Here is a 57,671-nt window from a genome sequence, read left to right on the forward strand (position 1 = left end):
CGTTGATCGTCGGCAGCGTCAGATGTGGAGAAGAGACAGCTGTGGGAGCGAGCCTGCTCGCGAAGGGGCCGGTCCAGACAACAAATCACTAAGAAACTGCCGGCTGGCTGTGCGGAAACAACAAATCGACAAACCGCTCCGCCGTCGGCTGTGGTTCGTGGTTGGCCAGCCCGGCCCGTTCGTTGGCTTCGATAAAGACGTAGTCCGGCTGGTCAGCGGCGGACACCATCAGGTCGAGGCCGACCACGGGAATGTCCAGCGCCCGGGCGGCCCGTACAGCCGCATCCAGCAGTGTCGGATGCAGGATCGCCGTGACGTCCTCGAGAATGCCGCCGGTATGAAGATTCGCCGTACGTCGTACGAACAGATGCTCGCCGGCCGGCAGAATGCTGTCGTAGTCGTATCCGGCCGCCTGCAAGGTGCGAAGGGTTTCCGCGTCCTGCGGGATCTTGCTTTCGCCACCCGTGGCCGCTTGTCGGCGCCGGCTCTGGGCTTCGATCAACTCGCCGATGGAGTGCTGGCCATCGCCGACCACTTCGGCCGGCCGGCGAATCGCGGCCGCGACCACTTCAAAACCGATCACCAGGATTCGCAGGTCGAGGCCTTGGTGGAAGCTTTCCAGCAGCACGCGACTATCAAACTGGTGGGCCGCCTCGATGGCGTGCTGTACCTCTTCGATGGTCTGCAGGTCGACCGCCACGCCTTGGCCCTGTTCGCCGTCCAGGGGTTTGACCACCACGCGCCGGTGCTCATCAAGGAACGCCAGATTGTCATCGGCGTTGCCCGCCAGTTGCTGCACGGGCAGGTTCAACCCGGCAGCCTTGAGTACCTTGTGGGTCAGGCTCTTGTCCTGGCACAGGGTCATGCTGACGGCGCTGGTCAGGTCGCTCAGGGATTCGCGGCAGCGTACCCGGCGCCCGCCATGGCTGAGGGTGAACATTCCGGCATCGGCGTCATCGACTTGCACATCGATGCCGCGACGGTGTGCTTCCTCGACGATGATCCGGGCGTACGGGTTAAAGGCGGCTTCGGGGCCCGGCCCGAGAAACAGCGACTGGTTGATGCCGTTCTTGCGCTTGATGGCGAAGGTCGACAGGTTGCGAAAACCGAGCTTGGCATACAGGTTTTTCGCCTGGCGGTTGTCGTGCAGCACGGACAGGTCGAGGTAGGCGAGACCGCGACTCATGAAGTGTTCGATCAGATGCCGCACCAGCACCTCGCCGACGCCCGGCCGCGCACAATGCGGGTCGACCGCCAGGCACCAGAGACTGCTGCCGTGTTCCGGATCATTGAAGGCCTTTGCATGATTGAGGCCCATGACGCTGCCGATGACCGCGCCGCTGTCATCGTCTTCCGCCAGCCAGTACACCGGGCCGCCCAGGTGGCGCGCAGTGAGCAGGGTGGCATCGATCGGCAACATGCCGCGCGCCTGATACAGCTGGTTGATGGCCTGCCAGTCGGCGTCGCTCTGCGCGCGTCGAATGCGAAATCCACGAAACACCCGGGTCGCCTGGCGGTAGTCGCTGAACCACAGGCGCAAGGTATCGGACGGGTCGAGGAACAACTGCGCCGGCTCCAGCCCCAACACCTGCTGGGGCGCGGCGACGTACAGCGCGATGTCCCGTTCGCCGGGCTGCTCGTTGAGCAACTCCGCGGCGAGGCTCGCCGCATCGGCAAAGGTGTGGCCGATCAACAAGCGGCCCCAACCGCAATGCACGGCAATCGGCGCGGCGCCGAGTTCACTGCCATCCTCGGCCAGACGTGCCTGCAAACGTTCGTAGGAAGGCGACTGGCCGCGTAACAGGCGTTGGCTGAAAGCCGTGGCGTGAGGTTTCATCGGTCAGATTCCTTGTTCGCTGAGCCACAGGTTGAGGGCCGCCAGTTGCCACAGCTTGGAGCCGCGCAACGGCGTCAATTGTCCCTGTGGATCGGTCAGCAGACGGTCGAGCATTGCCGGGTTGAACAGGCCGCGATCCTGGCTCGGGTCGAGCAGCAACTCACGCACCCACTCCAGCGTATCGCCCTGCAAATGCTTGAGGCCCGGCACCGGGAAGTAACCTTTCTTGCGGTCGATCACTTCACTGGGAATCACTAGGCGCGCGGCTTCTTTCAAGACTTGCTTGCCACCGTCCGGCAGTTTGAAGCACCCCGGAATCCGTGCCGACAGTTCCACCAGGCGGTAGTCGAGAAACGGCGTGCGCGCTTCCAGACCCCAGGCCATGGTCATGTTGTCGACGCGTTTGACCGGGTCGTCCACCAGCATCACCGTGCTGTCCAGACGCAAGGCCTTGTCCACCGCTGCATCCGCACCGGGCTGGGCGAAATGGGCTTTGACGAAGTCACCGGCGGCGTCATTGGCGGTCAGCCATTTTGCCTGCACGGTCGCTGCGTAGTCGTCGTAACTGCGGTCGAAAAACGCGTCGCGGTACGCGGCATAGGGATCGCTCGCGCCGTCCACTTGCGGATACCAGTGGTAGCCGGCGAACAGTTCGTCCGCACCCTGGCCGCTCTGGACAACCTTGCAGTGTTTGGCCACTTCGCGGGACAACAGGTAGAACGCGATGCAGTCGTGGCTGACCATCGGTTCGCTCATGGCACGGAACGCGGCGGGCAGTTGTTCGATGATCTCTTTTTCATCGATGCGCAATTGGTGATGCTGCGTGCCGTAGTGCCGGGCGATCAGGTCGGAGTACTGGAACTCATCACCGCGTTCGCCACCGGCATCCTCGAAGCCGATGGAGAAGGTCGACAGATTGTCCACGCCGACTTCCCGCAACAGGCCCACCAGCAAACTTGAGTCGACACCGCCGGACAGCAGCACGCCAACATCGACCGCCGCACGCTGACGAATCGCGACGGCTTCGCGGGTGCTGTCGAGCACCCGGTCGCGCCAGTCTTCGAGGGTCAGGTTTTTCTCGTCGTCGTGGGGGCCGTAGGCCAGGGTCCACCAGGTTTTCTGCTCGGTGCGACCATCGGCTTCGATGCGCATCCAGGTGGCTGGCGGCAGTTTTTCGATGCCCGCCAGCAACGTGCGTGGTGCCGGGACCACGGCGTGGAAATTCAGGTAGTGATTGAGCGCCACCGGATCGAGGACCGGATTGATGTCGCCGCCCTTGAGCAATGCCGGCAGTGCCGAGGCAAAGCGCAAGCGCTGGCCGGTGCGCGACAGGTACAAGGGTTTTACGCCAAGACGGTCGCGGGCGATGAACAGGCGTTGGGCATCGCGCTCCCAGACGGCAAAGGCAAACATGCCGTTGAGTTTCGGCAGCAAGGCTTCGCCCCAGGCGTGATAGCCCTTGAGCAAGACTTCAGTGTCGCCACCGGAATAGAAGGAATAACCCAGGCTTTCAAGCTCGGCGCGCAGTTCCGGAAAATTGTAGATAGCGCCGTTGAAGGCCAGGGACAGGCCCAATTGCGGGTCGATCATCGGCTGCGCCGAGCCGTCCGACAGGTCCATGATTTTCAGGCGCCGATGGCCAAGGGCAACCGGCCCCTGGCTATGAAACCCCCAGGCGTCGGGGCCGCGAGGGGCCAGGTGATGGGTGATTCGTTCAACGGCTGCAAGGTCTGCAGGTTGATGATCAAAACGTAACTCGCCAGCTAATCCGCACATAAATTCCTTACCGGTTTTTCCGTTGGGGAGGGTCAATCGATACCGCGCCAAAATGGCGGGTACTCAGAAACTGACCCGCCTCGGCAAGGGGAGTTTTATATCGATGAGTTATAAGCGGGCGAAGCCTGGGCCGAGAGCCGCTGTGCGGGCGCTCTCGAAGGCGGTATCGGCTATTTGCCCCGGATCAGGCGCCGTAACGCAAACCGGTTGGGATGACAGGCTTCGGCCACGCTTCTGGGCAAGGGCAGGGGCTCGTTGTCCAGCCAGGCTGCCAGCAGCTCTCCGGACAGCGGCGCGGTGATCAGGCCGCGCGAGCCGTGGCCGCTGTTGACGTACAAACCGTCGAGCCACGGGCATTCGACGTCCGGCACCTGTCGGGCGTCCTTGCCCAGCGCGGCATAGGCCTGAGCGAAGGCCTGGGTGTCGGCCAAGGGGCCGACGATTGGCAGGTAGTCGGGGCTGGTGCAGCGAAACGCGGCGCGCCCCTGGAGACTCTCGGGGTCGAGGCGGTCGATTTCCAGGCGCTCGACCAGATCGTGGGAAATCTCCTCGAGCATGGCCAGGTTGCCCAAGTGTTCAGCCGTGGTCGGCGTCAGGTCATCGCTGTTGAAATCGAAACTGGCTCCCAGAGTGTGTTCGCCCAAGCGTGCGGGAGCGACATAGCCTTCGGCGCACACTACCGTACTCAGGACCTGGCTTTGCGGCGTTTGCGCCAGGCGGGTGATTTGCCCGCGAATGCGTTTGAGCGGCAACCCGGCACTCTCGGGGAAACGCTGGATTTCCGCAGCACCGGCGAGGATCACCACGGGGGCGCAGGCAAGCAATTGCTCGCCGTTCCAGGCTTGCCACTGCTCCTCGACCTTGCGCAGTTCCAGCGCATCGCAATGCGTGAGCAGTTGGACCTGCGCATGCCCGGCCTGCCACTGGCACAGCGCCGGTGGGTGGACCCAGCCGCCTTGCGGATAGAACAGGCCCCCGTGTGCCAGTCCGATCCCGGCCACGGCCTGGGCCCCGGATTGATCCAGCAGGTGCAACAGGTCCGGCGCAAACGCCGCCGCCAATTGCGCCTGGCGTTCGGCTTCCTTGGCATTGAAGGCCAGTTGCAACACGCCGCAATCGTCCCAGTCGCGGCCCCGTTGCAAGTGTTCGAGCAGTCGCCGGGTGTAGCCGAATCCGCTGACGATCATTTGCGACAGTGCCGTGCCATGCGCCGATAACTTCAGGTAGAGCACGCCCTGCGGATTGCCCGACGCTTCCCGGGCGATGGCGTCGTGACGCTCCAGCACCGTCACTTGCCAGCCCCGTGCGGCCAGGCTGGCGGCGCTGGCACAACCGGCCAGCCCTGCGCCGATCACCAGTGCCCGGCGTTCGCCGCTCGGCGGTGCAGGTCGGGCAAACCAGGGTTTGTCGGGCGCCGGGGCGGGTACGTCGTGGGGCCAGCCGAGGAACTCACCGCGCAGGATTTCCCATTTGTGGCCGATGCCCGGGGTTCGTTTCATCTTGAAACCGGCGGCGTTGAGCAGGCGCCGTACCCAACCGGTGCTGGTGAAGGTGCTGATGGAGGCACCAGGAGCGGCCAGGCGCGCCAGTTCGGCAAACAGTTCGGCGGTCCACATGTCAGGGTTTTTCGCCGGAGCGAAACCGTCGAGGAACCAGGCGTCGATCCGGGCGTCGAGTTGGGGCAGTTGTTCCAGTGCATCACCGATCAGCAGGGTCAGGGTGACGCGGCCGTGGTCCAGCGTCAGGCGCTGAAAACCCTGATGGATGGCTACGTATTGCTCAAGCAGTTGATCGGCAAACACCTTGAGCTCCGGCCACAGCGCCAGGGCACGCTGCAAGTCGGCCGGGCTCAACGGGTACTTTTCGACGCTGACAAAGTGCAACCGCGCACCGGCCGCGGCCTGTTGCTCGAACACCTGCCAGGCGCACAGGAAATTCAGCCCGGTGCCGAACCCCGTTTCACCGATGACCAGCCGCCCGCCCTCGGGCAAGGCCGCAAAGCGCTCCGCCAAACGGTTCTGCTCGATGAACACGTAGCGGGTTTCGTCCAGCCCCGATTTGTCGGAGAAATACACATCATCGAACACTCGCGAATACGGGCGACCTTGGTCGTCCCAGTCGAGTTGGGCGTGGGGCAATACAGGTTTCATGGCAGGCTCGGCAACGGCAAGGTCGCCATTCTAGCCGATCGCTAAAGGATCGCAGCCTTCGGCAGCTCCTACATGGGGCGGCGTAATCCTGTAGGAGCTGCCGAAGGCTGCGATCTTTTGATCCAGGCGGCATCGCTCGACATCAACTTCCGCTAGTCTTGCTCACATCTGGAAGGGAGCCATCCATGTTCGAATCTGCGGAAATCGATCACGCCATCGACAAAGACACCTACGACGCCGAAGAACCGGCCCTGCGCGAAGCGTTGCTGGATGCGCAGTTCGAATTGCAGCAGCAACGCCGCTTTCCGGTGATCATTTTGATCAATGGCATCGAAGGTGCCGGCAAGGGCGAGACGATCAAGTTGCTCAACGAGTGGATGGACCCGCGCCTGATCGAGGTCCGTACCTTCGATCAGCAAACCGACGAAGAACTGGCGCGGCCGCCGGCCTGGCGCTACTGGCGGATGCTCCCGGCCAAGGGCCGCATGGGGATTTTCTTCGGCAACTGGTACAGCCAGATGCTGCAGGGGCGGGTCCATGGCGAGTTCAAGGATCCGCGCCTCGACCAGGCGATCAATAGCGCCGAGCGCCTGGAAAAGATGCTCTGCGATGAAGGTGCGCTGATCTTCAAGTTCTGGTTTCACCTTTCCAAGAAGCAAATGAAGGCACGCCTCAAGGCGTTGGCCGACGACCCGCTGCACAGCTGGCGCATCAGCCCGCTGGACTGGCAGCAATCGGAAACCTACGACAGGTTCGTGAAGTATGGCGAGCGGGTGCTGCGCCGAACCAGTCGCGACTATGCACCCTGGCATGTGATCGCCGGGGCGGATGCCCATTATCGCAGTCTGGCCGTGGGGCGGATTCTGCTGGCGGGCCTGCAGGGTGCATTGCAGCGGCCGACGATCCATCCGGAAAAGGTCAGCGCCGCGCCAGTGTTCCCCAGTGTCGATCAAGTGAACCTGCTCGACAGCCTGGACCTGAGCCTGCACTTGGACAAGGAGGATTACGAAGAACAGCTGATCATCGAGCAGGCGCGTTTTTCCGGGCTGATGCGTGACAAACGCATGCGTCGCCATGCGCTGGTGGCGGTGTTCGAGGGCAACGACGCGGCAGGCAAGGGCGGGGCGATTCGCCGGGTGGCGGCGGCGCTTGATCCGCGCCAATACAGCATCGTGCCGATTGCCGCGCCCACCGAAGAGGAGCGGGCGCAACCCTATCTGTGGCGCTTCTGGCGACACCTTCCGGCCCGGGGCAAGTTCACCGTGTTCGACCGCTCCTGGTATGGCCGGGTGTTGGTGGAACGCATCGAGGGGTTTTGCAGCCCGGCAGACTGGCTGCGTGCCTACGGTGAAATCAACGACTTCGAAGAACAACTCACCGACGCCGGTGTGATCGTGGTCAAGTTCTGGCTGTCCATCGACAAACAGACGCAACTGGAACGCTTCGAGGAGCGTGAAAAGATTTCCTTCAAGCGCTTCAAGATCACTGAAGATGACTGGCGCAACCGTGAAAAATGGGATGACTATCGCGCGGCGGTCGGCGACATGGTCGACCGTACCAGCACCGAGATTGCGCCATGGACCCTGGTGGAAGCCAACGACAAGCGCTGGGCGCGAGTCAAAGTCTTGCGCACCATCAACCGGGCACTGGAGGAGGCCTTCGAAAAATCCGACCGGCATGAGCGCAAGAAGCATAAGGACAAGGATTGAGGCGATGGTTACGCATACGCGAGGTGAATGATTGTCGCGGTCGGTGAAGGGCTGGACTTATGCTCGGTCCACTCTCAACCGACAACAACAATGAGGTATGCCATGCGTGAAGTGGTGATCGTCGACAGCGTGCGGACCGGCCTGGCCAAATCCTTTCGCGGCAAATTCAACATGACCCGCCCGGACGACATGGCGGCACACTGTGTCGATGCCCTGTTGGCGCGCACCGGTATCGATCCGGCCAGTGTCGAGGACTGTATCGTTGGCGCCGGCTCCAACGAAGGCGCCCAGGGTTTCAATATCGGGCGCAATGTCGCGGTGCTGTCGCGCCTGGGCATCGGCACGGCCGGCATGACCCTCAACCGCTTCTGTTCCTCGGGCTTGCAGGCGATCGCCATCGCCGCCAACCAGATCGCTTCGGGTTGCAGCGACATCATCGTCGCCGGTGGCGTCGAGTCCATCAGCCTGACCATGAAAAGCGTCAACACCGACAACCTGATCAACCCGCTGCTCAAGGAGCAGGTGCCGGGCATCTACTTCCCGATGGGCCAGACGGCTGAAATCGTCGCGCGTCGGTACAACGTCAGCCGCGAAGAGCAGGACCTGTACGCGCTGCAAAGCCAGCAGCGTACCGCCGAGGCTCAGGCTGCCGGGCTGTTCACTGATGAAATTGTGCCGATGGCGGTGAAGTACCGCGTCGAAGACAAGGCGACCGGCCAGGCACAGATCCTCGACGGCATCGTCGACCGCGATGACTGCAACCGCCCGGACACTACCCTGGAAAGCCTGGCCGGGTTGAAACCGGTGTTCGCCGAAGATGGCTCGGTCACGGCGGGCAACTCGTCGCAGCTGTCTGACGGCGCGTCCATGACCCTGGTGATGAGCCTGGAAAAAGCGCTGGAACTGGGGCTCAAGCCGAAAGCGTTCTTCCGCGGTTTTACCGTGGCCGGTTGCGCGCCGGACGAGATGGGCATCGGCCCGGTGTTTTCGGTGCCGAAACTGCTCAAGGCCAAAGGCTTGCAAGTTGCCGACATCGATCTGTGGGAACTCAACGAGGCGTTCGCTTCGCAGTGCCTCTACAGCCGTAATCGCCTGGAAATCGACAACGCCCGGTACAACGTCAACGGCGGCTCGATTTCCATCGGCCACCCGTTCGGCATGACCGGTTCGCGTCAGGTCGGGCACCTTGTGCGTGAATTGCAGCGGCGCAATCTGCGTTACGGCATCGTCACCATGTGTGTGGGTGGCGGGATGGGGGCTACGGGGTTGTTTGAGGCGGTGAGGTAAACCCCGTTTATTTGTGTTGTCTGCCAGATAGCTTTCGCGAGCAGGCTCGCTCCCACAATGATTAGCAGCGATCACAAATGTTGTGTATGCCCTATAACCTGTGGGAGCGAGCCTGCTCGCGATGCAGCCGCCGCGGTCTTTGCCATTACGACCCGCACAGTTTCAATCGCGGCCAGAAGGCAACTGTGCCTGTGTACGCCACAGCTCTGCGCCTAGAATGACGGCTCCTGTCAGTTGGCTTCGGGGTTCGCATGCACATTTCATCGGGTCGCTGGGTTTACGGTCTGTTCCTGGCCTTGCTGACCGCGTTGTTGTGGGGAATCCTGCCGATCAAGCTCAAGCAAGTGTTGCTGGTGATGGACCCGGTGACGGTGACCTGGTTTCGCCTGCTGGTGTCTGGCGGTTGTCTGTTCATTTATTTGGCGGCCACCGGGCGCCTGCCCAGCCGCAAAGTGCTCGGTCCTCGCGGTGGCTGGCTGGTGCTGATGGCCGTGCTTGGCCTGGTGGGCAACTATGTCCTGTATTTGATGGGCCTGAACCTGCTCAGCCCCGGCACCGCGCAACTGGTGGTGCAGATGGGGCCGATCATGCTGCTGATCGCCAGTCTGTTTGTGTTCAAGGAGCGCTTCAGCCTGGGGCAGGGGATTGGCTTGCTGGTGCTGCTGATCGGCTTTGCGCTGTTCTTCAACCAGCGCTTGAGTGAATTGCTCACGTCGCTGACCGACTACACCGCCGGCGTGCTGCTGGTGCTGCTGGCGTCCACGGTCTGGACCTTCTATGCCCTGGGGCAGAAACAACTACTGACGGTGTGGAACTCGCTGCAGGTGATGATGGTGATCTACCTGTTTTGCGCGGCGCTGCTGACGCCCTGGGTGCATCCGCTCGAAGCGCTGCAATTGAACCCCTTGCAGGGCTGGTTGCTGCTGGCGTGCTGCCTCAACACCCTGATTGCCTATGGCGCGTTTGCCGAGGCCCTGGCCCACTGGGAAGCTTCCCGGGTCAGCGCGACGCTGGCCATCACGCCGTTGGTGACTTTTGCGGCGGTTGCCGTGGCGGCATGGCTGTGGCCCGAGTATGTGTATGCCGAGACGATCAATGGGTTGGGTTATGGCGGTGCGGTGCTGGTGGTGCTGGGGTCGGCGCTGGTGGCGTTGGGGCCGTCGTTGATTGCCGGGCTCAAGGCGCGGAAGGTGCGGATGGCGGCCAGTTAGACCGCGTCATCGTTCATCGCGGGCAAGCCACGCTCCCACAGATTTTGCGTCGTCCATAATGTTCATGAATGACTCGAAACCTGTGGGAGCGTGGCTTGCCCGCGATGACGGACTATCAGGCGCTACAGAATTCAGCCCTTGGCCCCGGCCTCCAGCATATTCTCCGGCCTTACCCAGGCATCGAACTCTTCATCGGTCAGATACCCCAGCTGCAACGCCGCCTCACGCAAGGTCAGCCCTTCGCTGTAGGCCTTCTTGGCGATCTCCGCCGATTTGTCGTAACCAATGTGCGGGTTCAGCGCCGTCACCAGCATCAGGCCTCGTTCCAGGTGTTCAGCCATTTTTTCCGCATCCGGCTCCAGGCCGGCCACGCAATGCTGCTGGAAGTTGCTGCAGCCATCACCGAGCAATCGGATCGATTGCAGCAGGTTATGTATGATCACCGGTTTGAACACGTTCAACTGCAAGTGGCCCTGACTGGCGGCAAAGCCGATGGCGACGTCGTTGCCCAACACCTGGCAGGCCAGCATCGACAACGCTTCGCACTGGGTCGGGTTGACCTTGCCCGGCATGATCGAACTGCCCGGTTCATTCGCCGGCAGCCTGACTTCGGCGAAGCCGGCGCGCGGACCGGAGCCCAGCAGGCGCAGGTCGTTGGCGATTTTCATCAGGGTCACGGCGAGGGTTTTCAGCGCGCCGGACAGCGTGGTCAGCGGCTCATGGCCGGCCAATGCGGCGAATTTGTTCGGCGCGGTGATAAACGGCAAGCCGGAGAGGGCGGCCAGTTCGGCGGCGATGGCTTCACCGAAACCGTGGGGCGAATTCAGCCCGGTGCCGACCGCTGTGCCGCCCTGGGCCAGCTCGCAGACCGCGGGCAGTGCGCTACGGATCGCCCGCTCGGCGTAATCGAGTTGCGCGATGAAGGCCGAGATTTCCTGACCGAAGCTGATCGGTGTCGCATCCATCATGTGGGTGCGACCGGTCTTGACCAGCTTCATATGGCGAGCAGCCAGCTCGGCCAGGCCGCCGGACAGCTCGCTGATCGCCGGCAGCAAGTGCTGTTGCACCGCCTGTACGGCCGCGATGTGCATGGCGGTGGGGAAGCAGTCGTTGGAACTCTGGGAGCGATTGACGTGATCGTTGGGGTGCACCGGGGACTTGCCGCCACGGGGGTTGCCGGCCAGTTCGTTGGCGCGACCGGCGATCACTTCGTTGACGTTCATGTTGCTCTGGGTGCCACTGCCGGTTTGCCAGACCACCAGCGGAAACTGGTCGTCGTGGTCGCCGGCGAGCACCTCGTCGGCGGCCTGCTCGATCAGGCGGGCGATATCGGCGGGCAGGTCGCCGTTGCGATCATTGACCCGCGCCGCGGCTTTCTTGATCAGCGCCAGGGCATGCAACACCGCCAGCGGCATGCGTTCGTTGCCGATGGCGAAGTTGATCAGCGAGCGTTGCGTCTGAGCGCCCCAATAGGCTTCATCCGGTACTTCAACCTGGCCGAGGCTGTCGGTTTCGATACGGCTCATCTTGCTCACTCCTGTAGGTCCGATTGCGCAGTTTAGGCCGTGATCGACGGCCGTGGTTCCATCAGTCTGAATTTGACCATTCAACCCCTCTAAATCAGGCGCGACAAGGCTTGGGGTTGAGCGACACACTTTTTTAGGCGCAGAATGGACGCCCTTGGGGTTTTACCTCGCCAGCTAGAAAAGGAAACTCGATGACTCGTCTTCGTGCCATCTGTACCGCCGTTGCTTTGGTCTGCGCCAGCGGCCAGGTTCTCGCCGACACCGCCAGCCATAACGCCAGTGCCGAGGCTTTCCTGACCATGGCGCACGCTGACAAACTGGGCACTCCGGTGTACATGCAAGTACAGCAGATGTTTGCCCAGCGTTTCGAACAGACCAAAGCCCCTGAATCGAAAAAAGCCGTACTGGAAACCTACCAGGCCAAGGCTAACGCCGCTCTGGACCAGGCCATTGGCTGGAACAAGCTGAAGCCGGACATGGTCAAGCTGTACACCAGCAACTTCAGCGAATCCGAACTCAAGGACCTGGTTGCGTTCTACCAGTCGCCACTGGGCAAGAAAGTCCTGGAAAAAATGCCCCAGCTGACCCAGCAATCGGCCCAGATGACCCAGGCCAAGCTGGAAAGCGCGGTGCCGGTGGTCAACAAGCTGTTGGCTGACATGACCGCCGAGCTGACCCCGAAAGACGCGGCTGCACCCGCCAAGAAAAAGCCTTAAGCGGAGTTCGGTATGACCATGCAACAACGCATCGAATCGACGCTGGCCCTGCTTCAGCCCGAGCATCTGCAAGTGCTGGATGAGAGCCACATGCACAGCCGTGGGCTGCAAACCCATTTCAAGGCTGTGGTGGTCAGTACGCAGTTCGAAGGCCTGAACCGGGTCAAGCGTCACCAGAAAGTCTACGGCACGCTCGGCGAACTGATGGGCGAGTTCCATGCGTTGGCGCTGCATACCTACACGCCAGAGGAATGGGCGCAGATCGACGCGGCTCCGGCCTCGCCGACCTGTGCTGGCGGCAGCAAGCATTAAGATCAAAAGATCGCAGCCTGCGGCAGCTCCGGCATGGGAATACGTTCTCCTGTAGGAGCTGCCGCAGGCTGCGATCTTTTTTGTTAGAATGCCCAACGCGCCGCTCACCCGGCGCGTTTTTTTTCGTATCCGGTTCACCCCTTACGAGGGTAGCCACCTGGAGATTTACCCATGACACAACAGATTGTCGTGGCGGCACTGTATAAGTTCGTCACCCTGGAAGATTACGTCGCCCTGCGCGAGCCCCTGCTGCAAGCGATGGTCGACAACGGCATCAAAGGCACCCTGCTGATTGCCGAAGAAGGCATCAACGGCACCGTGTCCGGCAGCCGCGAAGGCGTCGACGGGCTGATGGCCTGGCTCAAGAACGATCCGCGCATGGACGACATCGACCATAAAGAGTCGTACTGCGATGAGCAGCCGTTCTACCGCACCAAAGTCAAACTCAAGAAAGAAATCGTCACCCTTGGCGTGGAAGGCGTGGACCCGAACAAAAAGGTCGGTACCTATGTCGACCCGCAAGACTGGAACGCGCTGATCAGCGACCCGGAAGTGCTGTTGATCGACACTCGTAACGACTACGAAGTCTCGATTGGCACCTTCGAAGGCGCCATCGACCCGAAAACCACCAGTTTTCGCGAATTTCCCGACTACATCAAAGCCAACTTCGACCCGGCCGTGCACAAGAAGGTCGCGATGTTCTGCACCGGCGGCATCCGCTGCGAGAAGGCGTCGAGCTACATGCTCAGCGAGGGCTTCGGTGAGGTCTACCACCTCAAGGGCGGCATCCTGAAGTACCTCGAAGAGGTGCCGCAGGAAGAAACCAAGTGGCAGGGCGACTGCTTCGTGTTCGACAACCGCGTGACCGTGCGTCACGACCTGAGCGAAGGTGACTACGATCAATGTCATGCCTGCCGCACACCGGTCAGCATCGAAGACCGCACGTCCGAGCATTACGTGGCCGGCATCAGTTGCCCGCATTGCTGGGATAAGCTGAGCGAGAAGACCCGTCGCAGCGCCATCGACCGGCAGAAGCAGATCGAACTGGCCAAGGCTCGTAACCAGCCTCACCCGATCGGCTACAACTACAAGCAAGCATCCACCGAGGCCTGAACCATGTCTGCGCGCCTGCTCTATGTGATGGACCCGATGTGTTCCTGGTGCTGGGGGTTTGCCCCGGTGGCCAAGGCTCTGGTCGAGCAGGCGCAAGCCGCGGGTGTGGATGTGCATCTGATCGTGGGTGGTTTGCGCACCGGTAGCGGTGCGGCGCTGGAGCCGACCACCCGCCGCTACATCCTTGAACACTGGCAGGCTGTCACCGAGGCCACCGGCCAGCCGTTCAAGTTTGAAGGCGCGTTACCCGATGGTTTTGTCTACGACACCGAGCCGGCCTGCCGGGCACTGGTGACGGCGCGCGGACTGGCGCCGGATTGCGCCTGGAAGCTGCTCGGGCTGATCCAGCATGCGTTTTATGTCGAAGGCCGGGACGTCACCCGCGCCAGCGTGCTGGTGGAGTTGGCCGAACAGGCCGGCGTACCGCGCATCGAGTTCGCCGCCGCTTTCGACCGTGCCGACATGCACACTGCGACTGATGCCGATTTCACCTGGGTCCAGGACCTGGGCATTGCCGGTTTCCCCACTCTGCTGGCCGAGCGTAACGGCCAACTGGCGTTGTTGACCAATGGCTATCAGCCGTTGAGCGAGTTGTCCCCGCTGCTCGGCCGCTGGCTGGAGCGTGCTGCCTGTGCATGACCTGCCTGATGATGTCGCTACCGCTAAACGTGTCGACCGTCTGAGCTGGGCGGAAATCCGTCGCCTGGCCCTGCATCACAAAAAGTCCCTGTGGATCGCCAACGGGGTGGCCGTGCTGGCGACCTTGTGCAGCGTGCCGATTCCCTTGCTCCTGCCGTTGCTGGTGGACGAGGTGTTGCTGGGGCACGGTGACGCCGCGCTGAAGATCATGAACCACGCGCTGCCCGAAGGCTGGCAAAAAGCGGCGGGCTACATCGGCCTGATGCTGCTGGTGACCTTGACCCTGAGGTGTACGGCGCTGCTGTTCAACGTGGTGCAGGCGAAATTGTTCGCCGGGTTGGCCAAGGACATCGTCTACCGCATTCGCATACGCCTGATCGAACGGCTCAAGCGTATCTCGCTGGGTGAATACGAAAGCCTGGGCAGCGGCACGGTGACCACGCATCTGGTCACCGACCTGGATACGCTGGACAAGTTCGTCGGCGAAACCCTCAGCCGTTTCCTCGTGGCCATGCTGACCCTGGTCGGTACGGCGGGCATTCTGATGTGGATGCACTGGAAACTGGCATTGCTGATCCTGTTGTTCAACCCGCTGGTGATCTACGCCACGGTGCAGTTGGGCAAACGGGTCAAGCACCTGAAGAAACTCGAGAACGACAGCACTTCGCGCTTTACCCAGGCGCTGACCGAAACCCTGGATGCCATCCAGGAAGTTCGCGCCGGCAACCGTCAGGGGTTTTTCCTCGGTCGCTTGGGGCAACGCGCCCGTGACGTGCGCGACTATGCGGTGAATTCGCAATGGAAAACCGATGCGTCGAACCGGGCCAGCGGTTTGTTGTTCCAGTTCGGCATCGATATTTTCCGTGCCGCGGCCATGCTCACGGTGTTGTTCTCCGACCTGTCCATCGGCCAGATGCTCGCGGTGTTCAGCTACCTGTGGTTCATGATCGGTCCGGTCGAACAGCTGCTGAACCTGCAATATGCCTACTACGCTGCCGGCGGTGCGCTGTCGCGGATCAATGAGCTGCTGTCGCGCGATGATGAGCCTGAATACCCGGGTGGCGTCGACCCGTTCACCGGGCGCGAGACGGTCGGGCTGGAAGTACAAGGGTTGAGCTTCGGTTACGGCGATGAACTGGTCCTGAACCAGATGAACCTGTCCATCGCCCCCGGCGAAAAGGTCGCGATCGTCGGTGCCAGTGGCGGGGGCAAGAGCACGCTGGTGCAACTGCTGCTGGGCTTGTACACGCCGTTGGCCGGAACCATTCGCTTTGGCGGTTCGACCCAGCAGGAGATCGGTCTGGAAACCGTGCGGGAAAATGTTGCCGTGGTCCTGCAACATCCGGCGCTGTTCAACGACACGATCCGGGCCAACCTGACCATGGGTCGTGAGCGCAGTGACGAGGCTTGCTGGCATGCACTGGAAATCGCCCAATTGCACGGCACGGTGCGGGATTTGCCCAATGGCCTGGACAGTGTCGTCGGACGCTCCGGCGTGCGTTTGTCCGGCGGACAGCGCCAACGCCTGGCCATCGCCCGGATGGTGCTGGCCGAGCCCAAGGTGGTGATCCTCGACGAAGCCACCTCTGCGCTGGATGCCGCCACCGAATACAACCTGCACCAGGCCCTGGCGCGGTTTCTGAGCAACCGCACCACGTTGATCATTGCCCACCGCCTTTCGGCGGTGAAACAGGCTGATCGAGTGCTGGTATTCGACGGCGGGCAAGTTGCCGAGGACGGCGACCATCAGCAACTGATTGCCGATGGTGGCCTGTACGCCAAGCTTTACGGTCACTTGCAGCGGTTGTAGCGGGATGTCATCAATATTATAAAAAAACATCATCGCGACCGAATTCAGTGGCCGCGATACACCCTCCGGGCATAGCTTGTCGCTTGCCGGGATCGGAATCGCCACCTAGTCTAGCTGTAGCGATTTCGTCCGGAAGACGAGCAAGCAGTGCTAATGCAAGGGACCTCATGAATCAAACGCGGACTCTCGGAACGCCACGGTTGTTGGGCATTGTCTGGCCATTTATCGCCGTTGTGTTGTTTCAAGCCTTGCTGGGCGGCGTTAGCCTTTATGTGCTGTCGGCTGTTCGCGGCTATGTTGCCGGCGAAAGCCTTTGGTCCAAGGGCCAGAAAGATGCCATCTATTACCTGAATCTCTACGCCGACAGCGGCGACGAAGGGATTTTTGATAAGTACCGAAACGCCATTTCCGTGCCTCAAGGCGGGCATGAATTGCGTGTGGCACTGGATCAGCAACCGCCGAACATCGAAGCGGCGCGTGTGGCGATCCTCAAGGGGGGCAACCACCCGGACGACGTTTCCAGCCTGATCTGGCTGTACCTCAACTTTCGTCACTTCAGTTACCTCGAAAAAGCCATCGACCTGTGGACCGTGGGTGATGCCTATCTGGCCAAGCTCGATGACGTTGCCAGGGACATGCATCAGCACATCAACACCAGCCCTGCCTCTGTTGCGGATATCCAGCGCTGGAAGGCGCAGATCTTCGCGATCAATGATGAAGTGACTCCGGCGGCGAAAGCCTTCAGTGATGCACTGGGGGAAGGGTCGCGGGTCATTCTTCGCCTGCTGCTGTTGACTAACCTCGCCACTGCGCTTGGATTGATTGCGCTGGCGCTGATGCGCACCCACAAGTTGCTCAAGCAGCGCCATGCCTTCGCCGATGCGCTGCAACTGGAGAAAGAACGGGCGCAGATCACCCTGCAATCGATTGGCGACGGCGTGATCACCACGGATGTTTCCGGTGCGATTGCCTACATGAATCCGGCGGCCGAGGCGTTGACCCACTGGAAGGCCGAGCAGGCGACAGGCTTGCCGCTGGCGGCGCTGTTCAACCTGCTGGACGAAGAGGCCCAGACCGATGGCTTCACCCTTATCGAGCATATTCTCAGCGGCCAGCTCAGTGGCGGCAGCGAGCACTCCAGGCTGATTCAACGCCTGGACGGCAGCACGGTGTCGGTCACACTGGTGGGCGCGCCCATCCGCAATGCCGGCAAAGTCAGCGGGACGGTGCTGGTGCTGCATGACATGACCCAGGAGCGGCAGTACATCGCCAATCTGTCATGGCAGGCGACCCACGATGCCTTGACCGGGCTCGCCAATCGCCGTGAATTCGAGTATCGCCTGGAACAGGCGTTGCACAACCTGACCCGCTACTCGGGGCGCCATGCCCTGATGTTCCTCGATCTGGATCAGTTCAAACTGGTCAACGATACCTGCGGCCATGCGGCGGGCGACGAACTGTTACGGCATATCTGCGCCTTGCTGCAATCGGGGCTGCGTGAAGGCGATACTCTGGCGCGCCTTGGCGGCGACGAGTTTGGCATTCTGCTGGAAAACTGCGCGCCGGAAGCGGCGGAAAAAATTGCCGAGAGCCTGCGCCAGACTGTGCAGAATCTGCATTTTGTCTGGAAGGGCCGACCTTTCGTCACCACTGTCAGTATCGGGCTGGTTCATGTCGCGCAGAATCCGACGACGCTCGAAGTCTCGCTGCGTGCAGCTGACATGGCGTGCTACATGGCCAAGGAAAAGGGCCGCAACCGGGTCCAGGTCTACCATCCGGATGACTCGGAACTGTCCCTGCGTTTCGGTGAAATGGCCTGGGTGCAACGTTTGCACATGGCGCTGGAAGAAGACCGCTTCTGCCTGTACGCCCAGGAAATCGTCCCCTTGGGTCATGTCGAGCAGGACGGCGGGCATATTGAAATTCTACTTCGATTGCATGATGAAGCCGGGCGGATGATCTTGCCCGACAGCTTCATTCCGGCTGCCGAGCGTTATGGCCTGATGAGCTCGCTTGATCGTTGGGTGGTGCAGAACGTGTTCAAGATCATTGCCCAATGCCGGGCCGAGCAAGGCCCCGGCCCACTGGCCATGTGTGCGATCAATCTGTCAGGTACGACGATCGGGGATGAGGCGTTCCTGGACTTCTTGCGCGAACAGTTTGTGACGCATTCGATTCCGCCTGAAATGATTTGTTTTGAAATTACTGAAACCAGTGCTATTTCAAATCTTGGCAGCGCCATTAAATTCATTAATGAACTCAAAGGCTTAGGATGCCATTTTTCACTGGACGACTTTTGTGCCGGAATGTCCTCATTCGCGTACCTGAAACATTTGCCTGTAGACTTCCTGAAGATCGACGGGAGTTTCGTAAAGGATATGCTGGACGACCCGATTAACCGCGCCATGGTCGAAGTGATCAATCACATCGGCCATGTCATGGGTAAACGCACGATTGCCGAGTTTGTCGAAACGCCCCAGATCGAGCAGGCATTGCTGGAGATCGGGGTGGATTACGCTCAAGGGTATGTGATTGAACGCCCGCATCTGTTTACCAGCGATAGCTTGTTGAGTCGTCCTGCCAGGCCGCAACCGCTGTTGTTCAAGGCCCCTGGCACGTTCCGTTGAAACTCCTGCCGGTCTTAAAATCACAATCAAAAGGAGCTCGACAGTGATCGACACATTCAACCGAACCGGACCGCTCATGGAAGCTGCAAGTTACCCTGCCTGGGCCCAGCGCCTGATCCAGGATTGCAGCGAGAGCAAGCGCCGCGTTGTCGAACACGAACTGTACCAACGCATGCGAGACAACAAACTCAGTGCGAAGACCATGCGCCAATACCTGATCGGTGGCTGGCCGGTGGTCGAACAGTTCGCGTTGTATATGGCACAAAACCTGACCAAGACCCGCTTCGCCCGTCATCCCGGCGAAGACATGGCCCGTCGCTGGCTGATGCGCAACATTCGCGTCGAATTGAACCACGCCGATTACTGGGTGCACTGGAGTCGCGCGCACGGTGTCAGCCTGGAGGACCTGCAGGCACAGCAGGTTGCACCGGAGCTTCACGCGTTGAGCCATTGGTGCTGGCACACCAGTTCGGCCGACTCGCTGATCGTAGCGATTGCCGCCACCAACTACGCCATCGAAGGAGCGACCGGAGAGTGGTCGGCGGTCGTTTGTTCCAACGGTATCTACGCCGCCTCGTTCCCCGAGGAGGATCGCAAGCGGGCGATGAAGTGGTTGAAGATGCATGCCCAGTACGACGATGCCCATCCGTGGGAAGCCCTGGAAATCATCTGCACATTGGCGGGCACCAACCCGAGCAAATCCCTGCAGGTGGAATTGCGCCAGGCCGTTTGCAAGAGTTACGACTACATGTACCTGTTTCTCGAGCGTTGCATGCAATTGGAGCACGCAGAGCGGGCGCCGGTCGTGCGTGAGCGGATGGCATTGGCCGAAGGCTGATCCAAGCGCTGCTTGAAAAAAAACTGTGGGAGCGAGCCTGCTCGCGAATGCGGACTGTCAGTCAACATCATTGTTGAAGGTCAGATCCCATTCGCGAGCAGGCTCGCTCCCACATTGGTTTGCGTCGTGGCTGAAAAATCAGCCCGCCATCTCCAGCCGATTACGCCCTTCGCGCTTGGCCACATACAGCGCGCTGTCTGCCCGTCGCAACAGGCTGTCGGCGGACTCGCCGGGCAACAGGGTCGAACAGCCGAGGCTGACTGTCAGCAAGATCGTCTGACCGTCGACCAGGTACTCTTCGGATTGCACCGCAAACCGCAGCCGTTCACCCACCATGGCCGCGGCTTCGCGGCTGGTATTGGACAGCAGTATCAGGAACTCTTCACCGCCATAGCGGAACACCATGTCGACGTTGCGCAGCTGGTTTTTGATCGAGGCGGCGACCGCCTTGAGCACGTCATCGCCAGTGCTGTGGCCATGGGTGTCATTGACTTGCTTGAAGTGATCGATGTCCAGCATCAACACCGATAACGGTTGCAGATGGCGCCGGGACAGCTCGATTTCCCTTTGCAGCGTCTGGTCCATGGCGATGCGGTTACCGGTGCCCGTCAGTGGGTCGCGCAGTGCGCTTTGGGTGGCGGTACGGTAAAGCAGTGCGTTGCGCATCGGAAACAGCAGTGCGGCCAGCAGTGATTCGAGATTGCCCTGTTCCAGTTCGCTGAAACGCTGATTGCGGCGGAAAGTCAGTTCACCCAGGTGTTCGCCATCGTGGCTGAGGCTGTAACTGATGGAGTGGTGGCCACGCTGGCCGAACTCCAGGCGCAGATCACTGCTCTTGTGCAGGTAACACAAGGCGTCCAATGGCACCAATCGCTGAATCTCGCGATAGAAAGTCCCAAGAATGCGTTGCGGTTCCAGACTGGTTTGCAGTTGCAGGCCCAGTTGCTGGCGCATTTGCGCAAGGCTGACGGGCCGTTCCAGAAGAGGCGGCTGCTGACCAAAGCCCAGGCGCTGCAATTTGGCGCTATCGAAGTCAATTGCGTTGGTCTGGGAAGGTGGTTTCATTAGGCGTGCGCCCCTAAGCAGTAAGGCTGTCTTACAAGCAGGGTGAGAGCGGCTTAGGGCTGCGCGTCGTACTGGTCCATCAGTCCCGTAGGACATTTCGTACAAGTTTAATCTGCTTTCTGGAAGATGAGTAACGACTGCACTCACGCTTCACCCCGTCTGCTTTCACATTGCGTGTCTGAGCAAACTTAGAGCGAAAGTCGTGCCATTCGGTTCATCCGAATAAAATTCGTATTAAATCAAATGGTTGTGCTTCGACTACTACCGGTATGGTGCAGCGTGTGACGGTTGTTTGACAGGTGCCTGGGGTGTCTTCGAGTGCCGCGGCGGGAAGCCGGCGCGGCACCGATAAGCGACGTACGGTCGTTATTGGGCGTTGAACGCCTGACCATTGATACCCGTGCTGTCCGGGCCCATCAGGTACAGGTAGGCCGGCATGATCTCCTCGGGCGTCGGGTTGTTCAGCGGATTTTCTCCCGGGTAGGCCTGGGCGCGCATGCTGGTGCGGGTAGCGCCCGGGTTGATGCTGTTGGAGCGTACCGGGGCCACGGTATCGACTTCGTCAGCCAGGGTTTGCATCAGGCCTTCGGTGGCGAATTTGGAGACGCCGTACGCGCCCCAGTACGCACGCCCCTTGCGGCCGACGCTGCTGGACGTGAACACCACCGAGGCGTCCTGCGACAGCTTGAGCAGCGGCAACAGTGTACTGGTGAGCATGAACATGGCATTGACGTTGACTTGCATGACCCGCATGAAGTTTTCGCCGGAAAGCTGCTCGATCGGCGTGCGCGGGCCGATGATCGACGCATTGTGCAGCAGGCCGTCGAGATGCCCGAATTCGTTTTCGATCATCGCCGCCAGCTCATCGTACTGATGGGGCAGGGCGGTTTCGAGGTTGAACGGGATCACCGCCGGTTGTGGATGCCCGGCGGCTTCGATTTCGTCGTAGACCTGGGTCAGGTTGGCTTCGGTCTTGCCCAGCAACAGCACGGTTGCGCCGTGGGCGGCGTAGGTCTTTGCCGCTGCAGCGCCGATGCCGCGTCCTGCGCCGGTGACCAGGATGACCCGATCCTTGAGCAGTTCGGGGCGGGCGGAATAATCAAACATAGAAAACCTCTACATAATCCATCAATAGAGCTGAAAAGATCGCAGCCTGCGGCAGCTCCTACAGGGGATCGACGTGCTTCCTGTAGGAACTGCCGAAGGCTGCGATCTCTTGACGTTAATCAGCAGCCACAGAGGGCGCTATCCAAAACCTTGCGCAACTCCAGCGGATGATCGACCACCACGTCCGCACCCCAGTGACGCGGGTTATCGTCAGGGTGGATGTAGCCGAAGGTCACCGCAGCCGTCCTGGTGCCGGCATCGCGGCCCGACTCGATGTCGCGCAGGTCGTCACCGACGAACAGCACGCTGGCCGGGTCCAGGTCGAGCATCTTGCACGCGAGGATCAGCGGCTCCGGATCCGGCTTGCTGTTCTTCACGTGATCCGGGCAGATCAGCAGCGCCGAACGCTCGGACAGCCCCAACTGTTGCATGATCGGTTCGGCGAAGCGCAGTGGCTTGTTGGTGACCACGCCCCAGACCAGGTTGGCTTTCTCGATATCGGCGAGCAACTCGGCCATGCCGTCGAACAGCTTGCTGTGCACCGCACAACCGACGAGGTAGCGCTCCAGGAACTCCAGGCGCAACGCTTCGAAACCCGGCGATTCCGGATCCATGGCGAAGGTCACGGCGACCATCGCCCTGGCGCCGCCGGAAATTTCGTCGCGGATGTGCTTGTCGTTCATCGGTGGCAAGCCGCGGTCGGCACGCATCGCCTGACAGATCGCAATGAAGTCTGGCGCGGTGTCGAGCAGGGTGCCGTCCATGTCGAAAAGAACTGCTCTGATGGGCATCGGCTTACTCCTCGCGCAGGGTCTGAATCATGTAGTTGACGTCCACGTCGGCGGCCAGCTTGTAGTGCTTGGTCAGCGGGTTGTAGGTCAGGCCGATGATGTCCTTGACGGTCAGGCCGGCCATGCGGCTCCAGGCGCCGAGTTCGGAAGGGCGGATGAATTTCTTGAAGTCGTGGGTGCCGCGCGGCAGCAGCTTCATGATGTATTCGGCGCCGACGATGGCGAACAGGTACGCCTTCGGGTTGCGGTTGATGGTCGAGAAGAACACCTGGCCGCCGGGCTTGACCATGCGGAAGCAGGCGCGGATGACCGACGACGGGTCCGGCACATGTTCAAGCATTTCCAGGCAGGTGACCACGTCGAACTGCTCGGGCATTTCCTCGGCCAGGGCTTCGGCGGTGATCTGCCGGTATTCGACGTTGACGCCCGATTCCAGCTGATGCAGCTGGGCAACCGCCAGAGGCGCTTCGCCCATGTCGATACCCGTCACGGTTGCGCCGCGCTGGGCCATGGCTTCGCTGAGGATGCCACCGCCGCAACCCACGTCGAGGACTTTCTTGCCGGCCAGATTGACCCGCTCGTCAATCCAGTTGACCCTCAGCGGGTTGATGTCGTGCAGCGGTTTGAATTCGCTTTCGCGGTCCCACCAGCGATGGGCCAGGGCCTCGAATTTGGCGATTTCGGCGTAGTCGACGTTGCTCATGGTTTAAGTCCTCTAAAACTTGAAAAATCCTGTTGCCCCGGATGTGTTCCGGGGTGCTTACGATTCGATACGGCCGCTGATGCGCTGGCCCCAGGCCTTCGCGACAGCGCCAAGCTGTTGTTCATCCAGGCGTGTCAGGCGACGGTCGTCGAGCAGTTGTTTGCCGGCCACCCAAAGGTGTTTCACGCAGTCCCGGCCGGTGGCGTATATAAGCTGCGAAACCGGGTCGTAGACCGGTTGCTGGGCCAGGCCGGAGAGATCGAAGGCCACCATGTCCGCGGCCTTGCCGATTTCCAGCGAGCCGGTTTCGGCCTCGATACCCAAAGCCCGGGCGCCATTGAGGGTGGCCATGCGCAAGGCGCGATGGGCATCCAGCGCGGTGGCCGAGCCGGCGACAGCCTTGGCCAGCAAGGCAGCGGTGCGGGTTTCGCCGAGCAGGTCCAGGTCATTGTTGCTCGCGGCGCCATCTGTGCCGACCGCGACATTGACCCCGGCCTCCCACAAGCGCTCGACCGGGCAGAACCCGCTGGCCAGCTTCAGGTTCGACTCCGGGCAATGAATCACACTGCTGTTGCTTTCTACCAGCAGTGCCAGGTCTTCATCGCTGATCTGGGTCATGTGAACCGCCTGGAAACGCGGCCCCAGCAAGCCCAGGCGCGCCAGGCGGGCCAGCGGGCGTTCACCGCGCTGCTCGACCGATTGCTGCACCTCGAACGCCGTTTCATGCACATGCATGTGGATCGAAGCGTCCAGTTCCTCGGCGATCACCCGGATTTTTTCCAGGTTTTCGTCGCCCACGGTGTAGGGTGCGTGGGGGCCGAAGGTGATTTTGATGCGCTCGTGGTGCTTGAGGTCGCCAAACAGTTCAACGCCCTGACGAATGGCTTCATCTGCCGTAGCGGCGCCCGGAATCGGGAAATCGAGGATCGGAATCGCGATCTGCGCGCGAATGCCGCTGTTGTGCACGCGCTCGCTGGCAACCTTCGGGAAGAAGTACATGTCAGAGAAACAGGTGATGCCGCCTTTGATTTGTTCTGCGATGGCAAGGTCGGTGCCGTCGCGCACGAAGTCCTCGTCGACCCACTTGGCTTCGGCGGGCCAGATGTGGTTTTCCAGCCAGGTCATCAATGGCAGGTCATCGGCCAGGCCGCGGAACAGCGTCATCGCCGCGTGCCCGTGGGCATTGATCAGGCCGGGGCTGAGCAGCATGTCGGGCAATTCGCGGATTTCGGTTGCGTTAAGCTTCAGTGCGGCGGAACGTGGGCCGATAAACACGATGCGTCCATCACGGATGCCCACACCATGTTCCTTGAGGACGACACCAGCGGGTTCGACGGGTACCAGCCAGGTCGGCAGCAATAACAGGTCGAGCGCAGCGGCAGTGTTCGGCATCGAGGGTCGGTTCCAGTGCTTTTGTAAAGGATGGCGAAGTATACCCGAGCGTCTTCGCGGGGGGATCGCTATAATCGGCGGCTTTTGTTCATGAGTGCGGGGTGAGGGATGCGCGATCGACTGTTGGCTGCGGAAAAGGTAAAGGCCATCGATTGGCGTGATGGCGCTCTCCATCTGCTGGATCAGCGTATTTTGCCGTTCGAGGAAACCTGGATCGCCTACACCAGTGCAGCCGGTGTGGCCGAGGCCATTCGCTCGATGGTGGTGCGTGGCGCGCCGGCCATCGGCATCAGTGCCGCTTATGGCATCGTGCTCGCGGCCCGTGCCCGGATAGCCGAAGGTGGCGACTGGTATGCGGCGCTGGAAGAGGATTTCATGCTGCTGGCCGATTCCCGTCCTACGGCGGTCAACCTGTTCTGGGCGCTGGGTCGCATGCACGACCGGCTTGATCGCCTGAAAGACAATGCCGATCCGCTGGCGGTGCTGGAGGCCGAGGCCATTGCCATTCACGAAAGTGATCGCGAAGCCAACCTGACCATGGCGCAACTGGGTGTCGACCTGATCCGCAAGCATCAGGGCAACGCCCAGGCGATCCTGACCCACTGCAACACCGGCGCACTGGCCACGGGGGGCTTTGGCACGGCGCTGGGTGTGATTCGCGCAGCATTCATCGAGGGGATGGTCGAGCAGGTCTATGTCGACGAAACCCGCCCATGGCTGCAGGGTTCGCGGCTGACCGCATGGGAACTGGCCAATGAAGGCATTCCCGTGACCCTCAATGTCGACTCCGCCGCCGCGCATATCATGAAGACCAAAGGCCCTACCTGGGTCATCGTCGGCGCTGACCGGATCACCGCCAATGGCGATGTGGCCAACAAGATCGGCACCTATCAGCTGGCCGTCAACGCCATGCACCACGGCGTGCGCTTCATGGTGGTAGCGCCGAGTTCGACCATCGACATGAACCTGGCCAGCGGCGACGACATTCCGATTGAAGAGCGTGATGGTCGCGAGTTGCTGGAAGTCGGAGGCAAGCGCGTCGGGGCCAATGTCGATGCCTTCAACCCGGTGTTCGACGTGACGCCGGCGGATCTGATCGATGCGATCGTCACCGAAAAAGGCATCGTCGAACGCCCGGACACGGCGAAGATGGCGCAGTTGATGTGCCGCAAGCGTCTGCATTAATTATCGTTGGCGTCTGCACAATCGCTTTCGCGGGCAAGCCCGCTCCCACAGTTGATCGAGGTGTGACCGCAATCGTCGGCACAATAAAGAGCCACTGTGGGAGCGGGCTTGCCCGCGAAGAGGCCTGCACAAGCACCGAACAACCCCAAATCCAGCCCCATTTCTCCATTCAACACGGCTCTAAGCCTCCCTGTTCCCTTTTCAGCCTGTCACCGGTCAACTAACTACTCTCCATGCGCATCTGGGGGATAGGTGCGTGGCGGCTCTTGTGATAACATCCGGCGGTTTCCATGGTTACCCTTCGGGGTGACCTTTACTGCGCAGATCCATGGCATAACTCGTTGATTTGTCGTAAGCCAATGCATGGCACCGAGCCTGCAGCGGCGAGCTTCGTTGGTCCTGACGAAGTTTCACCAGAAAAAGGAATCAGGCTTCTCATGGGCGAACTGGCCAAAGAAATCCTCCCGGTCAATATCGAAGACGAGCTGAAGCAGTCCTACCTCGACTACGCGATGAGCGTAATTGTCGGGCGGGCACTGCCGGATGCGCGCGATGGCTTGAAGCCCGTGCACCGGCGCGTGCTGTTCGCGATGAGCGAGCTGGGCAACGACTTCAACAAGCCGTACAAGAAATCTGCCCGTGTTGTCGGTGACGTGATCGGTAAGTATCACCCGCACGGTGATACCGCGGTGTACGACACCATCGTTCGGATGGCGCAGCCATTCTCCCTGCGCTACCTGCTGGTAGACGGCCAGGGCAACTTCGGTTCGGTGGACGGCGACAACGCCGCGGCCATGCGATACACCGAAGTGCGCATGACCAAGCTGGCGCACGAGCTGCTGGCCGACCTGCATAAGGAAACCGTGGACTGGGTGCCGAACTACGACGGCACCGAAATGATCCCGGCGGTCATGCCGACCCGTATTCCCAACCTGCTGGTCAACGGCTCCAGCGGTATCGCCGTGGGCATGGCGACCAACATTCCGCCACACAACCTCGGTGAAGTCATCGATGGTTGCCTGGCGCTCATCGACAACCCCGAGCTGACTGTCGACGAGCTGATGCAATACATCCCCGGTCCGGACTTCCCGACCGCTGCGATCATCAACGGTCGCGCCGGCATCATCGAAGCCTACCGCACTGGCCGTGGCCGCATTTACATGCGCGCCCGCTCGATGATCGAAGACATCGATAAGGTCGGTGGCCGCCAGCAGATCGTCATCACCGAACTCCCTTACCAGTTGAACAAGGCGCGTCTGATCGAGAAGATCGCCGAGCTGGTAAAAGAGAAGAAGCTCGAAGGCATCACCGAACTGCGCGACGAGTCCGACAAGGACGGTATGCGCGTCGTGATCGAGCTGCGTCGTGGCGAAGTGCCTGAGGTGATCCTCAACAACCTCTACGCCCAGACCCAGCTGCAAGCGGTGTTCGGTATCAACATCGTCGCGCTGATCGACGGCCGTCCGCGGATCCTGAACCTCAAGGACCTGCTGGAAGCCTTCGTGCGTCACCGTCGCGAAGTCGTTACCCGCCGTACCGTGTTCGAACTGCGCAAGGCGCGCGAGCGGGGTCACATCCTTGAAGGTCAAGCGGTTGCCCTGTCGAACATCGACCCGGTCATCGCCCTGATCAAGGCGTCGCCAACGCCGTCGGAAGCCAAGGAAGCGCTGGTCAGCACCCCTTGGGAATCCTCCGCCGTGGTGGCGATGGTCGAGCGTGCCGGTGCCGATTCGTGCCGTCCGGAAAACCTCGATCCGCAATACGGCCTGCGCGACGGCAAGTACTTCCTGTCGCCGGAGCAGGCGCAAGCCATTCTGGAACTGCGTCTGCACCGCCTGACCGGTCTGGAACACGAAAAACTGCTGGCCGAGTATCAAGAGATCCTCAACCAGATCGGCGAGCTGATCCGCATCCTCAACAGCGCCACGCGCCTGATGGAAGTGATCCGCGAAGAGCTGGAAGTGATTCGCGCCGAGTACGGCGACGTGCGTCGCACCGAAATCCTCGATGCCCGTCTCGACCTGACCCTGGGTGACATGATCCCGGAAGAAGAGCGCGTCGTGACCATCTCCCACGGCGGCTATGCCAAGACCCAGCCATTGGCTGCGTACCAGGCCCAGCGTCGTGGCGGTAAAGGCAAGTCGGCGACCGGCGTCAAGGATGAGGACTACATCGCTCACCTGCTGGTTGCCAACAGCCACACCACGCTGCTGCTGTTCTCGAGCAAGGGCAAGGTGTACTGGCTGAAAACCTACGAAATCCCTGAGGCGTCCCGCGCTGCCCGTGGTCGTCCGCTGGTCAACCTGCTGCCGCTGGATGACGGTGAATACATCACCACCATGCTGCCGGTCGAGGAGTACACCGAAGGTCACTACATCTTCATGGCCACCGCCAACGGCACCGTGAAGAAGACCCCGCTGGAATCCTTCAGCCGTCAGCGCAGCGTCGGCCTGATCGCGCTGGAGCTGGACGAAGGCGACGTGCTGATCTCTGCTGCCATCACCGATGGCGAGCGTGAAGTGATGCTGTTCTCCGACGGCGGCAAGGTTACCCGCTTCAAGGAATCCGACGTTCGCGCCATGGGTCGTACCGCCCGCGGTGTGCGCGGCATGCGTCTGCCGGAAGGCCAGAAGCTGATTTCCATGCTGATCCCGGAAGAAGGCAGCCAGATCCTCACCGCTTCCGAGCGTGGTTTTGGCAAGCGCACGGCGATCACCGAGTTCCCTGAGTACAAGCGTGGCGGTCAGGGCGTTATCGCCATGGTCAGCAACGAGCGTAACGGCCGCCTGGTCGGTGCAGTCCAGGTGCTCGACGGCGAGGAAATCATGCTGATTTCCGACCAGGGCACCCTGGTGCGTACCCGTGTCGACGAAGTGTCCAGTCTGGGTCGTAACACTCAGGGTGTGACCCTGATCAAACTGGCCAAGGATGAAACCCTGGTCGGGCTGGAGCGGGTTCAGGAACCTTCGGAAATCGAAGGTGAAGAACTGGAAGGTGAAGAGGGTGAAGTGTTCGATGGTGAGGTCGTGATCGACGATGCCGTTGAAGACCAGCAACTCGACGCCGCTGCTGACGAAGAACCACAGGAATAAGCGGGTAAGCAGGGGGCGGATGAAAATTCGCCCCCTTGTTGTTTGTCCCTTTGAATAATTATGTCCCTACTGTAGGAGCGAGCTCGCTCGCGATGGACGTTAACGATAACGCGGGAAGCCTGGCATCCCGCAGCGTTCTCAGGTTTTTCGCGAGCAAGCTCGCTCCTACAGAGTGTCGATTGATGTTGCGATTTATTGCGTGATACCACCAAATCAGAGCGAGATTGGATGTGAGCAAGAGAGCCTATAACTTCTGTGCCGGTCCTGCGGCGCTTCCCGAAGCTGTCCTGCAGCGCGCCCAGGGTGAACTCCTCGACTGGCACGGCAAGGGTCTGTCGGTCATGGAAATGAGCCATCGCAGTGATGAGTTCGTGTCCATCGCCACCAAGGCCGAGCAGGATCTGCGTGATCTGCTGAATATCCCCTCGAACTATAAAGTGCTGTTTCTGCAAGGTGGCGCCAGCCAGCAATTTGCGCAGATTCCTCTGAACCTGCTGCCGGAAAACGGCTCGGCCGACTATATCGACACCGGTATCTGGTCGCAGAAAGCCATCGAAGAAGCTTCGCGCTACGGCCACGTCAATGTAGCCGGCACCGCCAAACCCTACGACTATTTCGCCATTCCCGGCCAGAACGAGTGGAAGCTGTCGAAAGACGCGGCCTACGTTCACTACGCGCCGAACGAAACCATTGGTGGTCTGGAATTCCAGTGGATTCCCGAGACCGGTGACGTTCCGCTGGTGGCCGACATGTCCTCGGACATCCTGTCGCGCCCGGTGGATGTTTCGCGTTTCGGCATGATCTACGCCGGCGCGCAGAAAAACATCGGCCCGAGCGGTATCGTCGTCAACATCGTTCGCGAAGACCTGCTGGGCAACGCCCGCTCCATTTGCCCCACTATGCTCAATTACAAGGTCGCGGCCGACAACGGCTCGATGTACAACACCCCGCCGACCCTGGCGTGGTACTTGTCCGGCCTGGTGTTCGAGTGGCTGAAAGAGCAGGGCGGCGTCGAGGCCATCGGCAAGCTCAACGAAGTCAAGCAGCGCACGCTGTACAGCTTCATCGATGCCAGCGGCCTGTACAGCAACCCGATCAACAAATCGGATCGCTCGTGGATGAACGTGCCGTTCCGGCTGGCTGACGATCGCCTGGACAAGCCGTTCCTGGCCGGTGCCGACGAGCGTGGCCTGTTGAACCTCAAGGGCCACCGTTCCGTGGGTGGCATGCGCGCCTCCATCTATAACGCCGTCGACATCAACGCCGTCAACGCGCTGGTTTCGTACATGGCAGAGTTCGAGAAGGAACACGGCTAATGTCTGAGCAAGAACTCAAGGCACTGCGCCTGCGCATTGATGCCCTGGACGAAAAGGTCCTGGAGCTGATCAGTGAGCGTGCGCGCTGCGCCCAGGAAGTCGCGCGAGTAAAGATGGCCTCGCTGGCCGAAGGCGAAGTGCCGGTGTTCTATCGTCCTGAGCGTGAGGCTCAGGTGCTCAAGCGTGTCATGGAGCGTAACCAGGGGCCGCTGGGCAACGAAGAGATGGCGCGGCTGTTCCGCGAAATCATGTCTTCCTGCCTGGCACTCGAGCAGCCGTTGAAAGTGGCTTATCTCGGCCCTGAGGGTACCTTCACCCAGGCGGCGGCCATGAAGCACTTCGGTCACGCGGTGATCAGCAAGCCGATGGCGGCGATCGACGAAGTGTTCCGTGAAGTGGCGGCCGGGGCGGTGAACTTTGGCGTGGTGCCGGTGGAAAACTCCACCGAAGGCGCGGTCAACCACACCCTCGACAGCTTCCTCGAGCATGACATGGTGATCTGCGGCGAAGTCGAGTTGCGTATCCACCATCACCTGCTGGTCGGTGAAAACACCAAGACCGACAGCATCAGTCGCATCTACTCCCATGCCCAGTCCCTGGCCCAGTGCCGCAAGTGGCTGGATGCCCATTACCCGAATGTCGAGCGCGTGGCGGTGTCCAGCAACGCCGAAGCGGCCAAGCGGGTCAAGGGCGAGTGGAACTCGGCGGCGATTGCCGGTGACATGGCGGCCGGCCTGTATGGCTTGACCCGTCTGGCCGAAAAAATCGAGGACCGCCCGGATAACTCCACGCGCTTCCTCATGATCGGTAACCAGGAAGTGCCGCCGACCGGCGACGACAAGACCTCGATCATCGTCTCGATGAGCAACAAGCCGGGTGCGCTTCATGAGTTGCTGGTGCCGTTCCACGACAACGGCATCGACCTGACGCGAATCGAGACCCGTCCGTCGCGCAGCGGCAAATGGACCTACGTGTTCTTCATCGATTTTGTCGGCCACCACCGTGATCCGCTGGTAAAAGGTGTGCTGGAAAAAATCAGTCAGGAAGCAGTGGCACTCAAAGTGCTGGGTTCCTACCCGAAAGCAGTTCTCTAAGGGCGGTAGCAAATGAGTGGCAATTTCCTCGCTCTGGCACAGCCGGGCGTGCAACAACTTTCGCCTTACGTTCCGGGCAAGCCCGTGGACGAACTGGCTCGCGAGCTGGACCTCGATCCAGCGAGCATCATCAAGCTGGCGAGCAACGAAAACCCGCTGGGCCCCGGCCCCAAGGCGTTGGCGGCCATCCGCGATGCGCTGGCCGAGCTGACCCGTTATCCGGACGGCAACGGCTTTGCGCTCAAGAGCCTGTTGGCCGAGCAGTGCCGCGTCGAACTTGATCAGGTTACGCTGGGCAATGGTTCCAACGACATCCTGGAACTGGTCGCGCGTGCCTATCTGGCGCCGGGGCTGAACGCCGTGTTCAGCGAGCATGCGTTCGCTGTCTATCCGATTGCCACTCAGGCGGTCGGTGCGCAGGCCAAGGTGGTTCCGGCCAGGGATTGGGGGCATGACCTGCCGGCAATGCTGGCAGCCATCGACGCCAATACCCGCGTGGTCTTCATCGCCAACCCGAACAACCCGACCGGGACCTGGTTCGACGCCGAGGCGCTGGACGAATTCCTGCAGGATGTTCCGGAGCATGTGCTGGTCGTGCTGGACGAGGCCTATATCGAGTACGCCGAAGGCAGCGATCTGCCGGATGGCCTGGACTTCCTGGCGGCTTATCCGAACCTGCTGGTTTCCCGTACCTTCTCCAAGGCCTATGGCCTGGCAGCACTGCGCGTGGGTTATGGCTTGTCCACGGCAGTAGTCGCAGACGTGCTGAACCGTGTGCGCCAGCCGTTCAACGTCAACAGCCTGGCCCTGGCCGCGGCCTGCGCGGCGTTGAAGGACGACGAGTATCTGGCGCAAAGCCGTCAGTTGAACGAGTCCGGCATGCAGCAACTGGAAGCCGGTTTCCGTGAGCTGGGGCTGAGCTGGATTCCCTCCAAGGGCAATTTCATTTGCGTCGATCTCGGTCAAGTGGCGGCCCCGGTGTTCCAGGGCTTGCTGCGTGAAGGCGTGATCGTGCGCCCGGTGGCCAACTACGGCATGCCGAATCACCTGCGCGTCACCATTGGTCTGCCGGCAGAGAACAGCCGCTTCCTGGAAGCGCTGACCAAGGTTCTGGCTCGTGGTTGATGTCACTGCACTGCAATCTGCTGAACCTATGATCGGTCGCCTGGTGGTGGTCGGTCTGGGGTTGATCGGCGGTTCGTTTGCCAAGGGTTTGCGCGAAAGCGGGATGTGTCGCGAAGTGGTCGGGGTCGATCTCGATCCACAATCGCGCAAGCTCGCGGTCGAGTTGGGTGTAGTGGATCGCTGCGAAGAAGACCTGGGCGTTGCTTGTCAGGGCGCCGACGTCATTCAGTTGGCAGTGCCGATCCTGGCCATGGAGAAAGTACTCGCGCGCCTGGCCGGCATGGACCTGGGGCAGGCGATCCTGACCGATGTCGGTAGCGCCAAGGGCAACGTGGTGCGCGCGGCCACCGAAGCATTTGGCAAGATGCCGCCATGCTTCGTGCCGGGGCATCCGATTGCCGGCTCCGAGCAGAGCGGGGTCGAGGCCTCCAACGCCGAACTGTTCCGTCGGCACAAGGTGATCCTGACGCCGCTGGATCAGACCGATCCGGCAGCCTTGGCAGTGGTCGACCGTTTGTGGCGCGCGCTGGGTGCCGATGTCGAGCACATGCAGGTCGAGCGTCACGACGAAGTATTGGCCGCGACCAGTCATCTGCCGCACTTGCTGGCGTTCGGCTTGGTCGATTCGTTGGCCAAGCGCAATGAAAATCTTGAGATCTTCCGTTACGCTGCGGGCGGTTTCCGCGATTTCACAAGAATCGCCGGAAGCGACCCGGTCATGTGGCACGACATCTTCCTCGCCAACCGCGAAGCTGTCCTGCGTACACTCGATACATTTCGCAGCGATCTCGACGCCTTGCGCGACGCGGTCGATGCAGGGGATGGGCACCAATTGTTGGGCGTTTTCACTCGCGCCCGGGTTGCCCGCGAGCATTTCAGTAAAATCCTGGCCCGCAGGGCCTATGTGGACGCTATGAATTCCAACGATCTGATCTTCCTGGCTCAACCTGGTGGCCGCCTGTCCGGTCGGATTCGCGTACCGGGTGACAAATCGATTTCCCACCGTTCGATCATGCTCGGTTCCCTCGCTGAAGGCGTCACCGAAGTCGAAGGCTTCCTCGAGGGTGAAGATGCCCTGGCGACCTTGCAGGCGTTCCGTGACATGGGCGTGGTCATCGAAGGCCCGCACCACGGTCGCGTGACCATTCACGGCGTTGGCCTGCATGGCCTGAAGCCGGCACCGGGCCCGATCTACCTGGGCAATTCCGGTACGTCGATGCGCCTGTTGTCCGGCCTGCTGGCTGCGCAGGACTTCGACAGCACCCTGACCGGCGACGCCTCGCTGTCCAAGCGCCCGATGAATCGTGTGGCCAATCCGCTGCGTGAAATGGGTGCGGTGATCGAGACTGCCGCCGAAGGTCGTCCACCGATGACCATCCGTGGTGGCAACAAGCTCAAGGGCCTGACCTACACCATGCCGATGGCCAGCGCCCAGGTTAAATCCTGCCTGCTGCTGGCCGGTCTGTATGCCGAAGGCAAGACCACCGTGACCGAGCCGGCTCCGACCCGCGACCATACCGAGCGCATGCTGCGTGGTTTCGGCTACCCGGTGAGCGTTGACGGTGCCACGGCATCGGTTGAGTCCGGTGGCAAGCTGGCCGCGACCCACATCGAAGTGCCGGGCGACATTTCGTCGTCGGCGTTCTTCCTGGTGGCGGCATCGATCGCCGAAGGTTCGGACCTGGTGCTCGAGCATGTCGGCATCAATCCGACCCGTACCGGTGTGATCGACATCCTGCGCCTGATGGGTGCGGACATCACCCTGGAAAACCAGCGTGAAGTCGGCGGCGAGCCCGTGGCTGACCTGCGTGTGCGGGCAGCTAAACTCAAAGGTATCGAGATTCCTGAAGAGTTGGTCCCCTTGGCCATCGACGAATTCCCGGTGCTGTTCGTCGCCGCTGCCTGTGCCGAAGGGCGCACGGTGCTGACCGGCGCCGAAGAGCTGCGGGTCAAGGAATCGGATCGCATCCAGGTCATGGCGGACGGTCTGCTGGCGCTGGGCGTCAAATGCGAACCGACCCCGGACGGCATCATCATCGACGGCGGCCAGATCGGCGGCGGTGAAGTGCACGGTCATGGTGATCACCGTATCGCCATGGCGTTCAGCGTTGCTTCGCTGCGCGCCAGTGCGCCGATCCGCATTCATGATTGCGCCAACGTCGCGACGTCGTTCCCGAATTTCCTGGCGCTGTGCGCACAGGTCGGCATTCGTGTGGCACAAGAGGCGCAGTCGTGAACAACATTGCACCGGTCATCACCATCGATGGGCCAAGCGGTTCGGGCAAGGGCACGGTAGCCGGGATTCTGGCCAAGCGCCTGGGCTGGAACCTGCTGGATTCCGGTGCGTTGTACCGCCTGCTGGCTTTCGCCGCGCATAACCATGGTGTCGACCTGACCAACGAAGAGCTGCTGAAGAAACTTGCCGCTCATCTGGACGTGCAGTTCATCGCGGCGACGGACGGTCAGCTGCAACGCATCATTCTGGAAGGTGATGAAGTCAGCGATGTCATTCGCACCGAAAGCGTCGGTTCCGGCGCTTCCCAGGTGGCTGCGTTGCCCGCTGTACGCGAGGCGCTGCTGCAGCGCCAGCGTGCTTTTCAGGAAGCGCCGGGTCTGGTGGCGGATGGGCGCGACATGGGAACGGTGGTTTTTCCTGATGCGCCGCTGAAGATTTTTCTGACCGCCAGTGCCGAGGAGAGGGCGCGCCGTCGATATTTGCAGTTGAAGGGCAAAGTCGAGGGTGTTAGTCTGTCGAGTCTGCTAGATGAGATACGTGCACGCGATGAGCGTGACACCCAGCGAGCGGTAGCCCCGCTCAAACCGGCGGCTGACGCCATACAGCTGGATTCCACGGAATTGTCCATCGACCAGGTGCTGGAACGCATCATGAGCGAGATCGCCATTCGCGATATCGCCGGGTGACCAAGAGGGCCGCAGGGGACCAGTCATAGTCCTGCGGTGGCTTCTTTTAAATGAAACTAACCCACACCGTCTGGGGTGTGGAGATGGGCGTTTTCTTCGCCCTCATCAACAGGAATTAAAATGAGCGAAAGCTTTGCGGAACTCTTTGAAGAAAGCCTAAAAACCCTGAACCTTCAGGCAGGCTCCATCATCACCGGTGTTATCGTTGATATCGATTACCAGGCTCGCTGGGTAACCGTTCACGCTGGCCTGAAGTCTGAAGCACTCATCCCGCTTGAGCAGTTCTACAACGACGCTGGCGAACTGAACATCAACGTCGGTGACGAAGTTCACGTTGCTCTGGACTCGGTTGAAGACGGCTTTGGTGAAACCAAGCTGTCCCGTGAAAAAGCCAAGCGCGCTGAATGCTGGATTGTTCTGGAAGCAGCCTTCGCAGCCGAAGAAGTGGTCAAGGGCGTTATCAACGGTAAGGTTAAAGGCGGCTTCACTGTCGACGTTAACGGCATCCGTGCGTTCCTGCCAGGTTCTCTGGTTGACGTCCGTCCAGTGCGCGACACCACGCACCTGGAAGGCAAAGAGCTGGAATTCAAGGTCATCAAGCTGGACCAGAAGCGCAACAACGTTGTCGTTTCCCGTCGCAGCGTCCTGGAAGCCGAGAACTCCGCCGAGCGCGAAGCTCTGCTGGAATCCCTGCAGGAAGGCCAACAAGTCAAAGGTATCGTCAAGAACCTCACCGATTACGGCGCATTCGTCGATCTGGGTGGCGTCGATGGCCTGCTGCACATTACCGACATGGCCTGGAAGCGTATCAAGCATCCGTCCGAAATCGTCAACGTTGGCGACGAGATCGATGTCAAGGTTCTGAAGTACGATCGCGAGCGCAATCGTGTTTCCCTGGGCCTGAAGCAGCTGGGCGAAGATCCATGGGTTGCTATCAAAGCCCGTTACCCAGAAAGCACTCGCGTTACCGCGCGTGTAACCAACCTGACCGACTACGGCTGCTTCGCTGAGCTGGAAGAAGGCGTTGAAGGTCTGGTACACGTTTCCGAAATGGACTGGACCAACAAGAACATCCACCCTTCGAAAGTCGTACAAGTCGGCGACGAAGTGGAAGTTATGGTTCTGGACATCGACGAAGAGCGTCGTCGTATCTCCCTGGGCATCAAGCAGTGCAAATCCAACCCATGGGAAGATTTCTCTGGCCAGTTCAACAAGGGCGATAAAATCTCCGGCACCATCAAGTCGATCACCGATTTCGGTATCTTCATTGGTCTGGACGGCGGCATCGACGGTCTGGTTCACCTGTCCGACATCTCCTGGAACGAAGTGGGCGAAGAAGCCGTTCGCCGCTTCAAGAAGGGCGACGAGCTGGACACCGTTATCCTGTCGGTTGACCCAGAGCGCGAGCGCATCTCCCTGGGTATCAAGCAGCTGGAAAGCGATCCGTTCTCCGAGTACGTTCAAGAGAACGACAAAGGCGCCATCGTTAAAGGCATCGTGAAGGAAGTTGACGCTAAAGGCGCCATCATCACTCTGGCCGACGATATCGAAGCGACTCTGAAAGCCTCCGAAATCAGCCGTGACCGCGTTGAAGACGCGCGCAACGTTCTGAAAGAAGGCGAAGAAGTAGAAGCCAAGATCATCAGCGTTGACCGCAAGAGCCGTGTAATTCAGCTCTCGATCAAGTCGAAAGACGTTGAAGACGAGAAAGAAGCAATCCAGAGCCTGCGCGACAAGCCAGTAGCTACTGATGCTCCTGTGGCCACCACTCTGGGTGACCTGCTGCGTGCACAAATGGAAAAACAGAACTAAGTTCTGATTTTCTGTAAAAAAGGGCGACTTCGGTCGCCCTTTTTTGTGCCTGGGATTTGGTGAGCTGCGGCCGGCTTTAGCAGCTTGAGTCGTGAACCAAAAATGCTGAAAAATTGTCTGATTGTTTAGTCGGATCAAACGTTTATTAGCAGCTAGTCTTTAGCCTGACACAAATGATCGCCCGGTAGGCTGTCTGGCAAAAGGAAGTGAATGAACAAGCTCATTGTTGCAGTAGCAGTTCTGGCACTCGCGGGCTGTACTACCAGCGCCAAAACACACGTAGTGCGTGGGGTTAGCGGCATTGAGGTCGATTGTTCGGGGCTCGGTTCGAAGTGGGACAAGTGTTACAAGCGCGCGGCTAAGGAGTGTAAGGGGGCGGGTTACAAAGTTTTGACGAGGTCTGATGATCTCAAGGAAGAGGAGGAGGGCTTCCCCTTTGGATTCAACCCGGCAGGCTTCCTGACGCGCACCATGTTGGTGATTTGCCGATGAGACCGTGATTGCTCAGAATTCTTCGACTTTTCGGGAATCGAGGATTTTGAGGTGGTGGGATAGATGGCAAAACTCGGGCTGTTCAAAATCATGCGGGCGTGCTAAAACCTTTGAAGCGCTTACCTAGCTGCTTGAAAAAGAAGGGAAAAATATGACGAAGTCGGAGTTGATCGAACGAATTGTCACCCATCAAGGGCTGCTCTCATCCAAGGATGTGGAGCTGGCCATCAAGACGATGCTTGAGCAAATGTCCCAATGTCTGGCTACCGGAGATCGTATCGAGATCCGGGGGTTTGGCAGCTTCTCTCTGCACTACCGCGCGCCACGGGTCGGCCGTAACCCGAAAACCGGCCAGTCTGTCAGTCTCGACGGCAAGTTTGTTCCGCATTTCAAACCAGGGAAGGAGCTGAGGGATCGGGTGAATGAAGACGAGGAGGAGCAATTGTGAATGGCAAGATTCGTAGCGTCGCTCCGCTGCGTTACGTTAAGTTCATCCTTGGGATTCTGGCGGTTTTTTTAATTGTGGTGTTTATTCTGGAAAACCAACAAGGGGTTAGCGTGCAATTTCTGGGTTGGTCGATGCCTGAGCTTCCAATATCACTTTATATACTGTTGTCGTTGTTGATCGGTTTGGCGGTGGGGCCGTTATTCGGTTGGTATTCTAATCTCCGAAGCTCTCGAGGTTAGAAACGTTTTCACTTTGAGCTATTGGGTCGAATGAGAGGTTTGTGCGTTGCTCAGTTTACAAAAGTTTGTGAGTTTGTATTTTTTGTAGGTAAGTTTATTTTTAACGTTTAAGGATGCGGATCTTCATGCCCAAGCTCTCGACCGCCTTAGCGAGCAGTGATGAGATAGATTTTTTTGTCTTGATCAAAGCACTTTGGGTGCAGAAGTTGCTTGTTATCAGTGTAACGATACTCGTGTTGATAGCTTCTGCTGTGTATGCATTTACAGCTAAGTCCCTGTACGAAGCCAAGATTTATGTATTGCCTCCCACGCAGAATGATATAGCGGACTTCAACTATGGCAGAACATTGAATTCTGACCTGCCACCTTTCTCTGTCAAAGATGTTTACGATGTATTCACTCGCAATCTCTTTAGTGAGTCCTTACGGCGCTCTTTTTTCGAGGAGGTTTATTTACCGTCGTTGACTGAGAATGGGCGCAAGGGTTCGCGCGATCGTCTGTACCAAAATTTCTCAAAGCAGTTGGTCATTTCTGCGGGAGGCAAGGAAAGCCCTGACCGTTATTCTGTTTCTGTACAGGGCTACAATCCTTCGGAAGCTGGTGAATGGGTGCGCACTTATGTGCAAAATGCCGGTGTTGCAGCAAAAAGCGAAATGATCAAAAACGTGGTTAGGGAGGCTCAGGTTAGAGCGCGAAACTTGGAGCAACAGATAAATGGTCTCCGCGAAAGCGCTCGCCGAGAGCGAGAGGATAAAATAAAGGTCCTAAGTGAGGCTTTGGTGATTGCTAAGGCCATTGGTCTGAAAAAACCGGTCATTATCACTGGGAAAGCTCCAGGGGAGTTATCTCTAGGCGTGGATAGCCAGGCTTTATATATGCGTGGAAGTGATACGCTCCAGGCCGAAATTGAAGGCTTGGAAAGTCGTGAGTCTGATGATCCGTTCATTCCGAGTCTGCGAGTTCTGCAAGTTAAGTACTCATTTCTTAAAAATTTGACGATCGATTCCTCCGGTGTTTCGGTATATCGGCAAGACGGAGCCGTTGGTGATCCCGATAGTCCGATCAAGCCGAATAAATTATCAATTCTGATACTGGGGGCGTGCTTCGGGTTCTTCCTGGGGCTGTTGTTGGCGCTGTTCCGGCATTTCGCACCTTTGTTGCGCGGTAAATTTTGATTCCCTCCTCGCATCCCTCAGTTGGGTAAACCACCGCATTGAGTACACAGGCGTCTGGGGGTGTTCCTTTGGATGCTTGCGTAGCCGGGAAGATAGCGCTCGCCACGCTGAATAATCGGTTTCAGATGCGTCAAAATCCCTCCCTTTTTTGCTTGGTCGGAGGGGGGGGAGGCGGTGGATGCTGCTGATGGTGCGCCAAGCGTTCACGGTTCGATGGCTGTATCAAGCCATAAAGCGCATGCCGATGCGTAGAAATGTGTCTACCTATCAAAATCTGGTAACGCTATTGTGTCATCTAGGAGATAATGGCGGGCGGGGCAATTAGAAGACTTTTACCGAATGACGGAAAGGTGTATACACTTTAAAATTTCGTTAAAGGTTGTAGTATTTTTTGCTGGCATATGGTAGGCGGGCTGGTTATGGTTGTGGGACAGGGATGCGGAAAAGAATGATTAGGCCAATCATCAACATTGGTTGTCAGGCAGTTTTTAAACTAGTGTTCGCTGTCGCATCTCTGAAAGTAGTAGCGTTTTATGTTGGGCCGAGCGGTATGGCCGTAGTTGGGCAAATACAAGCCTTTCTTCAGATTTTAAGTGCTGGTGCATCCTCGGTAACAACTTCCGGTGTGGTAAAACTGATAGCTGAAGATAAGTATCCAAAAGAGCGAGTCCTGCAGTCGTCATTGATGCTGCTATTGGCTTTTAGTTTTTCTTTTGTTTTAGTTTTGCTTTTTTCGAGCACGCTTATTTCCGATTTTTTCTTGCAGGGTGGGTGGGTAGAGGTGTTATTGCTTCTGCCTCTAGGTGCTTTTTTTATAGGTTTGAATAATTTATTTATTTCTTATTTTAATGGTGGTCAGAAGTACAGTGAGTATTTTTGGTATTCCGTGATAACGGCATTTTTTACAGCTTTATCTACGTGTGCTTTTTCCATTGTTTTTGGCAAGCCAGGAGCTGTTTACTCAGTAGCACTGGCACCTGCTATTGCGGGTGTGTGTGTGTTGCTTCTGCCGGCGAGATTTCGACTTCCAAGACTGAGTCTGGTTAGGCTGGATGCTGAAGTCATAAAGATACTGTTGTCTTACTCGCTTATGGCCTTGGGGTCGGTAATTGTAGTCTACGGCGTGCAGATCGTCCTGCGAGACTATATATCTACTAACGGGTCAATGGCTGAGGCAGGCACGTGGTATGCAGTGACCCGTCTATCCGATATATACATGGGTATATGCAGTGTCCTCTTTTCTACGTTGTTGTTACCTAAGTACAGTTCACAAGAAGGCAGGGTCTTGGCGAGTTTTGTATGTCGTGTCGGGGTAATGGCACTCGGTTTTGTTGTTGTAATGGTGGTCTCTGTAAACGTATTGGCGAGCTTCGCTATTTGGTTGATTTATGGTGATGCTTTTGCCGCCGCCGCCGGGATCATGAAAATTTATGTGATTGGCGATGCTCTCAAGTGTCTGAGTTGGGTGTTTCTTTACGTAATGATAGCTAAGCAGCATGTTCGGTTCTATCTCGCCTATGAGATGATTAGTGCGTTATTGTATCTCCTTCTCTGTATCTTGTGTTATCGGTTTTATGGCTTCAATAATATGGCTTATGGATATCCGCTGCAGGGAGCTGTTTCTCTGGCTATGGTATTACTATGGTTCTTGGTAACTCGCTACAACTCAATGCCTTTAGAACAGAATAATAAGTATGACGCAGTATAATATTGTATATGTTGTAGTTTGGTTGCTGGCCATTCTCTCATTGAGAAAAAATAATCATCCGTCGGCATGGTTGTTTTTTTTGCAGGTGGCGTTGCTTGCCTTGTTCGTAGGTTTGAAGTTTCAAACCGGATATGATTGGCCAATCTATGAGGCGCATTACACAGCAGTACAAAGCGGGGAAGGCTTTTATCTTGATTTTGAATTTGGGTATGAGTGGCTTGTCCAGCTTTCAGTAAGCATGGGGTTGGCGTTCGAGCAATTTTCTGCGGTAATAAGTATATTGGAAATTGCTTTTATAGCTTTCGCAGTGAGACGCTTTTTTCCGAGGTATTGCCTGGTTGTCATGGCGATAATGTACTCGGTTCCAGATTTTTATTTGATACCTGCGTTTTCTCTGCTTAGGCAAGGCCTGGCAGTTAGCATATTTTTGCTAGGTGTGTATAAGTTTTTTTCAAATAAGAAAATCTCGGGCTTCATCTTCTTTGCGATGGCTTGTTCGTTGCACTATTCGGTAGTTGGTGGAGTTTTGCTGCTTGCATTGGTCTATATTTTTCCTTTAGGTCGAAGGGCGTTTTCATTGATTTTTGCTGCCTCGGTAGCGTTGTATGTATCTTCTTTTGATATTATTCGAAGTGTCGTTGAGGTTTTGATCGTTTACGTCAATCCAAAATACATGGTTTATTTGGATCGTGATGTTTTTAACGCATCCTTTGCATATCGGGCTGCATTTGCAGTTGTTTCACTAGTGTTTTTCGTATGTATATACGGGGCTTGGGTAAGGCGTGAGTCTTCTAGTGTTGAGCTTCTTGGTGATAGGTGGGGATTACAAACCTATCGGCTGGCCTTGTTGGGGTTGCTCATTCCATTGATTATATTTGGCTTCCCAACCCTATCTACCCGATATCAGTTTTTTTTCGCCATATTCCTTGTAGGGTGTACACTCGGGGCTTTACAGTATGTGACATACGCAAGTCGTATTATTGTTGTCTTTGTGATTGCGATAATTGCATACTTGCCATTCTTTAGGTTTATTTCTAGCCCGCTTTCTATTGTATATATACCCTATCAAAGTCAGCTCTTTTATGATCATAAAAACTCGACTGGGCAAGATCGAACCAATGATTTGCTCAACCAATTAGACGTGCTGTGGTCCAAATAATGAAATCAAGTAAACATATCGTTCTGCTTACTACCAAATATGCGGATGACAAAAAAGATGCCTGGTTGACTAATGAGTTGGCTTACTCATTGAATGAGGAAGGGCATGATGTCTCGGTAGTTGTTTTCTCTTGGCTTAAGAATGAGCCTGTGTCATTCACTAAGGTGATTGATGGTATTAAGGTTATCAGGGTCAAGCTTCCGGCTATATTTTATAACACAGGGGTCATCGGTACTTCCCTGAAGATATTCCTGTTCCCTTTCCTCGCTCGTCATGAAGTGCGAAAGCAAGTGAGCAAGTGTGACCTGTTAATTGCCAATACGCCTTGTGTGACCATTTTGGGGATGTCTCGATATTTTAGAAAAAAATTTGACTCTCAGTCTTTTTTGGTGCTCTGGGATTTCTTTCCATATTATTTGAAAGACCTAGGTGCGATCAGAAATAAGCTGTTTTTTGGTTTTTTTCGTTATCTTGAACAAATAATGTACAAAAGTTTTGATCGCATCGGATGTATGACTGAGGGTAATGCCAAGTTCTTGTTTGATAATTTCCCGACGGTGGATAAGCAGCGTGTGGAAATTTTACCTCTTTGGGCGAAGATCAAGCAGGTCGATCCGATAGATAAGTCTGAAATAAGGTTGAAGTACGATTTGCCATCTACAGGGTTTATTGCTGTTTATGGTGGCGCAATGTCTATTGTCCAGGAATTGGACAATATTCTCGATTTGGCTGAGCTTTACACTGGTGATGATGTGACCTTCCTTTTCATTGGTAAGGGGACTGAGAAGGAGCGGTTGGAGGAATCGGTATTTGCTCGTGGTTTAAAGAACGTAAAGTTTATCAACTACGTGCCTCGTGATGAGTATCAGCATGTAGTTCAAGCCTGCGATGTGGGTCTTATTTCCCTGTCCAGGAAGTTAACTGTGCCGAGTTTTCCCTCTAAATCATTAGATTATTTTAAAGTTTCTCTTCCGGTGCTTGCATCTTTGGATTCAGTTACGGATTTTGGAGATATCCTTGAAAACAAAATATGTGCTGGTTTAGCCGTAGTGGCGGGGGATGTAACTAATCTAAAAAACAAATTGGATTTGTTGATTAAAGATGCTGAGCTCTGTAAGGCGCTAGGGGCCAATGGTCGGCGCTATTACGAAAAGTACTTGAGCGTCGAGAACGCAAGAAGTATTATCATTTCATCACTATAAGTGGGGTCTTCTCATGGCTATTTCTTTCAGTAACTCAACGCTTTTGATCACCGGTGGCACCGGGTCGTTTGGTAATGCTGTGCTGAAACGATTCCTCGATACTGATATCAAAGAAATTCGTGTGTTCAGCCGAGACGAGAAAAAACAAGATGACATGCGTAAAAAATACGCAAACACCAAGCTGAAGTTCTATATTGGCGACGTCAGAGATTTCCAGAGCGTACTCAATGCTACTCGTGGAGTAGATTATATTTTTCACGCCGCTGCCTTGAAGCAGGTTCCATCGTGCGAATTCCATCCAATGGAAGCTGTGAAAACAAACGTGCTTGGTACTGATAACGTACTGGAAGCGGCGATCCAAAATAACGTTAAGCGCGTAGTCTGCCTGAGTACTGATAAAGCTGTTTATCCAATCAATGCAATGGGTATATCCAAAGCAATGATGGAAAAAGTAATGGTTGCCAAATCCCGTAACGATAACAATACGGTTATCTGCGGTACCCGTTACGGTAACGTGATGGCGTCCCGTGGTTCCGTTATTCCTTTGTTTGTTGATCAGATCCGTTCGGGCATACCGCTAAGCCTGACTGATCCAAACATGACGCGATTCATGATGACTTTGGCAGATGCGGTCGATCTGGTGTTGTATGCTTTTGAGCATGGCACAAATGGTGACATGTTTGTCCAGAAGGCTCCCGCAGCGACTGTGGAAGTTTTGGCAAAAGCATTGATCAATATGCTTAATGTGCCAGATCATCCCGTTCAGGTTATTGGCACCCGTCATGGCGAAAAGCTTTTTGAAGCACTGCTTAGTCGTGAAGAAATGGCCTGCGCTGAAGATCGTGGTGACTACTTCCGCGTACCACCAGATCTGCGAGATCTGAATTACTCCAAGTTTGTGGAGCAGGGTGAGACCAAAATCTCTCGTACTGAAGACTACAACTCGCATAATACCGAGCGCCTTGATGTAGAAGGTATGCAGAAGTTGCTCCTCAAGTTGAATTTTATGCGCGCTATCCAGCGTGGTGAGCACGCTACACCTGAGGAATAAGCAATGAAGGTTCTGATTACAGGTGCCAATGGTTTTGTCGGCCAGAATCTTATTTCGCATCTGAGCGAGAAGTCCGATATCGAAGTGGTGCGCTTTACTCGCGAAGATTCGCTGGAAAGCTTGCCGAGTCTGGTTGCCCAGGTTGACTTTATTTTCCATCTGGCCGGTGTCAATCGTCCGTTGGACCCGCAGGAGTTTCATACCGGCAATACCGATTTGACTCGTGCACTCTGTGATGCTATTCGTCTAAGTGGCCGGAAAGTTCCAGTGTTGTATACGTCGTCGAGTCAAGCGGAGTTGGATAACCCATACGGCAGCAGTAAACTCGGCGCCGAACAAGTATTACTTGATCTGAACTCGGAGAATGGTTCGGCAGTGCACTTGTTTCGTTTGCCTAACGTATTTGGTAAGTGGGCTCGTCCTAACTATAATTCAGCGGTTGCGACTTTTTGTAATAATATCGCTCGCGGTCTACCAATCAATGTCAATGATCCGCATGCGCGAATTAATCTGGTTTACATAGATGACGTAGTTGCATGTTTCATTGCTGTAATGGACGGGAAGAAGTCAGGCTCGCCGTTTGTTAGTGTGGAACCACAATACAATATTACGGTGGGTGAGCTTTCCGAGCAATTGACGGCTTTCCGTGATAGTCGTAAGACGATGATTACCGAGTCGGTAGGAACGGGGCTTGTAAGAGCGCTTTATTCCACTTATTTGAGTTATCTGCCGCCTGAGCGTTTCACTTACGAAGTTCCCAAGCACGGCGATCCGCGCGGGGTTTTTGTGGAAATGCTTAAAACCAAGGAGGCTGGACAGTTTTCTTACTTTACAGCGCATCCAGGGATAACGCGCGGCGGCCATTACCACCACTCAAAGACCGAAAAGTTCCTTGTCATCAAAGGCACGGCATGTTTCCGCTTCCGTCACATTGTTTCGGGTGAGTTTTACGAATTGTTCACTTCCGGAGAAAAGCCGGAAATTGTCGAAACAGTTCCGGGCTGGAGTCACGACATTACCAATACAGGCAGTGAAGAAATGATCGTTATGCTTTGGGCTAACGAGATTTTTGATCGTGAAGCACCTGATACGTTTACCTTTCCTGTTGGTACTGAGGCTTAATTATCGTGCGCGCCGCTTTATTCCTTAGATAAGGAGTGGGCGGCGCTGTGCTTTTGTGGGGCTTGCGATCCCTCGAAGTGGTAGTCTTGTAAATCCGATTTTTGACAGTTTGTCACCCCCATCACAGGCTTATAAGCAGGCCGGAAAGTCTGCTGGTATCAGCTTTTCCATTGGTGTTTTTCCTCGAATTGGGCACCACGGCGTGACCGGGTGTGGCCACCGAGATCGAACGCGGTGGAGGTAAGGTGTGATCGACGGCGGCCTTATCCAGGGTGTTGAGGCCAAGTGACGCAGCGTCCACTCGTCCATTGATGGCCCTCTTTGGGCTTCAAGCATGCTAATGGATAGCGTTAGTGGCAGTGGCAGATTAGAATTCTTAATCGTTTTTATCACTTATTAAAATGTGACGTTTAAAAATGAAAAAATTGAAAATCGTTACCGTAGTGGGTACTCGCCCGGAAATCATTCGTCTGTCGCGCGTCATGGCTGCCCTGGACAGGGATTGTGACCATGTTCTAGTGCACACCGGGCAGAATTATGACTATGAACTGAACGAGATTTTCTTTCAGGATCTCGGTATCCGTAAACCAGACCACTTTCTGAACGCTGCTGGCGCAACAGGCGCAGAGACCATCGGTAACGTCATTATTTCCGTTGATCGTGTGCTGGCTGAGGTTCAGCCTGAGGCTCTTCTCGTCCTCGGCGATACGAATAGCTGCATGGCGGTCATTCCCGCCAAACGTCGTAAAATTCCGGCTTTCCACATGGAAGCTGGTAACCGTTGCTTCGACATGCGTGTGCCTGAAGAAATCAACCGACGTATTGTAGATCACACCGCTGATATCAATTTAACTTACAGCACCATTGCGCGCGACTATCTGATAAGTGAAGGCTTGCCACCAGACAGGGTTATCAAAACGGGTAGCCCGATGTTTGAGGTGCTTAATTATTATCGTGAAGGTATCGATTCTTCGGACGTGCTGGAGCGGCTTGGGCTTGAGCAGGGCAAGTTTTTTGTAGTAAGTGCACACCGTGAAGAAAATATTGATTCTGATACTAACTTCGGAAAGCTTGTTGAAGTACTCAACGCAGTCGCAGCGCACTATGACTATCCGGTAATTGTCTCCACCCACCCGCGGACGCAGAAGCGTGTCGATGCCATGGGGGTGAAGTTTCACGAGAATGTTCGTCTGCTAAAACCGCTCGGTTTCAAGGACTACAACAAGCTGCAACTGGAGTCCAAAGCAGTACTTTCCGATAGTGGAACGATCAATGAAGAGTCCTCTATTCTCAACTTCCCAGCGTTGAATATCCGTGAGGCGCACGAGCGTCCAGAGGGTATGGAAGAAGCCGCTGTGATGATGGTTGGCCTTGAGTCCGAGCGAGTGATGCAGGCCTTGCAGGTGCTGGAGGGTCAAAGCCGAGGTGAGGTTCGCAGTCTGCGCCTGGTGGCAGACTACAGCATGCCGAACGTTTCGGAAAAAGTGGTCAGGATCATTCACAGCTACCGCGACTATGTTATGCGTGTCGTTTGGAAAAAGTACTGATCAGGACGAAAAGTATTAATGGCGAAGGTTTTTGTTGTTTCAGAGTATGTGGATGCAGAACAAAATTCGACCGGTTTTTTTTGGTCGAAAATCGTTAATAAGATTGGGGTAGAACGTGGGCGGGTAACGGTGATTTATCCAAGCGCAAGTAAGTCCTCACGCTTATTCGAGAGTCACGATGTTAAGGAAGTGGCATTCACAGCGTTGAAATTTAACAAAAACAAGCTGGTTTCCAGGTTCTTCGGACAGTTTTTTCAGGTGACTGGTTTCTGTTGGCATATTCTCCGGCATGTAAAAAGAAATGATGTAGTGCTGACTGGGACTAATCCGGCATTGCTATTGATGGTTATTCCCCTCTTGAAGCTGATCAAAGGTTTTAAGTGGGGGGTTCTGGTTCATGATGTATTTCCGGAGAACTTAGTGCCTGCCGGCATAATAAAGTCTACCAGTCGTGTCTATCCGATAATCAACCGTTTATTCTCCAGTATTTATGATTCTGCAGAGTTGCTGGTTGTTATCGGGCGGGACATGCAGGAGTTGGTCAGTCTGAAGGTCACGAATACGGCCAAGGTCGTATTCGTACCAAACTGGGCAGATGAGAAAGAGGTTTTTCCTTTGCCTCGTCACACTGCACCATTTTTAAATGAACTGGGGTGGCAGCAAAAAGTTGTATTCCAGTTTTTTGGCAATATTGGGCGTGTACAGGGAGTTGAGAATATTCTCGACGCTATTTCTCTTGTCGAAGATGATCGGGCTGCGTTCTTATTTATTGGAGATGGTGCGCTCGTCGCCAAGGTCAAGGAGTTCGTAAAGCGTAACCCCACAAAAAATGTTGCCTATGCGGGCACTGTTCCATTGAGGGACAAAAATCAGGGGCTTGCTGCTTGTGATGTGGCGTTAATTACCTTGGAGAAAGGAATGCTTGGACTGGGAGTTCCCAGCAAAGCATATTTTTCTCTTGCTGCAGATAAACCTCTTTTAGCCGTCATGGATGACAATGCCGAGATATCGCGAGTTATTCGCGAAAAAGGCGTCGGATGGCAGTGTAAGCCGTCTGATCCGCGTGCTTTGGCCGAGGTAATAGAAACAATATGCAATTCTGATCTTGAAGCGCTAAACGGCTGCTCGCTCGCTGTTTTTCGCGAGAATTATGCGGAGCATCTCGCATTGGATAAGTTCTATGGACATGTTGCTAATCTCATTGGACCGAACAAGGTATGAAAGTTTTAATTACTGGCGCCAATGGGTTTGTCGGGCGAGGTTTGGTTAGCGTTCTTCACTCTGAATGCCATCAACTCGTTTGTTGCTCGCGAATCGCTGTGTCCGACAATGAATTTATTGTTTCCCCTCCCTTAAGCGCCGATGCAGATTGGAGCCAGCTCTTAACGGGGGTTGATGTCGTAGTCCACTTGGCTGGCAAGGCTCACAATCTAGGTGAACCAAGAGAAGTAGCTTTGCAGGGGTTCAAACAGGCGAATGTCGATGGCACGGTTCGTCTCGCAGAGCAGGCAATTTCGTCTAATGTCAAAAGGTTCATTTTTATCAGTTCCATAGGTGTGAACGGATCGTCAACGGAAGGCGCGTTTGACGAGTCTTCTCCGGCGGCACCTCACGCGGATTACGCTGAATCAAAATGGGCTGCTGAACGGAAACTCGAGGAGTTAAGTCGGAGGTCTTCCATGGAGCTGGTTATTATAAGACCTCCTTTGGTATATGCGGCGCAAGCCCCCGGCAACTTTAAACGATTGCTTAAAATAGTTTCATTAGGGGTACCTTTACCTTTTGCGACTATCAATAACCGACGCAGCATGATCGCGTTGGAAAACCTGGTGGACTTTATCCGTGTCTGTGTGACTCATCCCAAAGCTGCCAATAACTTGTTTCTTGTTTCTGATGGTGTGGATCTGTCCACCGCTGAGATAGTCAGGTTTCTGGCCAGTGGTATGAATAGAAAAGTTCGGCTTATTGCAGTTCCCCAGTTTCTCTTGTTGGCTGGGAGTACGCTATTGAGACGGCGCGCTATTTATACACAGCTTTGTTGTTCTTTGGTAATTGACTCTTCGAAAGCACGATCAACTTTGGGTTGGGTCCCTGTCGTCTCTCCTCAGCAAGCGTTGACAGAGTCCGGTCGGGGTTTCAAAGCGCTCTAACATTTTTTGTGTGTGGTGTTTCTATAATGATAAATGCACATTTTTCAACCGAGTATTACTGGCTCGCCTTTCCTGCGGTAATTCTTTTGTCGCTCGGTTTGACCGGGGCACTGCGTATTTACGCGTTGAAGAACAGTCTCATTGATGTGCCAAATGTCCGGAGTTCACACTCGATCCCTACTCCTCGCGGTGGAGGGGTTGCCATTGTTGTTTGTTTTCTGTTGGTCATGCCGTTACTCGGTGCCACAGGACTTGTAACCTGGTCAAATGCAATGGCATTGATTGGTGCTGGAGCCTGGGTTGCTGTGATTGGATTTCTTGACGATCACGGTCATATTGCGGCTCGCTGGCGTCTATTGGCTCATTTCGCTGGCGCGATCTGGGCATTGTTTTGGCTTGGTGGTCTGGCTCCGATAGATGCTTTCGGCCTAACGATCGATCTCGGTTGGTTAGGTCATGTTGTTGCCGCTTTCTATCTGGTCTGGATGCTTAATCTTTACAACTTCATGGATGGAATTGATGGAATCGCCGGGGTTGAGGCTGTAACTGCGTGTATCGGTGCTTGTCTGATTTATTGGGTTACCGGTTTTGATGCTCTGGTTTGGGCACCTTTACTGCTCGCCGCTGCGGTGCTGGGGTTTCTTTGCTGGAATTTTCCACCTGCGCGAATTTTCATGGGGGATGCGGGTAGTGGGTTTCTGGGCATCATACTGGGCATTTTTTCCCTTCAGGCATCCGCTAGCGCACCACAACTATTGTGGGTCTGGTTGATTCTACTTGGCGTATTCATTGTCGATGCCACATTCACCTTGTTGCGGCGTTTGATGCGGGGCGATAAAGTTTATGAGGCGCATCGCAGTCATGCCTATCAGTTCGCCTCTAGAAGTGTCGGTCGTCATCTACCGGTAACGGTCGGTGTCTTGATGATTAACCTGTTTTGGCTGCTTCCGATCGCTCTGTGTGTTGGGGTAGGGGCCTTAAATGGCCTTTTCGGCCTGCTGATAGCATACGTTCCCTTGGTTTTACTCGCCGTCAGGTACCATGCGGGCGAGCTGGAAAAGGTGAATTGAGGTGGATTTCGCCCGATTGGTAAGGTTACAAAAAAGCAGTCATGTTAAATAATTGATCTTTGATTTTAAGTATCCAGCGCTTGAAGCTTTCAGGAGTGCGAAAGGGGTTTTATGGATAATCTTCGGGCATATTTGTTAAGGCTTCCACGTAGTCGCAAACGTATCTTGCAAGTCATCACTGACTGCTCGCTCGTCTGGATAGCGTTGTGGATGTCATTCATCGTTCGCCTGGGTATTGACGAGATGATCAATCCGTTTACCCAGCATTTTTGGTTGTTCCTGGCTGCCCCGGTCATCGCGATTCCTCTTTTCATCCGCTTCGGAATGTACCGGGCGGTGATGCGTTACTTCGGTAACGATGCCCTGATTGCGATTATCAAGGCTGTCAGCCTTTCTGCCCTGATTCTCGGAGTGGTGGTGTTCTGGTACAGCAATCATCAGAATGTTGTCCCGCGGTCAATTATTTTTAACTACTGGTGGCTTAGCCTGATCATGGTGGGAGGGCTTCGTCTTGCTATGCGCCAGTATTTTCTGGGTGACTGGTTTGCAGCGGCACAACATGTGCCGTTTACCAATCGTGACGATGGGCTGCCACGCGTAGCTATTTATGGAGCGGGCGCGGCCGGGAACCAATTGGTTGCAGCACTTCGGATGGGGCGCGCGATGCGCCCGGTTGCATTCATTGATGATGATAAAAGCATCGCTGATCGCGTGATCTCTGGCTTGCAGGTGTATAAGCCCAAACATATTCAACGCATGATTGATGTTACCGGGGCGCAGGAAATTCTACTTGCGGTTCCATCAGTGAATCGTGCTCGCCGCCGTGAGATTCTTGGCTTTCTGGAGCGATTCCCACTGCACGTACGAAGTGTTCCGGGGTTCATGGACCTCGCCAGCGGGCGAGTCAAGGTTGACGATATCCAAGAGGTTGATATCGCGGACCTGCTCGGTCGGGATGCTGTGCCAGCACAGGGTGATTTGCTGGAGCATTGCATCAAGGATCAATCGGTTCTCGTCACGGGCGCCGGCGGCTCTATCGGCTCCGAGCTTTGTCGTCAGATCCTGGTCCTGCAACCGACGACGCTTTTGTTGTTCGAACACAGTGAGTTCAATCTTTACAGTATTCTCTCGGAGTTGGAACAGCGTATATCACGAGAGTCGCTGTCTGTACGTCTGTTACCAATACTTGGTTCTGTGCGTAATCAGGACAAACTTCTAGATGTAATGAAAACCTGGCATGTTGATACGGTGTATCACGCTGCCGCTTATAAACATGTCCCGATGGTTGAGCATAATATTGCCGAAGGGGTGTGGAACAATGTAGTTGGTACGTTGAATACCGCACAAGCTGCTCTTCAGGCCGGAGTTGCGAATTTCGTACTGATCTCTACGGATAAGGCCGTGCGTCCTACGAACGTCATGGGCAGTACGAAGCGGTTGGCGGAGTTGACGCTGCAGGCATTGAGTCGCGAGGTGGCGCCGGTGATGTTTGGCGATAAGACCAACGTCTCTCGAGTCAATAAAACCAGGTTTACCATGGTGCGATTCGGCAATGTACTAGGATCTTCCGGCTCGGTAATTCCGCTGTTTCACAAACAGATCATGTCCGGCGGTCCTTTAACGGTTACCCATCCGAAAATAACCCGTTACTTTATGACCATCCCGGAAGCGGCCCAGCTTGTGATTCAAGCTGGCTCGATGGGGCAGGGGGGGGATGTTTTTGTTCTGGATATGGGTGAACCGGTAAAAATTGTCGAGCTGGCGGAGAAAATGATTCATCTCTCCGGCTTGAGCGTACGTTCGGAAAAAAATCAACATGGCGATATCTCCATTCTGTTCACCGGTCTGAGACCTGGTGAGAAACTTTATGAAGAATTGCTTATTGGGGATAACGTTGCGGCTACGTCGCACCCGATGATCATGACAGCCAGCGAAGACTATCTCACTTGGGATGTCCTTAAAGTCAGGCTGAGTGAGTTACTGTCTGCTGTAGAGCGCGATGATTACACTCAAGTGCGTCAAATCTTACGTGAAACGGTGAGTGGCTATACCCCGGACGGGGAAATCGTCGACTGGATTTTCCAGCAGCGCCGCCTCGAACCCTGATTGTTTCATATCCTGTAACGTACACATTTTTGACAGTTCCATGAGATCGCCTAAGTTTGGAGAGCAGCTTCGGAAAGGCTGCTTTCTCAAACGATGGCATGGAGCTTCACTAATGCGTACAAGCAGTTTCTACTCTCTGGTTTTCGCCCTTCTTGCAAGCGCCTCTCTTGCGGCAATCGCCGCGCCTGTCAACCCACCCGAGGTGACGAATGCTCCTCTGGTGCAGGATGTAACCGCCAAGGCACAGTCCGGCAAAGTCGATCTCAATAGTGCTGATGCACCTACGTTGCAACGTGAGTTGGTTGGGGTGGGCGAGGCAAAAGCCAAGGCGATTGTTGCTTATCGTGAAAGTAATGGTGCGTTTGCTTCAGTTGACGAATTGCTGGAAGTGAAGGGTATCGGGAAAGCGATACTGGATAGGAATCGCGAGAATATCGAGGTGAACTAAGGGTGTGATTGAATGACAAAGGCCGATCATTGATCGGCCTTTTTATTTGTGCGAGAGATAGTCCCGAAAGTTTCTACTGCGGTGTGTTTGTTAATCGGGTTTTTTCGGTAGCAAGGTTGTCCGAGCGAAAGCAAGCAGGGTGCCGAGCAGTAATCCGAATATCAGCCCTGCGCCGACGATCAATGCTTTTTTCGGTTTGATAGGAAAAGGTGGAGGCGAAGCAGTTCTGTCGATATTAACCAGATTGAACTGGTCAGACTCGATATGTATGTTTTTCAAGTGCGCCAATTCTTCGCGGATTTCACTCAAGCCTTTCAAGAAAAGCTCTTCGTTATTGCGTTGACGCAGCAAAGCGACCTGGCGGTTGTTGGCAAGGAGGGTGAGTTCTTTTTGAATCTCATCAATACGAGGCTCGGTAAAGTCATCAGAGTTTCGCGAGACCAATGTCGCACGTTCTGCTTCCAGCGCCGACTGACCCATAAAGTATAGAGGGATTTGTTGGTTGCTTACTTCTGTTCGAATCATGTTGCCTTGCCGTGTTTGCCCGGAGTCTCCAAGGGCAGATGGCGTAGTAGGGGCAACAATACCCAGCTTCTTGGCAATTGTTATTGCTTCATCCAGTTGTTTGATGCGATTTTGTCGGCGAGTTTGAAGCTGCTGACGCAAAGCCTTGAGTTCGTCTTGAAGCATCTCTTTTTTTAGCTGATCCTTTTCAAGGAGCACGGCAATCTTTGAGTCCTTATCGGCTTCGTATGCTGCTTTCTTCGAGAGCAACTTTCTTTCGGTTTGTGCAATTCGGTTGTCAATAAGGATTTTCAAGTCCGATTCGACTTTCTCTTTTTCACGTTTGACGACGAAGTCGGTGAAATTGTTAACAATAGCGACGCCATCCATTCCCGATGGGTACTCAACACCAAACTGAATGGCTTCCGAAAGATTGGCGGTTTTTTTAGGGTCGATTTGATCGACTGTAAAGCCATTGGTGTTGAAGCGCTCAAGCGTTTCTTCGAGTGATTTACCATTTACTTGAATTGGCGCGAGCAATTCCGGGTTGGCCTGAAAAAATTTCAAGCGTACGGAATACGACTCCATGGAAGAGCCGATACGTCTTAATGACTCTTCTGGTTTGATTGTGTAAAGACCGGTTCCATTTAACATATCCAGGTCAGTTGAGGCGACCGGCCTGATATAGTTTTGTACTTTATATTGGGGTGTTGCCGTTAATGCATAAGTAATGGCGAGCGCCGTGGAAAGACCGGTAAAGAGTAGAATTATCCCTCTTTGTTTCCATAGGTTGCGTATGAATTCTGCAACATCAATTTCATGATGCTCAATGTCGGGGCTTATTTTTGCAGGGAAGTTCATGAAACCCTCAAGTTACAAAAGTCAGCTGCCGTTGAGGAGTGCTCAATAGGTTTAGCTGACGAGTCTGAAAAAATATTTAGAAATATTTCGCATTCTCCCGTATCTAAATTCTCACGGCAAGCAGTTGATAATTGAAGCTGTCAATTTTTTTTTAGCCTGTTCTGGTTCGTTTTGCTCAATCGATAGCGCATGCGGAATGCAGCAGGTTTGTTGCCTAGGTTCTGCGCGAAATCAGTCGAAACCAATTTGAATTCCACAGGCGTCGAGATTCAGTAAAGTCCGTGTCCATCAAAGGCTGGAGCCCATGATGGCCAAACCGTATGAACTCCCCGACACAGCCTGGGATTTGGTTGCGGATGTATTCGATTAACCTCGTCGTAGCGGGCGCCCACGAACAGATGACCGTTTGATGCTTAACGGTGTCCTTTGGGGGGCTGTTCCGGTGCTGCTTGGCGTGACATGCCTGAGCGTTTCGACCCTTGGTCAACGGTTTATCAACGTTTTCGTGACTGGCGCAATCGCGGAACGTTTGACCAGATGCTCAAGAGGCTTCATCAAACTGAACGAGCAAGGGTTAATCGATCTGGAAACTTGGATGATTGACTCCACGACAGTACGCGCAATCCGGGCCTCTTCTGGTGCTGGGAAAAAAGGGGGCCTGCAGAACCGCAAGATCATGCGCTCGGCCGCAGCCGGAGCTGCGTGACCACCAAGATTTACATGCTGTGCGATGCCAACGGTATACCCCTGACATTTTTATTGTCGGGTGGATAAGCCAATGACATTGCTTATGCCCAGCCGTTGCTGGATGAGGCGTACATACCAGGCTTGCGCGGCCGCCCTCGCAAACGCTGCCGATGGTTGTTGGCTGATAAAGGCTATGACGCCGAAGCTTGCGTCGTTACTGCGACCGCTATCGGATGCAGCCGGTGATTCCTCTGCGCAGCATGAAACGCCATCCCAAGCCGGGTTTGTCGAGACTGTTTGATCGTCCGAAGTACCGGCGCCGCAACATCATCGAGCGTATGTTTGGCTGACTGAAAGAAAACCGCCGCATCGTTACGCGCTTCGACAACTCGCGAAAAGTTATGCGGCGATGGTCTCGCTGGCTTGAGCCATGCGGTATTTACGACATTACTTTTCGCACAGAGCCTAGTGTGCATCCGCAGTTAATCGAATATCGCTCGATTGTTGATCAGGGATAGAAGCAGGCTGTATTGCAGGGCACCTGTCCGCTGGTCCGAGGCTGAAATTATGTGTGTCATATATTTCTTAGATTATGCCTATAATAAATCGTCGTCCCATTCATTTCTTCAGGAGCACGCTCATGAATTCAGTCCTGTCCCAAGGTACGGCCCTTGTCACCGGTGCTTCCTCCGGTATCGGGGCGGTTTACGCCGAGCGGTTGGCGGCCCGTGGTTTTGATTTGTTGCTGGTGGCTCGCGACGAGCAGCGCCTGGAGGCGGCCGCGAGCAAACTGCGCTCGGAGCAAGGGATCAAGGTTGAAGTGCTGAAGGCGGATCTCACTCAAAAGGAAGACGTGCTGCAAATCGAACAGCGGTTACGCAGCGATTCGAGTATCAGCCTTTTGCTCAATAACGCCGGCGTGGCGGCGGACGGGCTTTTGGCCAATGCCGATATCGACCAACTGGAGCGAATGATTCAGTTGAACATCACCGCTGTCACGCGATTGGCCGCGGCGGCTGCAGCCGGTTTTACCAAGGCCGGGCGCGGTACAATCATCAATATTGCGTCGGTGGTGGCCTTGTTTCCCGAGCGATTCAACGCGACCTACAGCGCCAGCAAGGCCTATGTGCTGAGCCTGACTCAATCGTTGAACGCCGAACTGGACGGCACCGGGGTGAAGATCCAGGCGGTGCTGCCCGGTGTGACCCGAACCGAGATCTGGGAGCGCTCCGGCATCGATGCGTCACAAATTCCTGCGGATATGGTGATGGAGGCGGGTGAGATGGTCGATGCTGCATTGTCAGGTCTGGATCAGGGTGAATTGATCACTATTCCTTCATTGCCCGATGCGGCGGATTGGAATGCGTTCGTGGCGGCGCGTCTTGTGATGGCGCCTAACCTGTCCAAAAGCAAGGCTGCTGCCCGTTATCGGTAAGTGCCATCAACCAGATTGAGGTGTGAGCGGTATGAGTGATCGTCGTGTGGTTGTAACAGGCATGGGCCTGGTGTCGCCGCTGGGGAGCGGTGTCGAAGTGGTCTGGGAGCGGCTGTTGGCCGGCCGTTCCGGGTTGCGCAATCTGCCGGAAGACGTGGTGGCCGACCTGCCAGCAAAAGTCGGCGGCGCAGTACCAACGCTGGCTGATGACTCGGAAGCCGGGTTTGATCCGGACCGGGCGACCCCACCCAAGGAACAGAAGAAGATGGACCGCTTCATCCTGTTCGCCATGGAAGCCGCGCGTCAGGCGCTGGAGCAAGCCGGTTGGCAGGCGCTGGATGCCAATGCCCAGGAGCGCACGGCCACCATCATCGGTTCAGGCGTGGGCGGTTTCGGCGCGATTGCCGACGCCGTGCGTACCACCGATAGCCGTGGTCCTAGGCGTTTGTCTCCATTCACTATTCCTTCATTTCTGGTCAACCTCGCGGCAGGTCATGTGTCGATCCAGCATGGCTTCAAGGGGCCATTGGGCGCGCCGGTCACGGCATGCGCCGCCGGGGTTCAGGCGATTGGCGACGCGGCGCGAATGATTCGCGCGGGTGAGGCGGATATCGCAGTGTGCGGCGGTGCGGAAGCGGCGATCGATCGGGTCAGCCTTGCCGGGTTCGCGGCTGCTCGCGCCTTGTCCAGCGCTTACAACGCCACGCCTGAGCGTGCTTCACGACCTTTCGACAGTGGTCGCGATGGCTTTGTCATGGGTGAAGGGGCCGGGCTGCTGGTCATCGAGTCCCTGGACCATGCGCTGGCCCGGGGCGCCAAGCCCCTGGCGGAACTGGTCGGCTACGGCACCAGTGCCGATGCCTTTCACCTGACCGCCGGTCCCGAGGACGGCAGCGGTGCGCGGCGAGCGATGTCGTTGGCATTGGCACAGGCCGGTGTTTCACCGGCTCAGGTCCAGCATCTGAATGCTCATGCAACCTCGACTCCGGTGGGGGATCTGGGGGAGCTGGCGGCGATCAAGGCATTGTTCGGTGCGCAAAACGGCATTGCCGTGACATCGACCAAGTCGGCGACCGGGCATTTGCTCGGTGCAGCGGGCGGACTCGAAGCGA

Annotated in this window: 45 protein-coding genes and 1 pseudogene (1 of these 46 running past the window's edge); 36 read left to right on the top strand and 10 right to left on the bottom strand. The window is 56.5% G+C overall.

Annotated elements, in window-relative coordinates:
* Window positions 1-88: 88 nt before the first annotated feature.
* The 3 genes from ngg to mnmC all read right to left on the bottom strand — a co-directional run bounded on the left by ngg (window position 89) and on the right by mnmC (window position 5,763).
* Window positions 89-1,837 (bottom strand): N-acetylglutaminylglutamine synthetase, encoded by a 1,749-nt coding sequence (ngg, locus tag AC3WJW_RS22175; protein WP_493727408.1) that lies wholly within the window; start codon window positions 1,835-1,837, stop codon window positions 89-91.
* A 3-nt stretch (window positions 1,838-1,840) separates the two neighbouring features.
* The gene (locus AC3WJW_RS22180) at window positions 1,841-3,613 is read right to left on the bottom strand and encodes an N-acetylglutaminylglutamine amidotransferase (RefSeq protein WP_493727409.1); all 1,773 of its coding nucleotides are present in this window, start codon (window positions 3,611-3,613) and stop codon (window positions 1,841-1,843) included.
* A gap of 170 nt (window positions 3,614-3,783) precedes the next feature.
* On the bottom strand, window positions 3,784-5,763 hold the full coding sequence (gene mnmC, locus AC3WJW_RS22185; RefSeq protein WP_493727410.1) for a bifunctional tRNA (5-methylaminomethyl-2-thiouridine)(34)-methyltransferase MnmC2/FAD-dependent 5-carboxymethylaminomethyl-2-thiouridine(34) oxidoreductase MnmC1: 1,980 nt from the start codon (window positions 5,761-5,763) through the stop codon (window positions 3,784-3,786).
* A gap of 185 nt (window positions 5,764-5,948) precedes the next feature.
* On the opposite strand from mnmC, the gene pap reads away from it, so the two are divergent.
* The 3 genes from pap (at window position 5,949) to AC3WJW_RS22200 (ending at window position 9,970) form a co-directional block, all read left to right on the top strand.
* Window positions 5,949-7,472 (top strand): polyphosphate:AMP phosphotransferase, encoded by a 1,524-nt coding sequence (gene pap, locus AC3WJW_RS22190; RefSeq protein WP_493727411.1) that lies wholly within the window; start codon window positions 5,949-5,951, stop codon window positions 7,470-7,472.
* 102 nt (window positions 7,473-7,574) lie between these two features.
* A complete protein-coding gene (locus AC3WJW_RS22195; RefSeq protein WP_116580013.1) occupies window positions 7,575-8,759 on the top strand; it encodes a thiolase family protein in 1,185 nt (394 codons plus the stop codon).
* A gap of 251 nt (window positions 8,760-9,010) precedes the next feature.
* The gene (locus tag AC3WJW_RS22200; protein WP_493727412.1) at window positions 9,011-9,970 is read left to right on the top strand and encodes a DMT family transporter; all 960 of its coding nucleotides are present in this window, start codon (window positions 9,011-9,013) and stop codon (window positions 9,968-9,970) included.
* A gap of 131 nt (window positions 9,971-10,101) precedes the next feature.
* Here the strand turns inward: AC3WJW_RS22200 and AC3WJW_RS22205 are convergent, their stop codons facing one another.
* The gene (locus AC3WJW_RS22205; protein ID WP_095966336.1) at window positions 10,102-11,496 is read right to left on the bottom strand and encodes a class II fumarate hydratase; all 1,395 of its coding nucleotides are present in this window, start codon (window positions 11,494-11,496) and stop codon (window positions 10,102-10,104) included.
* 191 nt (window positions 11,497-11,687) lie between these two features.
* Between AC3WJW_RS22205 and AC3WJW_RS22210 the strand changes: the two genes are divergently transcribed.
* The 7 genes from AC3WJW_RS22210 to AC3WJW_RS22240 all read left to right on the top strand — a co-directional run bounded on the left by AC3WJW_RS22210 (window position 11,688) and on the right by AC3WJW_RS22240 (window position 19,551).
* A complete protein-coding gene (locus AC3WJW_RS22210) occupies window positions 11,688-12,212 on the top strand; it encodes a DUF2059 domain-containing protein (RefSeq protein ID WP_093216221.1) in 525 nt (174 codons plus the stop codon).
* Window positions 12,213-12,224: 12 nt separating this feature from the next.
* The gene (locus tag AC3WJW_RS22215) at window positions 12,225-12,524 is read left to right on the top strand and encodes a BolA family protein (protein WP_102702334.1); all 300 of its coding nucleotides are present in this window, start codon (window positions 12,225-12,227) and stop codon (window positions 12,522-12,524) included.
* A 171-nt stretch (window positions 12,525-12,695) separates the two neighbouring features.
* A complete protein-coding gene (trhO, locus tag AC3WJW_RS22220) occupies window positions 12,696-13,637 on the top strand; it encodes an oxygen-dependent tRNA uridine(34) hydroxylase TrhO (protein WP_493727413.1) in 942 nt (313 codons plus the stop codon).
* Window positions 13,638-13,640: 3 nt separating this feature from the next.
* Entirely contained in the window at window positions 13,641-14,276 is a 636-nt protein-coding gene (locus AC3WJW_RS22225) for a DsbA family protein (RefSeq protein ID WP_493727414.1), read from the top strand.
* Complete coding sequence (locus AC3WJW_RS22230; RefSeq protein ID WP_493727415.1) at window positions 14,269-16,086, top strand: ABC transporter ATP-binding protein; 1,818 nt, start codon at window positions 14,269-14,271, stop codon at window positions 16,084-16,086. Before AC3WJW_RS22225 ends, AC3WJW_RS22230 begins: the two co-directional genes overlap by 8 nt.
* 167 nt (window positions 16,087-16,253) lie before the next feature.
* On the top strand, window positions 16,254-18,713 hold the full coding sequence (locus AC3WJW_RS22235) for an EAL domain-containing protein (RefSeq protein ID WP_493727416.1): 2,460 nt from the start codon (window positions 16,254-16,256) through the stop codon (window positions 18,711-18,713).
* Between the two features lie 76 nt (window positions 18,714-18,789).
* A complete protein-coding gene (locus AC3WJW_RS22240) occupies window positions 18,790-19,551 on the top strand; it encodes an iron-containing redox enzyme family protein (RefSeq protein WP_256357898.1) in 762 nt (253 codons plus the stop codon).
* 138 nt (window positions 19,552-19,689) lie between these two features.
* Here the strand turns inward: AC3WJW_RS22240 and AC3WJW_RS22245 are convergent, their stop codons facing one another.
* The 5 genes from AC3WJW_RS22245 to AC3WJW_RS22265 form a co-directional block, all read right to left on the bottom strand.
* The gene (locus AC3WJW_RS22245; protein ID WP_493727417.1) at window positions 19,690-20,616 is read right to left on the bottom strand and encodes a GGDEF domain-containing protein; all 927 of its coding nucleotides are present in this window, start codon (window positions 20,614-20,616) and stop codon (window positions 19,690-19,692) included.
* 366 nt (window positions 20,617-20,982) lie between these two features.
* A complete protein-coding gene (locus AC3WJW_RS22250; protein WP_493727418.1) occupies window positions 20,983-21,723 on the bottom strand; it encodes a YciK family oxidoreductase in 741 nt (246 codons plus the stop codon).
* A 119-nt stretch (window positions 21,724-21,842) separates the two neighbouring features.
* The gene (gene mupP, locus AC3WJW_RS22255) at window positions 21,843-22,514 is read right to left on the bottom strand and encodes an N-acetylmuramic acid 6-phosphate phosphatase MupP (protein WP_493727419.1); all 672 of its coding nucleotides are present in this window, start codon (window positions 22,512-22,514) and stop codon (window positions 21,843-21,845) included.
* A 4-nt stretch (window positions 22,515-22,518) separates the two neighbouring features.
* Window positions 22,519-23,217, bottom strand: coding sequence for a bifunctional 2-polyprenyl-6-hydroxyphenol methylase/3-demethylubiquinol 3-O-methyltransferase UbiG (ubiG, locus tag AC3WJW_RS22260; RefSeq protein WP_007973655.1), 699 nt, complete (start codon window positions 23,215-23,217; stop codon window positions 22,519-22,521).
* Window positions 23,218-23,274: 57 nt separating this feature from the next.
* Window positions 23,275-24,609 carry a TRZ/ATZ family hydrolase gene (locus tag AC3WJW_RS22265; protein WP_493727420.1) on the bottom strand — a complete coding sequence of 445 codons (1,335 nt, stop codon included), beginning with the start codon at window positions 24,607-24,609 and terminating at the stop codon, window positions 23,275-23,277.
* A 108-nt stretch (window positions 24,610-24,717) separates the two neighbouring features.
* On the opposite strand from AC3WJW_RS22265, the gene mtnA reads away from it, so the two are divergent.
* The 23 genes from mtnA to AC3WJW_RS22380 all read left to right on the top strand — a co-directional run bounded on the left by mtnA (window position 24,718) and on the right by AC3WJW_RS22380 (window position 53,072).
* Window positions 24,718-25,794, top strand: coding sequence for an S-methyl-5-thioribose-1-phosphate isomerase (mtnA, locus tag AC3WJW_RS22270; RefSeq protein WP_493727421.1), 1,077 nt, complete (start codon window positions 24,718-24,720; stop codon window positions 25,792-25,794).
* Window positions 25,795-26,231: 437 nt separating this feature from the next.
* Entirely contained in the window at window positions 26,232-28,886 is a 2,655-nt protein-coding gene (gene gyrA / locus AC3WJW_RS22275; RefSeq protein ID WP_493727422.1) for a DNA gyrase subunit A, read from the top strand.
* A gap of 230 nt (window positions 28,887-29,116) precedes the next feature.
* Entirely contained in the window at window positions 29,117-30,202 is a 1,086-nt protein-coding gene (gene serC, locus AC3WJW_RS22280) for a 3-phosphoserine/phosphohydroxythreonine transaminase (RefSeq protein ID WP_218501436.1), read from the top strand.
* Window positions 30,202-31,296, top strand: a complete 1,095-nt coding sequence (gene pheA / locus AC3WJW_RS22285; RefSeq protein ID WP_007939916.1) for a prephenate dehydratase — start codon at window positions 30,202-30,204, stop codon at window positions 31,294-31,296. The genes serC and pheA overlap by 1 nt, the downstream gene beginning before the upstream one ends.
* 12 nt (window positions 31,297-31,308) lie before the next feature.
* A complete protein-coding gene (hisC, locus tag AC3WJW_RS22290; RefSeq protein ID WP_102700284.1) occupies window positions 31,309-32,421 on the top strand; it encodes a histidinol-phosphate transaminase in 1,113 nt (370 codons plus the stop codon).
* Window positions 32,422-32,449: 28 nt separating this feature from the next.
* Window positions 32,450-34,657 (top strand): bifunctional prephenate dehydrogenase/3-phosphoshikimate 1-carboxyvinyltransferase, encoded by a 2,208-nt coding sequence (locus tag AC3WJW_RS22295; RefSeq protein ID WP_493727516.1) that lies wholly within the window; start codon window positions 32,450-32,452, stop codon window positions 34,655-34,657.
* On the top strand, window positions 34,654-35,343 hold the full coding sequence (gene cmk / locus AC3WJW_RS22300; RefSeq protein ID WP_007973641.1) for a (d)CMP kinase: 690 nt from the start codon (window positions 34,654-34,656) through the stop codon (window positions 35,341-35,343). The genes AC3WJW_RS22295 and cmk overlap by 4 nt, the downstream gene beginning before the upstream one ends.
* Before the next feature lie 120 nt (window positions 35,344-35,463).
* Window positions 35,464-37,155 carry a 30S ribosomal protein S1 gene (rpsA, locus tag AC3WJW_RS22305; RefSeq protein ID WP_007973639.1) on the top strand — a complete coding sequence of 564 codons (1,692 nt, stop codon included), beginning with the start codon at window positions 35,464-35,466 and terminating at the stop codon, window positions 37,153-37,155.
* Between the two features lie 210 nt (window positions 37,156-37,365).
* Entirely contained in the window at window positions 37,366-37,647 is a 282-nt protein-coding gene (locus tag AC3WJW_RS22310; RefSeq protein ID WP_493727423.1) for a hypothetical protein, read from the top strand.
* 151 nt (window positions 37,648-37,798) lie between these two features.
* The gene (gene ihfB / locus AC3WJW_RS22315) at window positions 37,799-38,095 is read left to right on the top strand and encodes an integration host factor subunit beta (protein ID WP_493727424.1); all 297 of its coding nucleotides are present in this window, start codon (window positions 37,799-37,801) and stop codon (window positions 38,093-38,095) included.
* Window positions 38,092-38,334, top strand: a complete 243-nt coding sequence (locus AC3WJW_RS22320; protein ID WP_493727425.1) for a lipopolysaccharide assembly protein LapA domain-containing protein — start codon at window positions 38,092-38,094, stop codon at window positions 38,332-38,334. The genes ihfB and AC3WJW_RS22320 overlap by 4 nt, the downstream gene beginning before the upstream one ends.
* A 125-nt stretch (window positions 38,335-38,459) precedes the next feature.
* On the top strand, window positions 38,460-39,509 hold the full coding sequence (locus tag AC3WJW_RS22325) for an LPS O-antigen chain length determinant protein WzzB (RefSeq protein ID WP_493727426.1): 1,050 nt from the start codon (window positions 38,460-38,462) through the stop codon (window positions 39,507-39,509).
* Window positions 39,510-39,957: 448 nt separating this feature from the next.
* On the top strand, window positions 39,958-41,217 hold the full coding sequence (locus tag AC3WJW_RS22330) for an oligosaccharide flippase family protein (protein ID WP_493727427.1): 1,260 nt from the start codon (window positions 39,958-39,960) through the stop codon (window positions 41,215-41,217).
* Complete coding sequence (locus AC3WJW_RS22335; protein WP_493727428.1) at window positions 41,204-42,376, top strand: EpsG family protein; 1,173 nt, start codon at window positions 41,204-41,206, stop codon at window positions 42,374-42,376. The genes AC3WJW_RS22330 and AC3WJW_RS22335 overlap by 14 nt, the downstream gene beginning before the upstream one ends.
* Window positions 42,376-43,578 (top strand): glycosyltransferase family 4 protein, encoded by a 1,203-nt coding sequence (locus tag AC3WJW_RS22340; protein WP_493727429.1) that lies wholly within the window; start codon window positions 42,376-42,378, stop codon window positions 43,576-43,578. Before AC3WJW_RS22335 ends, AC3WJW_RS22340 begins: the two co-directional genes overlap by 1 nt.
* Before the next feature lie 13 nt (window positions 43,579-43,591).
* On the top strand, window positions 43,592-44,629 hold the full coding sequence (locus AC3WJW_RS22345) for a polysaccharide biosynthesis protein (protein WP_057713776.1): 1,038 nt from the start codon (window positions 43,592-43,594) through the stop codon (window positions 44,627-44,629).
* A gap of 3 nt (window positions 44,630-44,632) precedes the next feature.
* A complete protein-coding gene (gene wbjC / locus AC3WJW_RS22350; protein ID WP_493727430.1) occupies window positions 44,633-45,751 on the top strand; it encodes a UDP-2-acetamido-2,6-beta-L-arabino-hexul-4-ose reductase in 1,119 nt (372 codons plus the stop codon).
* 416 nt (window positions 45,752-46,167) lie between these two features.
* The gene (gene wecB / locus AC3WJW_RS22355) at window positions 46,168-47,298 is read left to right on the top strand and encodes a non-hydrolyzing UDP-N-acetylglucosamine 2-epimerase (RefSeq protein WP_493727431.1); all 1,131 of its coding nucleotides are present in this window, start codon (window positions 46,168-46,170) and stop codon (window positions 47,296-47,298) included.
* 18 nt (window positions 47,299-47,316) lie between these two features.
* Window positions 47,317-48,519 carry a glycosyltransferase family 4 protein gene (locus AC3WJW_RS22360; RefSeq protein ID WP_493727432.1) on the top strand — a complete coding sequence of 401 codons (1,203 nt, stop codon included), beginning with the start codon at window positions 47,317-47,319 and terminating at the stop codon, window positions 48,517-48,519.
* Window positions 48,516-49,448, top strand: a complete 933-nt coding sequence (locus AC3WJW_RS22365) for an NAD-dependent epimerase/dehydratase family protein (RefSeq protein ID WP_493727433.1) — start codon at window positions 48,516-48,518, stop codon at window positions 49,446-49,448. The genes AC3WJW_RS22360 and AC3WJW_RS22365 overlap by 4 nt, the downstream gene beginning before the upstream one ends.
* Window positions 49,449-49,474: 26 nt before the next feature.
* Entirely contained in the window at window positions 49,475-50,518 is a 1,044-nt protein-coding gene (locus AC3WJW_RS22370; protein ID WP_493727434.1) for an MraY family glycosyltransferase, read from the top strand.
* A gap of 111 nt (window positions 50,519-50,629) precedes the next feature.
* Complete coding sequence (locus tag AC3WJW_RS22375) at window positions 50,630-52,624, top strand: polysaccharide biosynthesis protein (RefSeq protein ID WP_493727435.1); 1,995 nt, start codon at window positions 50,630-50,632, stop codon at window positions 52,622-52,624.
* A 112-nt stretch (window positions 52,625-52,736) separates the two neighbouring features.
* Window positions 52,737-53,072: a ComEA family DNA-binding protein gene (locus AC3WJW_RS22380; RefSeq protein ID WP_493727436.1), complete on the top strand. Its 336-nt coding sequence runs from the start codon at window positions 52,737-52,739 to the stop codon at window positions 53,070-53,072.
* Window positions 53,073-53,162: 90 nt separating this feature from the next.
* Here AC3WJW_RS22380 and AC3WJW_RS22385 read toward each other — a convergent pair whose 3' ends face one another.
* Window positions 53,163-54,437: a Wzz/FepE/Etk N-terminal domain-containing protein gene (locus AC3WJW_RS22385; RefSeq protein WP_493727437.1), complete on the bottom strand. Its 1,275-nt coding sequence runs from the start codon at window positions 54,435-54,437 to the stop codon at window positions 53,163-53,165.
* Between the two features lie 307 nt (window positions 54,438-54,744).
* On the opposite strand from AC3WJW_RS22385, the pseudogene AC3WJW_RS22390 reads away from it, so the two are divergent.
* From AC3WJW_RS22390 to fabF, 3 genes and pseudogenes are all read left to right on the top strand, one after another.
* Window positions 54,745-55,551, top strand: a pseudogene (locus tag AC3WJW_RS22390) (IS5 family transposase).
* 213 nt (window positions 55,552-55,764) lie between these two features.
* On the top strand, window positions 55,765-56,559 hold the full coding sequence (locus AC3WJW_RS22395) for an SDR family NAD(P)-dependent oxidoreductase (RefSeq protein WP_493727438.1): 795 nt from the start codon (window positions 55,765-55,767) through the stop codon (window positions 56,557-56,559).
* Between the two features lie 31 nt (window positions 56,560-56,590).
* Window positions 56,591-57,671, top strand: partial view of a beta-ketoacyl-ACP synthase II gene (gene fabF / locus AC3WJW_RS22400; protein ID WP_493727439.1) — the 5' portion only. 194 nt of this gene lie beyond the right edge of the window; only the first 1,081 of its 1,275 coding nucleotides appear in the window; it begins with the start codon at window positions 56,591-56,593; its stop codon lies beyond the right edge, outside the window.

The organism is Pseudomonas sp. GW821-FHT07G06 (assembly GCF_058986625.1).

Bases quoted from the DNA above. Each gene is read 5' to 3' on its own strand.
- gyrA (WP_493727422.1), top strand. From the start codon at position 26,232: ATGGGCGAACTGGCCAAAGAAATCCTCCCGGTCAATATCGAAGACGAG.
- hisC (WP_102700284.1), top strand. From the start codon at position 31,309: ATGAGTGGCAATTTCCTCGCTCTGGCACAGCCGGGCGTGCAACAACTT.
- AC3WJW_RS22375 (WP_493727435.1), top strand. From the start codon at position 50,630: ATGGATAATCTTCGGGCATATTTGTTAAGGCTTCCACGTAGTCGCAAA.
- mupP (WP_493727419.1), bottom strand. From the start codon at position 22,514: ATGCCCATCAGAGCAGTTCTTTTCGACATGGACGGCACCCTGCTCGAC.
- AC3WJW_RS22180 (WP_493727409.1), bottom strand. From the start codon at position 3,613: ATGTGCGGATTAGCTGGCGAGTTACGTTTTGATCATCAACCTGCAGAC.
- AC3WJW_RS22200 (WP_493727412.1), top strand. From the start codon at position 9,011: ATGCACATTTCATCGGGTCGCTGGGTTTACGGTCTGTTCCTGGCCTTG.
- ngg (WP_493727408.1), bottom strand. From the start codon at position 1,837: ATGAAACCTCACGCCACGGCTTTCAGCCAACGCCTGTTACGCGGCCAG.
- AC3WJW_RS22210 (WP_093216221.1), top strand. From the start codon at position 11,688: ATGACTCGTCTTCGTGCCATCTGTACCGCCGTTGCTTTGGTCTGCGCC.
- pheA (WP_007939916.1), top strand. From the start codon at position 30,202: ATGTCTGAGCAAGAACTCAAGGCACTGCGCCTGCGCATTGATGCCCTG.
- AC3WJW_RS22345 (WP_057713776.1), top strand. From the start codon at position 43,592: ATGGCTATTTCTTTCAGTAACTCAACGCTTTTGATCACCGGTGGCACC.
- wecB (WP_493727431.1), top strand. From the start codon at position 46,168: ATGAAAAAATTGAAAATCGTTACCGTAGTGGGTACTCGCCCGGAAATC.
- rpsA (WP_007973639.1), top strand. From the start codon at position 35,464: ATGAGCGAAAGCTTTGCGGAACTCTTTGAAGAAAGCCTAAAAACCCTG.
- AC3WJW_RS22340 (WP_493727429.1), top strand. From the start codon at position 42,376: ATGAAATCAAGTAAACATATCGTTCTGCTTACTACCAAATATGCGGAT.
- trhO (WP_493727413.1), top strand. From the start codon at position 12,696: ATGACACAACAGATTGTCGTGGCGGCACTGTATAAGTTCGTCACCCTG.
- AC3WJW_RS22265 (WP_493727420.1), bottom strand. From the start codon at position 24,609: ATGCCGAACACTGCCGCTGCGCTCGACCTGTTATTGCTGCCGACCTGG.
- AC3WJW_RS22240 (WP_256357898.1), top strand. From the start codon at position 18,790: ATGGAAGCTGCAAGTTACCCTGCCTGGGCCCAGCGCCTGATCCAGGAT.
- AC3WJW_RS22330 (WP_493727427.1), top strand. From the start codon at position 39,958: ATGATTAGGCCAATCATCAACATTGGTTGTCAGGCAGTTTTTAAACTA.
- AC3WJW_RS22225 (WP_493727414.1), top strand. From the start codon at position 13,641: ATGTCTGCGCGCCTGCTCTATGTGATGGACCCGATGTGTTCCTGGTGC.
- AC3WJW_RS22245 (WP_493727417.1), bottom strand. From the start codon at position 20,616: ATGAAACCACCTTCCCAGACCAACGCAATTGACTTCGATAGCGCCAAA.
- AC3WJW_RS22205 (WP_095966336.1), bottom strand. From the start codon at position 11,496: ATGAGCCGTATCGAAACCGACAGCCTCGGCCAGGTTGAAGTACCGGAT.
- AC3WJW_RS22395 (WP_493727438.1), top strand. From the start codon at position 55,765: ATGAATTCAGTCCTGTCCCAAGGTACGGCCCTTGTCACCGGTGCTTCC.
- AC3WJW_RS22195 (WP_116580013.1), top strand. From the start codon at position 7,575: ATGCGTGAAGTGGTGATCGTCGACAGCGTGCGGACCGGCCTGGCCAAA.
- mtnA (WP_493727421.1), top strand. From the start codon at position 24,718: ATGCGCGATCGACTGTTGGCTGCGGAAAAGGTAAAGGCCATCGATTGG.
- AC3WJW_RS22235 (WP_493727416.1), top strand. From the start codon at position 16,254: ATGAATCAAACGCGGACTCTCGGAACGCCACGGTTGTTGGGCATTGTC.
- AC3WJW_RS22370 (WP_493727434.1), top strand. From the start codon at position 49,475: ATGATAAATGCACATTTTTCAACCGAGTATTACTGGCTCGCCTTTCCT.
- ihfB (WP_493727424.1), top strand. From the start codon at position 37,799: ATGACGAAGTCGGAGTTGATCGAACGAATTGTCACCCATCAAGGGCTG.
- ubiG (WP_007973655.1), bottom strand. From the start codon at position 23,217: ATGAGCAACGTCGACTACGCCGAAATCGCCAAATTCGAGGCCCTGGCC.
- AC3WJW_RS22380 (WP_493727436.1), top strand. From the start codon at position 52,737: ATGCGTACAAGCAGTTTCTACTCTCTGGTTTTCGCCCTTCTTGCAAGC.
- AC3WJW_RS22365 (WP_493727433.1), top strand. From the start codon at position 48,516: ATGAAAGTTTTAATTACTGGCGCCAATGGGTTTGTCGGGCGAGGTTTG.
- AC3WJW_RS22335 (WP_493727428.1), top strand. From the start codon at position 41,204: ATGACGCAGTATAATATTGTATATGTTGTAGTTTGGTTGCTGGCCATT.
- AC3WJW_RS22250 (WP_493727418.1), bottom strand. From the start codon at position 21,723: ATGTTTGATTATTCCGCCCGCCCCGAACTGCTCAAGGATCGGGTCATC.
- AC3WJW_RS22360 (WP_493727432.1), top strand. From the start codon at position 47,317: ATGGCGAAGGTTTTTGTTGTTTCAGAGTATGTGGATGCAGAACAAAAT.
- pap (WP_493727411.1), top strand. From the start codon at position 5,949: ATGTTCGAATCTGCGGAAATCGATCACGCCATCGACAAAGACACCTAC.
- AC3WJW_RS22295 (WP_493727516.1), top strand. From the start codon at position 32,450: ATGATCGGTCGCCTGGTGGTGGTCGGTCTGGGGTTGATCGGCGGTTCG.
- mnmC (WP_493727410.1), bottom strand. From the start codon at position 5,763: ATGAAACCTGTATTGCCCCACGCCCAACTCGACTGGGACGACCAAGGT.
- AC3WJW_RS22385 (WP_493727437.1), bottom strand. From the start codon at position 54,437: ATGAACTTCCCTGCAAAAATAAGCCCCGACATTGAGCATCATGAAATT.
- AC3WJW_RS22310 (WP_493727423.1), top strand. From the start codon at position 37,366: ATGAACAAGCTCATTGTTGCAGTAGCAGTTCTGGCACTCGCGGGCTGT.
- AC3WJW_RS22215 (WP_102702334.1), top strand. From the start codon at position 12,225: ATGACCATGCAACAACGCATCGAATCGACGCTGGCCCTGCTTCAGCCC.
- AC3WJW_RS22325 (WP_493727426.1), top strand. From the start codon at position 38,460: ATGCCCAAGCTCTCGACCGCCTTAGCGAGCAGTGATGAGATAGATTTT.
- wbjC (WP_493727430.1), top strand. From the start codon at position 44,633: ATGAAGGTTCTGATTACAGGTGCCAATGGTTTTGTCGGCCAGAATCTT.